The organism is Oleidesulfovibrio vietnamensis (genome assembly GCF_055388115.1).
Genome location: NZ_AP042419.1, coordinates 1,743,557 through 1,801,227, shown reverse-complemented (window position 1 = coordinate 1,801,227; position 57,671 = coordinate 1,743,557). Strand labels below are relative to the sequence as shown.

The 57,671-nt window shown below is 55.5% G+C and carries 52 protein-coding genes and 1 pseudogene (2 of these 53 running past the window's edge); 16 read left to right on the top strand and 37 right to left on the bottom strand.

Going from position 1 to position 57,671, the window contains the following annotated elements; translation table 11 throughout:
* Together mfd and ACZ5D1_RS08035 are read right to left on the bottom strand one after the other, a co-directional pair.
* Positions 1 to 156 carry the 5' end (the start) of a transcription-repair coupling factor gene (gene mfd / locus ACZ5D1_RS08040; RefSeq protein ID WP_464556504.1) on the bottom strand. The gene continues 3,303 nt to the left of window position 1, outside the view, so the window shows 156 of its 3,459 coding nt (coding positions 1-156); its start codon is at positions 154 to 156; its stop codon lies beyond the left edge, outside the window.
* A 91-nt stretch (positions 157 to 247) separates the two neighbouring features.
* Complete coding sequence (locus ACZ5D1_RS08035) at positions 248 to 724, bottom strand: chemotaxis protein CheW (RefSeq protein ID WP_011367942.1); 477 nt, start codon at positions 722 to 724, stop codon at positions 248 to 250.
* 241 nt (positions 725 to 965) lie between these two features.
* Here ACZ5D1_RS08035 and ACZ5D1_RS08030 point away from each other — a divergent pair, with 241 nt between their 5' ends.
* Positions 966 to 1,193 (top strand): hypothetical protein, encoded by a 228-nt coding sequence (locus tag ACZ5D1_RS08030; RefSeq protein WP_464556502.1) that lies wholly within the window; start codon positions 966 to 968, stop codon positions 1,191 to 1,193.
* Positions 1,194 to 1,322: 129 nt separating this feature from the next.
* A protein-coding gene (locus ACZ5D1_RS08025) for an IS3-like element ISDde2 family transposase (protein ID WP_455697283.1) occupies positions 1,323 to 2,560 on the top strand; the annotation gives its coding sequence in 2 pieces (ribosomal slippage) (positions 1,323 to 1,677 and positions 1,677 to 2,560; 1,239 coding nt in all).
* A 56-nt stretch (positions 2,561 to 2,616) separates the two neighbouring features.
* Here ACZ5D1_RS08025 and ACZ5D1_RS08020 read toward each other — a convergent pair.
* A complete protein-coding gene (locus ACZ5D1_RS08020; protein WP_011367944.1) occupies positions 2,617 to 3,954 on the bottom strand; it encodes a UDP-glucose dehydrogenase family protein in 1,338 nt (445 codons plus the stop codon).
* 175 nt (positions 3,955 to 4,129) lie between these two features.
* Between ACZ5D1_RS08020 and ACZ5D1_RS08015 the strand changes: the two genes are divergently transcribed.
* From ACZ5D1_RS08015 to cimA, 7 genes are read left to right on the top strand one after another with little or no spacing between them, the layout of a single operon-like run.
* Entirely contained in the window at positions 4,130 to 4,855 is a 726-nt protein-coding gene (locus tag ACZ5D1_RS08015; protein ID WP_464556500.1) for a pyridoxine 5'-phosphate synthase, read from the top strand.
* A gap of 21 nt (positions 4,856 to 4,876) precedes the next feature.
* On the top strand, positions 4,877 to 5,248 hold the full coding sequence (locus ACZ5D1_RS08010; RefSeq protein ID WP_011367946.1) for a holo-[acyl-carrier-protein] synthase: 372 nt from the start codon (positions 4,877 to 4,879) through the stop codon (positions 5,246 to 5,248).
* 38 nt (positions 5,249 to 5,286) lie between these two features.
* The gene (locus tag ACZ5D1_RS08005; protein WP_464556497.1) at positions 5,287 to 6,933 is read left to right on the top strand and encodes an NAD(P)H-hydrate dehydratase; all 1,647 of its coding nucleotides are present in this window, start codon (positions 5,287 to 5,289) and stop codon (positions 6,931 to 6,933) included.
* The gene (locus ACZ5D1_RS08000) at positions 6,926 to 7,378 is read left to right on the top strand and encodes a CBS domain-containing protein (RefSeq protein WP_011367948.1); all 453 of its coding nucleotides are present in this window, start codon (positions 6,926 to 6,928) and stop codon (positions 7,376 to 7,378) included. Before ACZ5D1_RS08005 ends, ACZ5D1_RS08000 begins: the two co-directional genes overlap by 8 nt.
* 14 nt (positions 7,379 to 7,392) lie before the next feature.
* Positions 7,393 to 7,884: a tRNA (adenosine(37)-N6)-threonylcarbamoyltransferase complex ATPase subunit type 1 TsaE gene (gene tsaE / locus ACZ5D1_RS07995; RefSeq protein ID WP_011367949.1), complete on the top strand. Its 492-nt coding sequence runs from the start codon at positions 7,393 to 7,395 to the stop codon at positions 7,882 to 7,884.
* Positions 7,885 to 7,933: 49 nt separating this feature from the next.
* On the top strand, positions 7,934 to 9,163 hold the full coding sequence (locus ACZ5D1_RS07990; RefSeq protein WP_464556495.1) for an aspartate kinase: 1,230 nt from the start codon (positions 7,934 to 7,936) through the stop codon (positions 9,161 to 9,163).
* Positions 9,164 to 9,174: 11 nt separating this feature from the next.
* Positions 9,175 to 10,791 carry a citramalate synthase gene (gene cimA, locus ACZ5D1_RS07985; protein ID WP_011367951.1) on the top strand — a complete coding sequence of 539 codons (1,617 nt, stop codon included), beginning with the start codon at positions 9,175 to 9,177 and terminating at the stop codon, positions 10,789 to 10,791.
* Between the two features lie 84 nt (positions 10,792 to 10,875).
* On the opposite strand, the gene ACZ5D1_RS07980 is transcribed toward cimA, so the two are convergent.
* The 28 genes from ACZ5D1_RS07980 to ACZ5D1_RS07845 form a co-directional block, all read right to left on the bottom strand.
* A complete protein-coding gene (locus tag ACZ5D1_RS07980; protein WP_027181097.1) occupies positions 10,876 to 11,988 on the bottom strand; it encodes a GGDEF domain-containing protein in 1,113 nt (370 codons plus the stop codon).
* 39 nt (positions 11,989 to 12,027) lie between these two features.
* Entirely contained in the window at positions 12,028 to 12,714 is a 687-nt protein-coding gene (locus ACZ5D1_RS07975) for a thermonuclease family protein (RefSeq protein WP_464556492.1), read from the bottom strand.
* A gap of 42 nt (positions 12,715 to 12,756) precedes the next feature.
* Positions 12,757 to 14,526, bottom strand: coding sequence for an RNA polymerase sigma factor RpoD (gene rpoD, locus ACZ5D1_RS07970; protein ID WP_011367954.1), 1,770 nt, complete (start codon positions 14,524 to 14,526; stop codon positions 12,757 to 12,759).
* The gene (dnaG, locus tag ACZ5D1_RS07965; protein WP_011367955.1) at positions 14,513 to 16,243 is read right to left on the bottom strand and encodes a DNA primase; all 1,731 of its coding nucleotides are present in this window, start codon (positions 16,241 to 16,243) and stop codon (positions 14,513 to 14,515) included. Before dnaG ends, rpoD begins: the two co-directional genes overlap by 14 nt.
* A gap of 27 nt (positions 16,244 to 16,270) precedes the next feature.
* Entirely contained in the window at positions 16,271 to 18,586 is a 2,316-nt protein-coding gene (locus ACZ5D1_RS07960) for an endonuclease MutS2 (protein WP_464556489.1), read from the bottom strand.
* A 2-nt stretch (positions 18,587 to 18,588) separates the two neighbouring features.
* Positions 18,589 to 19,044 carry a GatB/YqeY domain-containing protein gene (locus ACZ5D1_RS07955; protein WP_027181100.1) on the bottom strand — a complete coding sequence of 152 codons (456 nt, stop codon included), beginning with the start codon at positions 19,042 to 19,044 and terminating at the stop codon, positions 18,589 to 18,591.
* A 112-nt stretch (positions 19,045 to 19,156) separates the two neighbouring features.
* A complete protein-coding gene (rpsU, locus tag ACZ5D1_RS07950) occupies positions 19,157 to 19,360 on the bottom strand; it encodes a 30S ribosomal protein S21 (protein WP_011367958.1) in 204 nt (67 codons plus the stop codon).
* A gap of 145 nt (positions 19,361 to 19,505) precedes the next feature.
* Positions 19,506 to 19,694: a hypothetical protein gene (locus ACZ5D1_RS07945; RefSeq protein WP_027181101.1), complete on the bottom strand. Its 189-nt coding sequence runs from the start codon at positions 19,692 to 19,694 to the stop codon at positions 19,506 to 19,508.
* Between the two features lie 21 nt (positions 19,695 to 19,715).
* Positions 19,716 to 19,988 (bottom strand): HU family DNA-binding protein, encoded by a 273-nt coding sequence (locus ACZ5D1_RS07940; RefSeq protein WP_011367960.1) that lies wholly within the window; start codon positions 19,986 to 19,988, stop codon positions 19,716 to 19,718.
* 193 nt (positions 19,989 to 20,181) lie between these two features.
* Positions 20,182 to 21,024, bottom strand: a complete 843-nt coding sequence (gene rsmA / locus ACZ5D1_RS07935) for a 16S rRNA (adenine(1518)-N(6)/adenine(1519)-N(6))-dimethyltransferase RsmA (RefSeq protein ID WP_464556487.1) — start codon at positions 21,022 to 21,024, stop codon at positions 20,182 to 20,184.
* A complete protein-coding gene (locus tag ACZ5D1_RS07930) occupies positions 21,024 to 22,478 on the bottom strand; it encodes an alpha,alpha-trehalose-phosphate synthase (UDP-forming) (RefSeq protein WP_464556485.1) in 1,455 nt (484 codons plus the stop codon). Before ACZ5D1_RS07930 ends, rsmA begins: the two co-directional genes overlap by 1 nt.
* Before the next feature lie 98 nt (positions 22,479 to 22,576).
* Entirely contained in the window at positions 22,577 to 23,383 is an 807-nt protein-coding gene (gene otsB / locus ACZ5D1_RS07925; RefSeq protein WP_464556483.1) for a trehalose-phosphatase, read from the bottom strand.
* Positions 23,358 to 23,879, bottom strand: coding sequence for a DUF2062 domain-containing protein (locus ACZ5D1_RS07920; protein ID WP_011367964.1), 522 nt, complete (start codon positions 23,877 to 23,879; stop codon positions 23,358 to 23,360). Before ACZ5D1_RS07920 ends, otsB begins: the two co-directional genes overlap by 26 nt.
* Positions 23,880 to 23,919: 40 nt before the next feature.
* Positions 23,920 to 25,962 (bottom strand): elongation factor G, encoded by a 2,043-nt coding sequence (gene fusA / locus ACZ5D1_RS07915; protein ID WP_464556482.1) that lies wholly within the window; start codon positions 25,960 to 25,962, stop codon positions 23,920 to 23,922.
* Positions 25,963 to 26,013: 51 nt separating this feature from the next.
* Positions 26,014 to 26,805 carry a hypothetical protein gene (locus ACZ5D1_RS07910; RefSeq protein ID WP_464556480.1) on the bottom strand — a complete coding sequence of 264 codons (792 nt, stop codon included), beginning with the start codon at positions 26,803 to 26,805 and terminating at the stop codon, positions 26,014 to 26,016.
* A gap of 138 nt (positions 26,806 to 26,943) precedes the next feature.
* Positions 26,944 to 27,675, bottom strand: a complete 732-nt coding sequence (locus ACZ5D1_RS07905; protein ID WP_027181105.1) for an outer membrane protein assembly factor BamD — start codon at positions 27,673 to 27,675, stop codon at positions 26,944 to 26,946.
* Entirely contained in the window at positions 27,668 to 28,591 is a 924-nt protein-coding gene (trxB, locus tag ACZ5D1_RS07900) for a thioredoxin-disulfide reductase (protein WP_027181106.1), read from the bottom strand. Before trxB ends, ACZ5D1_RS07905 begins: the two co-directional genes overlap by 8 nt.
* Positions 28,591 to 28,914, bottom strand: coding sequence for a thioredoxin (gene trxA / locus ACZ5D1_RS07895; RefSeq protein ID WP_011367969.1), 324 nt, complete (start codon positions 28,912 to 28,914; stop codon positions 28,591 to 28,593). Before trxA ends, trxB begins: the two co-directional genes overlap by 1 nt.
* Positions 28,915 to 29,065: 151 nt before the next feature.
* Positions 29,066 to 30,169, bottom strand: coding sequence for a tRNA (adenosine(37)-N6)-threonylcarbamoyltransferase complex transferase subunit TsaD (gene tsaD / locus ACZ5D1_RS07890; RefSeq protein WP_464556478.1), 1,104 nt, complete (start codon positions 30,167 to 30,169; stop codon positions 29,066 to 29,068).
* Between the two features lie 78 nt (positions 30,170 to 30,247).
* Positions 30,248 to 31,264 (bottom strand): class 1 fructose-bisphosphatase, encoded by a 1,017-nt coding sequence (gene fbp, locus ACZ5D1_RS07885; protein ID WP_027181108.1) that lies wholly within the window; start codon positions 31,262 to 31,264, stop codon positions 30,248 to 30,250.
* Positions 31,265 to 31,289: 25 nt separating this feature from the next.
* The gene (locus ACZ5D1_RS07880; protein WP_464556476.1) at positions 31,290 to 32,555 is read right to left on the bottom strand and encodes an SPOR domain-containing protein; all 1,266 of its coding nucleotides are present in this window, start codon (positions 32,553 to 32,555) and stop codon (positions 31,290 to 31,292) included.
* 43 nt (positions 32,556 to 32,598) lie between these two features.
* The gene (locus ACZ5D1_RS07875) at positions 32,599 to 33,531 is read right to left on the bottom strand and encodes a tetratricopeptide repeat protein (protein WP_464556474.1); all 933 of its coding nucleotides are present in this window, start codon (positions 33,529 to 33,531) and stop codon (positions 32,599 to 32,601) included.
* On the bottom strand, positions 33,515 to 33,841 hold the full coding sequence (locus ACZ5D1_RS07870; RefSeq protein WP_011367974.1) for an FtsB family cell division protein: 327 nt from the start codon (positions 33,839 to 33,841) through the stop codon (positions 33,515 to 33,517). Before ACZ5D1_RS07870 ends, ACZ5D1_RS07875 begins: the two co-directional genes overlap by 17 nt.
* A 2-nt stretch (positions 33,842 to 33,843) precedes the next feature.
* Positions 33,844 to 34,116, bottom strand: a complete 273-nt coding sequence (locus ACZ5D1_RS07865; protein WP_011367975.1) for a hypothetical protein — start codon at positions 34,114 to 34,116, stop codon at positions 33,844 to 33,846.
* A gap of 60 nt (positions 34,117 to 34,176) precedes the next feature.
* Entirely contained in the window at positions 34,177 to 34,728 is a 552-nt protein-coding gene (pgsA, locus tag ACZ5D1_RS07860) for a CDP-diacylglycerol--glycerol-3-phosphate 3-phosphatidyltransferase (protein WP_011367976.1), read from the bottom strand.
* Between the two features lie 122 nt (positions 34,729 to 34,850).
* Entirely contained in the window at positions 34,851 to 35,747 is an 897-nt protein-coding gene (locus tag ACZ5D1_RS07855; protein ID WP_464556471.1) for an Mrp/NBP35 family ATP-binding protein, read from the bottom strand.
* 79 nt (positions 35,748 to 35,826) lie between these two features.
* Positions 35,827 to 36,414 (bottom strand): YqaA family protein, encoded by a 588-nt coding sequence (locus ACZ5D1_RS07850; protein ID WP_011367978.1) that lies wholly within the window; start codon positions 36,412 to 36,414, stop codon positions 35,827 to 35,829.
* A gap of 9 nt (positions 36,415 to 36,423) precedes the next feature.
* Entirely contained in the window at positions 36,424 to 37,065 is a 642-nt protein-coding gene (locus tag ACZ5D1_RS07845) for a protein-L-isoaspartate(D-aspartate) O-methyltransferase (RefSeq protein WP_027181110.1), read from the bottom strand.
* A 194-nt stretch (positions 37,066 to 37,259) separates the two neighbouring features.
* Here ACZ5D1_RS07845 and ACZ5D1_RS07840 point away from each other — a divergent pair.
* Together ACZ5D1_RS07840 and ACZ5D1_RS07835 are read left to right on the top strand one after the other, a co-directional pair.
* Positions 37,260 to 37,686: pseudogene (locus tag ACZ5D1_RS07840) on the top strand (CBS domain-containing protein).
* A gap of 83 nt (positions 37,687 to 37,769) precedes the next feature.
* A complete protein-coding gene (locus ACZ5D1_RS07835; RefSeq protein ID WP_027181111.1) occupies positions 37,770 to 39,077 on the top strand; it encodes a M23 family metallopeptidase in 1,308 nt (435 codons plus the stop codon).
* A gap of 259 nt (positions 39,078 to 39,336) precedes the next feature.
* On the opposite strand, the gene ACZ5D1_RS07830 is transcribed toward ACZ5D1_RS07835, so the two are convergent.
* The 3 genes from ACZ5D1_RS07830 to ACZ5D1_RS07820 form a co-directional block, all read right to left on the bottom strand.
* Complete coding sequence (locus ACZ5D1_RS07830; RefSeq protein WP_011367982.1) at positions 39,337 to 42,921, bottom strand: PEP/pyruvate-binding domain-containing protein; 3,585 nt, start codon at positions 42,919 to 42,921, stop codon at positions 39,337 to 39,339.
* Positions 42,922 to 43,114: 193 nt separating this feature from the next.
* Positions 43,115 to 46,831 carry a pyruvate carboxylase gene (locus ACZ5D1_RS07825; protein WP_011367983.1) on the bottom strand — a complete coding sequence of 1,239 codons (3,717 nt, stop codon included), beginning with the start codon at positions 46,829 to 46,831 and terminating at the stop codon, positions 43,115 to 43,117.
* A gap of 92 nt (positions 46,832 to 46,923) precedes the next feature.
* Positions 46,924 to 47,823, bottom strand: a complete 900-nt coding sequence (locus ACZ5D1_RS07820) for a biotin--[acetyl-CoA-carboxylase] ligase (protein WP_464556467.1) — start codon at positions 47,821 to 47,823, stop codon at positions 46,924 to 46,926.
* A 71-nt stretch (positions 47,824 to 47,894) separates the two neighbouring features.
* On the opposite strand from ACZ5D1_RS07820, the gene ACZ5D1_RS07815 reads away from it, so the two are divergent.
* On the top strand, positions 47,895 to 49,001 hold the full coding sequence (locus tag ACZ5D1_RS07815) for a tRNA nucleotidyltransferase/poly(A) polymerase family protein (protein ID WP_464556465.1): 1,107 nt from the start codon (positions 47,895 to 47,897) through the stop codon (positions 48,999 to 49,001).
* 266 nt (positions 49,002 to 49,267) lie between these two features.
* Positions 49,268 to 50,569: a phenylacetate--CoA ligase family protein gene (locus ACZ5D1_RS07810; protein ID WP_011367986.1), complete on the top strand. Its 1,302-nt coding sequence runs from the start codon at positions 49,268 to 49,270 to the stop codon at positions 50,567 to 50,569.
* An 88-nt stretch (positions 50,570 to 50,657) separates the two neighbouring features.
* Here ACZ5D1_RS07810 and ACZ5D1_RS07805 read toward each other — a convergent pair whose 3' ends face one another.
* The gene (locus ACZ5D1_RS07805) at positions 50,658 to 51,164 is read right to left on the bottom strand and encodes a 4Fe-4S dicluster domain-containing protein (protein ID WP_027181116.1); all 507 of its coding nucleotides are present in this window, start codon (positions 51,162 to 51,164) and stop codon (positions 50,658 to 50,660) included.
* A 26-nt stretch (positions 51,165 to 51,190) separates the two neighbouring features.
* A complete protein-coding gene (locus tag ACZ5D1_RS07800) occupies positions 51,191 to 52,249 on the bottom strand; it encodes an FAD-dependent oxidoreductase (RefSeq protein ID WP_011367988.1) in 1,059 nt (352 codons plus the stop codon).
* Between the two features lie 193 nt (positions 52,250 to 52,442).
* On the opposite strand from ACZ5D1_RS07800, the gene ACZ5D1_RS07795 reads away from it, so the two are divergent.
* The 3 genes from ACZ5D1_RS07795 (at position 52,443) to ACZ5D1_RS07785 (ending at position 56,320) form a co-directional block, all read left to right on the top strand.
* Complete coding sequence (locus tag ACZ5D1_RS07795; protein WP_011367989.1) at positions 52,443 to 52,874, top strand: ACT domain-containing protein; 432 nt, start codon at positions 52,443 to 52,445, stop codon at positions 52,872 to 52,874.
* A gap of 67 nt (positions 52,875 to 52,941) precedes the next feature.
* Positions 52,942 to 54,378, top strand: a complete 1,437-nt coding sequence (locus ACZ5D1_RS07790) for an RtcB family protein (protein WP_464556462.1) — start codon at positions 52,942 to 52,944, stop codon at positions 54,376 to 54,378.
* A gap of 4 nt (positions 54,379 to 54,382) precedes the next feature.
* A complete protein-coding gene (locus ACZ5D1_RS07785) occupies positions 54,383 to 56,320 on the top strand; it encodes a molybdopterin-dependent oxidoreductase (RefSeq protein WP_273237937.1) in 1,938 nt (645 codons plus the stop codon).
* A 103-nt stretch (positions 56,321 to 56,423) separates the two neighbouring features.
* Here the strand turns inward: ACZ5D1_RS07785 and ACZ5D1_RS07780 are convergent, their stop codons facing one another.
* Positions 56,424 to 57,671, bottom strand: partial view of an NAD+ synthase gene (locus ACZ5D1_RS07780; protein WP_011367992.1) — the 3' portion only. Its footprint extends 405 nt past the window's final position; only the last 1,248 of its 1,653 coding nucleotides appear in the window; the start codon falls outside the window, past its right edge — the gene reads right to left on this strand; it ends in the stop codon at positions 56,424 to 56,426.

Below are 57,671 nucleotides of genomic sequence, written 5' to 3'. Positions count from 1 at the left end.
CAGCTCATCAGCATTGCGGGCAACCAGCACAACACTCCGGCCCTGATCAATCAGTTCCTTTGCCAGTCTGGCACGGGTCGCAGGGCCGCTGCGGGCCACATGCAGGCTGTGCGCCGCACCGCCGCCCAGCCTTTTCGCTATTTCTTCAAACTGCACAGTGAATCCGTAAAAAAAAGTACGTCAACAAGCAAAAGCCGCCACCCCGCTGACGGGTTGATGGCGGCTTCAGCAAACGCGACAAGGCAGGCTACAGCGTGCCAAGTGCGCTCATATCTTCGTGTGATAGCAACCGGTCGAGATCGAGCAGAATCAGAAGCCTGTCCTGCAGCTTGCCCACACCGCTTATGTAATCCGATTCCATACCTGCAACCACCGGTGGCGGCGGTTCGACCGTTCCGGCCGGAATACGCAGGACTTCGGAAACCGAATCCACAATAAAGCCCACGATCATGTTATTTATCTCAATAACAATAATACGCGTATGCTTGTCATGCTTTTTGGAATCAAGTCCGAATCTGCGACGCAGGTCAATAATGGGAATGACCTTGCCGCGCAGATTGATGACACCTTCGACAAACTCGGGAGCCCGGGGTACTTTCGTGATCTCCATGGTACGGATAATTTCCTGTACCTTGAGGATCTCGACGCCGAACTCTTCTTCGCCGATACTGAATGTCACCAGCTGCAACAGCTCGTCATCCTGCTTTCTCTGAGTCTCATTCATGCTGACAACTCCTTTGTCAAATCCGTGACCGGATCTGCTCCTGCCGCAGGGCAAGAATCACTTGCATAATTGTGAACCAAAACAAGAGCGTTGGCAACCCATGCCGGTTATAAGACAGTCGGGGAAGCACACCCCGCAGTCTCCTACAAAATGGTTGTAAAACGATTCGCGGTCGCGTAAAAGGATTTTTACCTGTTTATAACCGGCAGCCGCCTAACACCGCGCCACGGAGCACTTCTCAATGGCTCACATTTTTCCGTATCCCGATGATGTCCCGCTGAACGTTCAGATCAAGTCCTTGGGAGACGAAGAATTACTGGATTTCTGGGAAGAGACGCAGTTCCTTGAAAAAGTATTTCAGGAAGAAATAATACCCGTTCAGCAGCACTCATTTGAATACGAAAAGCTTATTCTGCAGGAACTGCAGCTGCGTTCATGCAGGCGCTGTCTTGCCGAACGCCGGTTTTAGAACATTTTTTGTCCGGCACCGCAAATTGTGCTGCTCTGACCAAAAGAGAAAAGCCCCGCGCAAGCGGGGCTTTTTTTTACAATACTGTGTCCCGTCCTGAAATAGGTTGACAAGTAAGGAGCCTATTTCATGGAAAGTGAAAAGAATCAGCATGTAAAGCGCACCCAACGAGACTACACGATGGCCTTTAAAATATCCGTCGTGACTCAAGTGGAACAAGGCGAAATGACATACAAGCAGGCTCAGAAGATGTATGGTATTCAAGGGCGCAGCACTGTGCTTATCTGGCTTAGAAAGCACGGAACTCTTGATTGGAGCAAGCCTGTGGTACATTCGAGTAAATCGCCAAAAGCTAAAGAGACTCCCGCGCAGCAAATCAGAAGATTGGAACGGGAGCTGAGGGACGAGAGGCTGAAGAACATGCTTCTCAACGAAATGATTGACATTTCAGACCGCGAATACGGGACTGCCATAAGAAAAAAGTTTACCCCCGAGCTGCACGAAATCTTCAACAAAAAGCCAAAGTAAGCTTGGCGGCTTGTTGCAGGCAGCTCGGGGTGAGCCGCCAATCTGTTTATCAGGCCGAAAAGCGTTTTGAATTCCGAGCTATCCAGCTTCAAGTTGTGAAAGAGCTGGTGCTTGCCGTCAGAGCCAGAATGCCTCGGCTTGGAACCAGAAAGCTGTATTCGCTGCTGTGCGATGCTATCAGCGCAAAGGGAATCAAGCTTGGGCGCGATGCTTTGTTCGCGTTGTTACGAAAGGAGCACATGCTCATAAGGCGCAAACGAAACTACACAAAAACAACAAATTCAAAGCATTGGCTCAAGAAGCACCCGAACTTGTTTAAAGATATCCGACCATCAAGTCCGGAGCAGGTTTTTGTTAGTGACATCACATATCTTTCGACAAGAGAGCAGACCTACTACCTCACCTTGGTGACGGATGCTTATAGTAGAAAGATCATGGGACATAGCCTCAATCGGGATCTTGGAGCTGAAGGGGTGTCCAAGGCACTGGAAAAAGCTGCCAGGAACCGTTTGACTACCAAAGAGGCAATCCACCACTCTGACAGGGGGCTTCAGTACGCATCGACCATCTACCAAGACAAGTTGAGTAAGGCAGGGATGCTTTGTTCCATGACTGATGGATACGATTGCTATCAGAACGCTTTGGCTGAACGGGTGAATGGCATCCTGAAGCAAGAGTTTCTATTTGTGCCATGCAAAAGTTACGATGAGTTGAAGGCAGTTGTGGACGAGTCGATCGGAATCTATAATACGGAGCGTCCTCATCTTAGCCTGAATATGAAGACGCCGGAGTATGTACATAAAATGGGCTGTGAGGTTGCCCTCACAGCCCAAACTTGAACAATCTAAAAAACGTCAACTCATTTTAGGACGGGTCACTGCTTTGCAAATGAAGATCATTTGCCGGAGGGCCGCCCCACGCAGAAGTAGGCGAAGCCTTCCTTCGCCATAAATTCAGGCGAATACAGGTTTCTGCCGTCAAACAATATGGGCGCGGTAAGTGACTTGCGTACGCGGCCGAAATCAGGATTACGGAACTGATTCCACTCGGTGACCACCAGCAGAGCCTGCGCGCCTTCCACAGCTTCGTACTGTTCATCCACAATGGTAACCAGAGGATTATCGGCCAGCAGTGCACGTGCATTGTCGGCAGCCACGGGGTCGTATGCCTGAACCTTCATGCCCTGCGCGGTAAGTTCCTGTATTATAGTCAGGGCTGCCGCTTCGCGCATGTCATCAGTATTGGCCTTGAATGCCAGCCCCCACAAGGCGATGGTCTTGCCCTGCACTCCGCCCTGCGGGGCAAAGTATTCCAGAATCCGCTCAGCCATGTGTTTTTTCTGCCGGTAGTTCACATCCTCCACAGCTTCCAGCAACTGGGGTCTGAATCCGTACTCCCGTGCGGTATGGATGAGTGCCTTGACGTCTTTGGGGAAGCAGGAACCGCCGTAGCCCACTCCCGGATAAATAAAATGGTAGCCGATACGGTGGTCTGAACCTATCCCCGTACGCACGTCGCGCACATCTGCCCCCACACGCTCGCACAGCGTGGCGATCTCGTTAATGAACGAAATTTTGGTGGCAAGCATGCAGTTGGCCGCATATTTGGTCATTTCAGCACTGCGCACGCCCATAACAATAAGCTTTTCACGACTGCGGGCAAACGGCGCATACAGCTGCTTAAGGTATTCTGCCGTTTCGGCGCTGTCGGTTCCCACCACCACCCGGTCAGGCTTCATGAAATCGTTGACCGCATCGCCTTCCTTGAGGAACTCGGGGTTGGAAACCACGTCGAACGGAATGTCCACCCCGCGCTTTTCCAGTTCCGCGGCGATAATGGCGCGAACCTTGTCAGCGGTACCCACGGGTACTGTGGATTTATCAACCACTATTTTTCTGTCAGTCATGCCGGCGCCCACCTGACGGGCCACCTGTTCCACAAATCCAAGGTCGCAGGAGCCGTCATCGCGGGAGGGGGTACCCACAGTGATGAACACGAAAAGCGAGTCCTTCAACCCGTCTTCAAGACTGGTGGTAAACTGCAGGCGCCCCTCTGCGTAGTTGCGGCGTACAAGTTCTTCCAGTCCCGGCTCGTAAATATGCACCTTGCCGGCTTTCAGCGTTTCGACCACCTCGGGATTCACGTCCACGCAACGGACGGTATTACCCATTTCAGCAAAGCAGGCGGCGCTGACAAGTCCTACATAGCCAGTACCGACAATACAAACGTTCATTATGATATCCTTATAGCGTTGAGTATGCTTCCTTGATCAGTTTTCTGCACGATTCAGTTACTCACAACCCCCAAAAACGTCAATGCCTGGCGGGCGGCCCCGTTTTTTTGAAGACGGATGCTTGACTTTCCGGCAGGCTCTTCTGAGAGTGCAAAAAAATATTCAGGAGACTGACATGCCTGTGCTTGTTGTTAATGTTGATCATGTTGCCACCCTGCGCCAGCAGCGCATGGGAAAAGAACCGGAACCGGTCACCGCAGCCCATCTGGCTGAACTGGCCGGAGCCCGCGGAATAATAGTACATCTGCGTGAAGACAGACGGCACATTCAGGACAGGGATGTGGAGATGATAGCGGCCACCCTGAACACGCGCATGCATCTGGAAATGGCCGGCACCCCCGAAATGCGCGAAATTGCCCTGCGTATCAACCCCCATATTGTCTGTCTGGTTCCGGAAAAAAGAGAAGAACTGACAACCGAAGGCGGACTGGTTGTGGCCGGACGCGAAAAAGAGCTTGCAGCCTACCTTGCCCCCATACATGCCAGAGGCATACGCTCCAGCCTGTTCATAGAGGCAGAACCCGCGCAGATACGTGCCGCGCGTAATGTCGGTTCGGAGTATGTGGAACTGCACACCGGACACTTTGCCGACGCAGCCACTCAGGACGAGATGCGCCGGGAGCGTGATAAAATCGTACGCGGCGTTGAACTGGCCCGCACGCTCGGGCTCAAGGTTAATCTGGGTCATGGGCTAAACTACACCAACATCTACGAATTCAAGAACGTTTCCGGAATCAGCGAATACTCCATCGGGCATTCCATTGTTTCCAGAGCTGTGCTGACAGGCATGGAAAAAGCCGTGGCACAGATGGCGGCCATCATAGCCACGTTCAGCGAATAGCCCTTCACCGCGGAAACAGGCATGATTTTAGGAACAGGACTGGACCTGACCGAACTCGGACGCATACGCGCCGCCCTTGAAAGGCAGCCTGAAAGGTTTCCGCGCCGCATTCTGCATGATTCTGAACTTGCGGCCATGCCACGTCTGTCCGTCGCGTGGCTGGCCGCACGTTTTGCCGCCAAGGAAGCCGCGGCAAAGGCACTGGGAACAGGATTCACCGGCGGTGTGGCGTTCAGGGACATCGAAGTGTATAAGGAACTGTCGGGAAAGCCATGCCTGCGCTTTCACGGCGCCGCGTTTGAGCATGCACAAAAAATGGGTGTGAAAAAAATCCACCTTTCACTGACCCACGGCAGAGACACCGCTGCCGCCGTTGTCATACTCGAAGGCTGACAAAGGGGCCCCGCGGATCTGCAACAAGAGGTGTGTTTATGTTTCTCCCCCTGCCCACACCACAGGAAATGAACCGGTGGGATCAGGCTGCCGTTGACGAAGCGGGCATGCCTGCCGAGATGCTGATGGAAAACGCCGCCCGCGAAGCTTTCAGAGTGCTGTGCGGCTGCTTTGAAAAATCCTCGGCAACGGGCGCGCATACGGCGGAAGACCCTGCATGGTGCCTTGCTGAAAAGCGCATCCTCTGTTTCATGGGTGGAGGAAACAACGGCGGCGATACCGCCGCACTGGCCAGACTTCTTTGCGGTGCCGGTGCCACCGTGCTTGTGGTGCACACGCGCCCGCTTGAAGATTTCCGGCAGGAGGCGGCATGGCACATAGAGCGTGCACTTCAGGCGGGAGTGCTTTTTGTACAGTATGACGCATCTTGTCCCGCAGTTATCCCCGCTGTCCTTTCCACCAAGGAATTATCAAACTGGAACGACGACGCCTGCCCGGTGCCCGTCATGCCGGACATCGTGGTTGACGGTCTGCTGGGAACGGGACTGCAGGGCGAAGTGTCAGATTCGCTGCTGGCACTTATCCGGCATATCAATGCGCTGGCACGGACCGCATTTGTCTTTTCACTGGATATTCCCAGCGGTATGGACGGACTGACGGGGCTGCCCTCTCCGGAGTGCGTCTGTGCCCGCTGCACCGTCACATTTCAGGCTCCGAAGACAGGACTGCTTCACCCCGAGGCAAAGGAATATACCGGCAGGCTGCACATACGGGACATCGGCATTCCTCCCGCTATCCAGAACAGATATCCCACGCGACTTCGCAGGGCCACATGTGCTGTTGCCGCACTGCCCCCCCCGCCCTCGGCGGCCATGCACAAGGGCACGGCAGGCCGTGTGCTGGTCATCGGCGGGTCCGCAGGGCTTTGCGGTGCTCCGCTGCTGGCGGCTGCCGGAGCCTTGCGCGCCGGTGCCGGACTCGTCACGGTGGCCGTTCCTGCCCGCCTTGAAGCCTGTGTCAGACATGGCAATCCGGACATCATGACATTGCCGCTTGCGTGCGGCGACGACTGGGCCGCTTTTGACGCACGCATGCTGGAAGGGCTGGATGAGCGCTACGACGCAGTCATTGTGGGCAACGGCATGGGGCGCTCGGCTCACGCCGGCGAGGCGCTTGCCGAAATTTTGAAAACCCCCAGGCCTGCCTCCGTCATCGATGCGGACGCACTTTTCCATTTACGCCACCCTACGCAGATGCTTGCATTGATGCGTGAAACAGATATTCTTACACCTCATCCGGGCGAAATGGCTTTTCTGACGGGCCTGACCATAGAGCAGGTACAGGCAGACAGGCTTGCCGCGCTGGAAATGCTGACGCGGCGCACAGCAGCAACCTGTATTCTGAAGGGCGCAGGCACTCTGGTGGGCAGCACACAGTCATTTACAGCGTTTATCGACGCCGGAGGGCCGTCACTGGCGGTGGGCGGCTCCGGCGATGTGCTTGCCGGTATATGCGCCGCATTTGCGGCACAGGGCCTTGGGGCATTCAATGCCGCCGCCGCTGCGGCATTCATCCACGGAAAAGCCGGAGAACTCCTGTTGCAGGAATTTCCGTTGCGCGGTACTACCGCATCTGAAATAGCTGATACCATTCCCCGTACCAGAAAGGAGCTTTATCATGCTTAGCGCAAAAGACATCATGTCCGCAGACCCTGTGACCGTAGCTCCTGACATGGATATCATCGAAGCCACCAAACTGATGCTGGAATACAAGTTCAACGGCCTGCCCGTTGTGGACGACGCCGGCAAGCTGGTGGGAGTGCTGTGTCAGAGCGACCTTGTCGCTCAGCAGAAAAAGGTCAATCTGCCCTCTCTTTTCACCATTCTTGACGGCTTCATTCCGCTGAAATCGCTATCTGACATGGATTCGGAAATGCGCAAGGTCGCTGCCACCCGTGTCAGCGATGCCATGACCGACAATCCGGCCACTGTCACGCCGGATACCCCGCTGGATGAAGTCGCCACCCTGATGGTGGATTCCAAGTATTATACGCTGCCCGTTGTCAAGGACGGCATTCTTGTCGGCGTTGTCGGCAAAGAAGATGTTCTGCGCACGCTGGTCGGCGTTTAGCCCGTATTCAAGCCATGCAGCTTTCACTCAGGCTTCATGATGCAGAAGCCACGCTGAAACTGGGAGCGATACTTGCGGACTGCATACGGCAGTCCGGCAGTGGTATTGCGCTTCTTCTCTGCGGCAGTCTGGGTGCCGGTAAAACAACACTTGTCCGCGGACTGGTGTCGGCCCTGCCCGGCGGCTTTGCCGCTGAAGTGAGCAGCCCCAGCTTCAATATATGCAACATATACCCCACCGGACCGGAAACGGTGCACTACGACCTGTACAGGCTGCAGGGTGCTCCGGTGGATGACAGTCTTTACGATCATGTGGAAGACGGTTCTTCCGTCGTGATTATCGAGTGGGCCGAATACCTGCCTGCCGATGCAAAGCCTGACAACGCTCTGGTGCTCACATGGCTCGAACAGCCCCAAGGCAGACTGGTAACCATCCAGGCTTCCGGCACCGGAGCAGAAAATGTACTTGCCTGTCTGACCCCGCAGACGGCCGGGTTCACTGCATAAGCACAACACGGCGCCCTTTGAAACTACGCTAAACGATTAGGATTACGGTATGCGTATTCTGGTTCAGAAGTTCGGTGGAACTTCAGTCGCAAATCTGGAATGCATGCAGCATGTCAAGCAGAAAGTGCTGCACGCCCGAGAAAACGGTTACAAAGTAATAGCCGTTCTTTCCGCCATGTCCGGAGAAACCAACCGGCTGCTCAACATGGCCGGCCAGTGGTCGCAATGCCCCGACGAGGCGGAAGTGGATGCGCTCATCTCCACGGGCGAGCAGGTCTCGGTATCGCTTTTTGCCATGCTGCTGCAGAACGAAGGCATCAAGGCCCGCTCGGTGCTTGGTTTTCAGATTCCGCTGAAAACCAATACGGCCTACAGCCGTGCCCGCATTCTTGATATCCGCAAAGACACCCTGGTCGAACTGCTTGAAGCGCACGATGTGCTGGCCGTTGCCGGCTTTCAGGGCATAAACGATGATAACCGCATAACCACGCTCGGTCGCGGCGGCTCCGATACTTCTGCCGTGGCGCTGGCGGCGGCTCTGGGCTGTGAATGCGAAATTTATACTGATGTGGACGGCGTATACACGACAGACCCCAATATGTGTTCCTCAGCCCGTAAACTGGACCGCATTTCCTATGACGAAATGCTTGAGATGGCCAGCATGGGAGCAAAGGTTCTGCAGATACGTTCTGTGGAATTTGCAAAAAAATACAAGGTGCCTGTCCGCGTTCGCTCAACTTTTACCAATGATTCAGGAACATTGCTTACTCAGGAGGACTCTCAGATGGAAGCCGTCATGGTATCCGGCATTGCATATGACAAGGATCAGGCACGAATTACCCTACGCGGTGTGCCGGACACGCCCGGCGTGGCCGCGTCGCTGTTCTGTCCCCTTGCCGATGCCGGCATAGTGGTGGACATGATAGTCCAGAACCCGAGTCTGGACGGCGTCACAGACATGACGTTCACCGTTCCCCGCAAAGACCTGACGAGAGCGCTTGAACTGGTGGAAAAAACCAGAGCAGAAGTGGGCGCCAAGGAAGTGCTGCACGACCTCAATGTTTGCAAAGTTTCGGCAATCGGCGTCGGCATGCGCAATCATTCGGGCGTTGCCAGCAAAACTTTTGCCACGCTGCGCAGAGAAAACATCAATATTCTGATGATCAGCACTTCTGAAATCAAAATAACCTGTCTGATAGAAGAAAAATACACAGAACTGGCCGTCCGCACACTGCATGATGCCTTCGGCCTCGACAAAGATCAGTCACAGGCGGGCTGACACACAATGCCATGAAGCACATAGAAATATACGACACCACGCTGCGTGACGGCACTCAGGCCGAGGATATAAACCTCAGCACCGAAGATAAAATCAAGATAGCTCTCAAGCTGGATGAGCTGGGAGTCCGGTATATTGAAGGCGGCTGGCCGGGGTCCAACCCTGTGGACAGATCGTTTTTCAGCGATATTGAAAACTATGCCCTGAAAACAGCGCGCATTGCCGCTTTCGGCAGTACGCACCATCCTAACTTTCAGGCACAGGAAGACCCCAACCTGCGGGCCATTATCGAATCGGGCGTCAGTACAGCCACCATTTTCGGCAAAAGCTGGGATGTGCATGTCAAGGAAGCGCTACGTGTCACAGAGCAACGCAATCTGGAAATCGTTCACGATTCCGTTGCCTATCTGCGTCAAAAGCTCTCGGAAGTGCTTTTTGACGCCGAACATTTCTTCGACGGCTTCAAGGCAAATCCCGACTATGCTCTTGCGGTGCTCCGGCAGGCTTATGCAGCCGGAGCCCGCGTGCTGGTGCTGTGCGATACAAACGGCGGCAGCCTGCCCAGTGAAGTGGCAACCATAACCGCCTCTGTGCGCAAAGCCCTGCCCGATGCCGCGCTGGGCATACACGCACACAACGACTGCGAGCTTGCGGTGGCTAATTCCATCGCCGCGGTACAAAGCGGGGCAACCCATATTCAGGGCACAATGAACGGAGTCGGTGAACGCTGCGGCAACGCCAACCTCTGCTCCATCATCCCCACGCTGGAACAGAAATTTGCCCGGACGTATCAGTGTCTGCCCGAGGGCAGGCTTCCGCAGCTGACACGTATTTCCCATTTTGTCTCCGAAGTGGCCAATGTGCAGCCGTTCAGCCGCCAGCCCTTTGTGGGCAGGTCGGCCTTTGCGCACAAGGGGGGCATTCATGCCAGTGCCGTTAACCGTATGGCCAGCCTGTATGAACATATGGACCCTGAAGAAGTGGGCAACAGACAGCGGGTACTGCTTACCGAACTTGCAGGCAGGAGCAACATTGTTTCCATAGCCCGCAGATTCGGTTTTCATCTCGACAAGGATGAACCAGTTGTCAAAGGTCTTCTCAAGGAACTGAAAGACAACGCAAGTCTTGGGTACGACTATGCGGCTGCAGAGGCATCTGTGGAGCTGCTGCTTTTTAAAAAGCTGGCCCGCAGGGGTGTCCGGCAGTTTTTCCGGCTTATCAATTTCCGTGTCATAGAGTCAAAACAGGGACGCGACGCCGAACCCATGTCGGAAGCCACAGTCATGGTAGAAGTGGAAGGAGTGGAAGAGCACACGGCAGCTTCCGGCCGGGGTCCTGTCAACGCGCTGGACAACGCCCTGCGCAAAGCGCTTTCGGGTTTTTATCCCCGCCTCAACGAAATGCGGCTGCTCGATTTCAAGGTGCGGGTGCTGAACGGAAGCAAACGCAGCGACGGCGGTACGGCCTCCGTCGTACGGGTGCTCATTGAGTCCGGTGACCAGCATAGCCGCTGGGTAACCGTAGGGGTATCATTCAACATCATCGAAGCCAGCTGGCAGGCGCTGGTGGATTCCATTACCTACAAACTGTATAAAGACGAAGGTGAACAGCGGGCCAAACTGGGCTAGCAGAACACAATTCCCGCCACGGCGGGGCCCGATAAAAATCAAGGCCGGTCACCCGGCCTTTTTCATTCAATTCGCTGTCTGCGTTCAGCTGTCCACAAGCTCATACCGGCTGTTGCCGTCCTGATCATCACGGTACCTGAACACCAGATTACGTCCGCCGCGTTTGGCCTCATAAAGAGCCCGGTCTGCGGAATCGATAAGATTATCCTCATAAGCGCCGCGCCACAAACTGCTGGCAAAAGCCACTCCGGCACTCAGGGTGATGCTGATGCCGCTTCGCACCACCTCCCCGCTGTTATTGCGGATGACAAAGTTAAAATTCTCCATGCTGCTGCGGGCGCTCTCTGCAATTTTTTCCGCCAGAGAAGCAAGTGCCCCTCTGAGCACCACGGAAAACTCCTCGCCCCCGTAACGGGCAACAAGAAAATCTTTTTCGTGTTCGGCAGCATGCCCGCGGACAGCCTCCTGTAAAATTCTGGCCACGGTCTGAATGGCCTGATCCCCTATGCGGTGGCCGTATTCGTCGTTGAAATTTTTAAAATTATCAATGTCCAGCATGATGAGAGAAAGCGGGGTTCCCTCTCTGCGCCAGCTTTGAACCGCGCCGGAAAGAAAGGCATCAAATGCGCGCCTGTTATGCAGACCACTCAAAGGATCACGCTGGGTCAGTTCTGTCATGGCTGCGGCGTCACGTTCCATCTCAAGCAGAACTTCACGAAAGGTATCTTTCAACAAAGCCACGACTTCTTCGGGCTCTCTGCCCTCGGTCACCGCCTGAATGCTGCGGGATTCCAGATGCTCCACATCACCTTTTCTGCGCAGCAGGATACTGCGGAACTCGCCGGCAAGAGCCATGGTTTCCTGCATGGCCCTGTTAAGGCGCTGCTCATAGGGTGCCACAAGAATCTGTCTGTCACGCTCCAGAATTCTCTCGTAATTCCGGTCTGAAAAATCTTTGTTTTGCAACAGGTCAACAAGCAGTTGCTGAACCTGCATTTTCTGTTCATCTGTCAGATAGGAATATTCCTGCATGCCTCGCATGTACAAAACAAGAGTCCGCCACTTTGCATCACGGGGCACTCCTGCGTTGTCAAGAGCTTCGCACATACGGCCGTCAGCAGAAAAATCGCAGTGCAGGCGGTCGTCGCAGACAGCATGCACCGAACCGGCAACATCTTTAAGCGGGCTAATCTTCATAACACTATACCTGTCAGCAGAAGGATTATCACTACATGATCACTGTAACGGCCAGACATCGCATGACCTTGCCGGAGCCATGCCTGCCATGAAGCTTTCGGTCAGAGTATCAAAATGCACGACATTCCGATAGGAAATTTTATAATAGGCTTCACATTTCTGTGTAAAAGACCGCATACTGCGCCTGTTTCCGCGGTACCCCCCCTGCGGGGTCGCCAGGTCTGCCACATGCCTCCACATGCCTGTCTTTGCGGTTATTGCCCGCCGTTGCGCGGCCAGCAGGGTGTCGCGCAGCCCGACAGGCGTATCGGCGTGCTGATAAAGCCAGGCTGCCCCTGACGCGACAAGCACTTCGCTCAGCAGGCGTCTGTCCGGCAGATACACGTCTGCCAGTACCCTTCCGTACCTGTCACGGCTGCTTTTTTCCATATCGATCAGCACCTGCCGTTTCTTCAGCAACCCGACAAGCTGTTGATGCGCTCTGTGTGCATAAAAGCCGGAAGCATGGCCGTTACGGCCCACTTCGGGAGCATCAATTCCCCTGAGACGGACAACTGTTCCGCCGGCAAGGACTATCGTATCGCCGTCAGGTACCGAGGAGATATCATACCGCAGGAGTCCGGCTTCTGCAGTGCAGGCAAAACACGCCAGCAGAAACGTGCACAAACATAGTCGCATCACTGCATACGCGGCAGGTACGCTCACCGGCAGGGCTTTTTTATGCATGAAACACCAAAAAGGCGGCCCCGTGCGGAGCCGCCCTGAAGTCTAGCTTTCGTAGTACGAGCGCAGGGTCTGGCTCCTTACCGGATGCCTGAGCTTGCGCAGCGCCTTGGCTTCTATCTGCCTGATGCGCTCTCGTGTCACGTTAAACAGCTTTCCGACCTCTTCAAGAGTGTGATCGGACTTCTCGTTGATGCCGAAGCGCTTACGCAGCACCTGCTCTTCGCGGGGAGTCAGATCAGCCAGCACTGCGGCAATCTGCTCACTCAGCTTGGTGTTGACCACTTCTTCGGCAGGAGCAACGGCTTTCTTGTCTTCAATAAAATCACCGAGGCTCGAATCTTCTTCATCGCCGATAGGCGTTTCAAGGGAGATGGGTTCCTTGGCAATTTTCAGAACCTTTTTCACCTTGTCGATGGGGTAATCCATACGTTCGGCGATTTCTTCAGGTGTGGGGTCACGCCCGAGTTCCTGAACAAGATAACGCGATGTACGGATCAGCTTGTTGATGGTTTCGATCATATGCACAGGAATACGGATTGTCCGCGCCTGATCTGCAATGGCGCGCGTGATGGCCTGACGGATCCACCACGTGGCGTAGGTCGAAAACTTGTACCCGCGCTGATACTCGAACTTGTCCACAGCTTTCATCAGGCCGATGTTCCCTTCCTGAATCAGGTCAAGAAACTGCAAACCGCGGTTGGTGTATTTTTTGGCGATGCTCACCACAAGGCGCAGGTTGGAACGGATAAGTTCCTGCTTGGCACGCATGGCATGACTGTTTCCGCGCTTGATACGCCAGAGCACTTCTTCAAGGTCAGTCACGTTGTGGCAGCATTTCTCCTGAAGCCTGTTCAGGATTTCCATTTTGCCCATGATCATTTCCTTGAATGAAAACAGCTCTTCAACCGTCAGATTAAGGCTGTCTGCCGCCACAACCGGATTGATTTCGCGGTCGTCCAGCTGACGGAACAGCTCGCGCATTTCCGTCTGGGTCTTGCCGGTGGACAATATATATGCCGAAAGGTCCCGCTGGCAGTTATGCATCTGACGCACATAGTCTTCAACCGTTTCTATAATACGGTCGATAAGCGTTTTTTCCAGCTTGATGTCGCGCAGTCGGGAGACTATCTCCTCTTTATAGGCGATAATTTCCTTCTGGATACCATATACGCGGCGCTCAAGCGTGCAGCACTCGTCAAGACGCTGATAAACCTTGCGTTTTTTCTTGAATGTAGACTGGATTTCATCCAGCAGCAAAATAACCCGCTGCCGCTGGTTCATCTCGTCTTCGCTGGGGTCGTCTTCCTCGATGGTTTTAACCACATCCTTAAGTTTGATGCGGTTTTCCTTCAGGTCTTCGCCCACGGAAATAAGCTCTTCCACAGCAATGGGAACTTCCACCAGAGCGTACAGAACATCCTGCTCTCCGGTCTCTATCTTCTTGGCAATGTTCACTTCACCGTCACGGTCGAGCAACGGCACAGCGCCCATTTCCCGCAGGTACATCCTTACAGGGTCTGTACTGCGCGAAGAATAGTCGGCAGGATCGTCTTCATCGGTCAGCTCCAGCCCTCCGTCACCCCCTTCGTCATCTGCCTCGGCAGGGGAAACGCTTATTTTTTTGCCGTCTTTTTCAGAATCGACAATCGCAATATCAAGCTGATCGAAAATCCCGATGATTTCTTCAATCTGCTCAGGCGTGTTGACCTCTGCCGGCAAAGCTTTGTTAACTTCCTCAAACGTGAGAAAGCCCGCGACCTTGCCTTTGGCAATCAGGGTCTTGATTTGCTGGATTTCCTTAATGTTGCCCATCGGATCTCCCCAGATTATCTTTCATGGCCCGAAGAAGCTCAAAACCCGCTTCGGAATTTGCATCACTGCTCAGCTGTCTCAGTGCCGCCAGCATCATCCTGCTTTGTTCTTTCTGATTCAGTTCGGCCAACTTGGAGTATAAGTCCTCAAGTTCCTGCCGCTCGTTCTCAGCCGGAATAGGGCTGGCAACCCTGCATCTGATCCAAAGCGCTTTCTGTTCTTCAGAAAAATGGTTCGGCGCTTCATCGGCTCCGAACGCCAAAAGTTTATCCCACATATCTCTGGCCCAGCGCGAAACAAGCACTTCCTCCGCGCCGCGGGCCTGCAGGTTGGAAATATGGTGCGGAAAGCGGACGAGAAACTCCATAAGATGCATCTCAAGTTTCTTTTCCTTTCCCGTCTGCACACGATTGCCCGCTGCACGCTGCTGTCTGTTTCGCCCTGCAGGCGAAGAAAGCGAAGCCCGCAGGTCCGCTTCCTGCAGCCCCAGACCGCCGGCAAGACGCGTCACATAAAAGCTTGCCAGATCGGGCCGGTCGAGCTGGCGCAGAAAAGCCGCCGTCCAGTCCAGAATCTCCCGCGGCGAATAAGAATCCCGTAGCGTCCTGATGCAGTATTCAAGCCCGTCGGGAGCTGATTCCGTCAATTCACGAAAAGCCTGTGCCCCCTGCTGGTGCAGCAGGCTGTCGATATCTTCGCCCTCGGGCATCAGCACCACACGACAATCCATACCTTTCACCAGCATCATTTCGCAGCTGCGCAAAGCGGCCTTGCGCCCGGGACCGTCACCGTCAAAAAGCAGGTCAACATGCGAGCAAAAGCCGCCGAGACGCTTTACCTGCGCCTCCGTCAGGGCCGTACCCAGCACACCGCAGGCATTGGTATGCCCGAACTGGTGCAAAGCCAGCACGTCCATATACCCTTCTGTCAAAAGAGCACGCTTATGCTGCGATATGGACCTTCTGGCCTGATACAGGCCGTACAGATGGTCGCCCTTTTTGTATATGGTACTGTCACTGCTGTTTATATACTTCGCCTGATCTTCTGAGCTAATTATTCTGCCGCCAAAAGCAATAACTTTTCCCGAAAGATTTTTGATGGGAAAAATAAGTCTGCCCCGGAACCTGTCATACATTCTGCCGGAGTCGTTGGATGAAAGCAGCCCGGCACGGGTGGCATCGCGGGGAGCATACCCGGCACGCTGTAATTCATCGGAAAGTGCAGCCCACTCTCTTTTGCTCCAGCCCAGCTCAAAAGAACTGACAATCTCGTCGGGTATTCCCCGGTCGGCAATGTAGCTGCGGCACTCAGCACCGGCCGCGGACTGCAGATTTCTGCGGAAATGCTTTGTCGCCAGCTCGTACATTTCATAACAGCGGGACCGGAACTTGCGCTCCTGCTCTTCTCTGGGATCGGCCTGCCGCTGGCCCAGAGTCACCCCCGCCTCTTCGGCAAGCTGCTCCAGCGCCTCCCGGAATTCAAGTCCGTTTATCCGGCTGTAAAAATCAATTATATCACCGGAAGCCTGACAACCGAAGCAGTAGAAAAAGCCCTCTTCCTCATTGATGGAAAAAGAAGGTTTGGTCTCCTGATGAAAAGGACACGGTGCCATCCAGCGGTTGCCTATACGGCGCAATTCAACATATCGCCGCGCCAGCTCGGCAAGATTCAGTCTGGACTTGATGGCCTGTACAGCCGAATTATCGTGACCCGACATAATGGCACAATCTCCGCAAATGCAAGGCTACTTCAATTCGACAATGGTCATGCCGTCGCCGCCGCGCCCTTCGGGGGCAAGACGGAAAGCATCGACCGCAGCAAAACTCCGCAAAAAAGCGTGAACTTCCTTCCGCAGCGCACCTGTACCCCGGCCATGGACCACTTCCACCTCGCGGGTACCGGCAAGCAGTGCGTTATCAAGCACAGCCGCAAGCTCTGCCACGGCCACATCGGCTCTCATCCCGCGCAGATCTGCGCGCATGGGCGGACCGGCAGGTTCCTGCACGTTATCTTCCGCCACCACCGACTCACGCCGTACGGTCTTCGGCGCGGCAGGCGGTACCGACGCGGCCACATCCTTGCAAGAAACCCACAAAGACACACCGTTCAAGTCAACTTTAAGGCGCTCTTTGCGTGCGTCAACCTCTTCAATGACCGCCTTTTTTCCCCAGGGAATATAACGGACAGTCATGCCTGCGCAAAGTGCTTCCACCGGGGCGGCCTGTTCCTGCTGCGCCGCGGCCTGCTCGCTGACAAGACGCTGACGCACCGCCGCAAGGTCTTTCAACGCCTGCTTATGGCTGCGCTTACCCTGTTTCCAGTCATGCAGCACGTCCTGCGCCTGAGCCTGCACACTTTCAAAAAGACGGAGCCGCTCCTTTTCAAATCTGGCTTCAAGCTTGTCCCGCTTGCTCTTCAGTCGCAGCTTTTCGCGTTCAAGATCTTCCAGTTCCTGTTCTCTGGATACTGCAAGAGCATTAAGACGTTCAATAAGCGCAGCGGAATCTTCTCCGTCCAGCAGCAGATAGTTATGCGCACGCCTGAGCACAGCATCGGGCATGCCATGTTCACGGGCAACATCCAGAGCCTGACTGGCCCCAACCTGATCATAGGCAAGACGGTACAGAGGTCTCTTGGTACCGGGATCAAAAAGCACCGAAGCAGCGCGGACACCTTCCCTGCTCAAGGCATAGGCTTTGAGAGCCGGAAAATGAGTAGCCACACACACGGTGACATTCTTTTCCATAAGCTCGTCAACCACAGCCTGAGCCAGCGCGGCGCCCTGCGCGGGGTCCGTTCCCGCACCGAATTCGTCAAGAATAACAAGCGAACCGCTACCGACTTTCTGCCAGATATCACTAAGGTTGCGTATCTGAGCCGTGAACGTACTGACATTGCCCTCAAGGCTCTGTTCGTCGCCGATAAAAGCATGAACCGCACGCCAGCACGGCAGGGTGCTGCCTTCAGCAGCAGGCACGGGCAGCCCGGCAGCGGCCATCAGCGCCACAAGACCTATGGTCTTCAGGCTTACCGTCTTGCCGCCGGCATTACCCCCGCTGATGATCAGGCAGTTCTGTCCTTCCAGCAATTCAAGGTCCACCGGATGCGTATCCGCAGAAGACAGTGCCAGCAGCGGATGCTTCACCCCGCGCAGAGAAAAGGGTCTTGTGTCGTCAAAATCTATGGCGATGCCGCCAAACGCACCGGCCAGAGCGCACCGCGCCAGCAGCACATCCGCTTCCACAAGCAGGTTCCAGCACGCGTTCACGCCTTCCATCTCTGCGCGAAGCAGACCCGTGAGATATTCAAAAATCTTGCGCTCTTCCGCGCGTTCCTGCCGTTTCAGATTCTGAAGATCGTTGTTGATCTCCACAAGAAACATGGGTTCGAAATAGCAGGTTTCACCGGTCTGGGAGTATTCGTGAATTATTCCCTGCAGCCGGCCTTTGAAGTTTGCCTTCAAAGGAAGCACATATCTGTCAGAGGAAAGCGTCAGGAACTCATCCTGCATGTAATGGCTGAGATTGTAAGTATTGGCCAGCTCTTTCACCTTGCGTGTGCAGAGCCGGTGAATACGGCGTATTTCTTCCCGGACCAGCAGCAGCTCCGGTGAACTTTCATCACGCAGCAACCCGTCTTCGCCAAGGCAACGCATCAGTCCGGAAAGAGCCTTTTCAGGCATGCGGTAACGTTCCAGCATCTGCGCCAGAAGCGGCCAGTTTTCCGCCGTATTGCCACTCCCTATGGCAACGGCCAGCTCGCGTGATTGCGCAAGCACCTGCCGCACGGCCCACAGGGCGTCAATATCCAGCACAGCCGCCGGTGATTCCAGAAAACGGAACACACCCGAAAGATCAGGAAACGGAGCAAGAGAGAACCCTGTCCGTTCCGCCCACAGCTGTCCCTGACGGAAAAAAGCGCAGCGCATTCTGGCGCTGTCACAATCAGCGGCGGGCGCCAGCAAAAGGCAGGCCTGTGCCCCGGCTTCGGATACAGCATATCCGGCAAGGTGCCGGAGCACCTTATCAAATTCCAGTACGTGCGCGCTTCTGGACTGCATATCTAACTGGACTGAGCCTGCAGCTTGGTGCGCACCATCCCGCTGAGAGCCTTGCCGTCCACACGTCCCTTGTAGTCCGCCATGATGGCGTTCATCACCTTGCCCATATCCTGCATGCCAGAGGCACCCAGATCGGCAATGGTCTTTTCCACAAGTGCGGCCAGCTCGTCTTCACCTATCTGCGCGGGCATGTAGTCTTTCAAAATTTCAAGCTCGGCGGCTTCAGTGTCTGCCAGATCCTGACGGCCGGCAGCCGTGTACTGTTCAATGGAGTCCTGCCGCTGCTTGGTCTGCCGGATGACCACTTCCAGAACTTCGTCTTCTGTAAGGGGACGCATTTTTTCAACCTGCAAATTCTTTACGGCGGTCTTCAAAAGACGCAAAACGCCAAGACGCAAAGAGTCCTTGGCTTTGTAAGCGGCGATGTAGTCTGTTTCGATACGGGAAGAAAGAGTCATGAATTACCCCTTTTGCAAGACAATACGGGAAACCCGGAGCAAGCCGGATTTCCCGTGAAAGTTATATCAGCCACAGCGAAGCTTGCGGGCCTTCATAACAGAGAGGGTGCAACTAACCCATGTTAGCCTTGCGCATTTTCTTCAGAAGACGCTTGCGGGCAGCCGCTTTCTTCTTCTTGCGCATCACGCTGGGCTTTTCAAAGTGCTGACGCTTCTTCATTTCGGAAAGAACGCCGGCCTTTTCGACCTGCTTCTTGAAGCGACGCAGTGCGATATCAAAGTTGTATTCGTTATCGTCAAGGTATACACCGGGCAAAGAAATCACCTCCCTACAACGGCAGTCTGCCGCCGTAGCGGATGCCGTGAACAGATTTCTTTACCCGACAAACTACGCCATGGCAACCCTTGTTTTGCCACGGCACAAAAAAAGGCGACCCGAAGGCCGCCCCGAAAAACGGAGTCTAGTGGTGCGACCCGCCGCCCTGACAGTCCTGCGCAGCCTGTGCAGCCGACTTGAACACCACATAACCGAGGCCGGCAAACAGCACAAAAAGCACTGCGTACAACACGCCGAAAAACACAAAGTGATCAGGAGCCCACCACGGGATATCCATGGGGAGCGGGCTCTGTATGGTTTCACCATGCAGCATCATGACAAAAGCCTCCGATGGTTACTTTACTGCGTCTTTAAGCAGTTTGCCGGGACGGAACTTAACAACCTTGGCAGCAGGAATGACAATGGGATCGCCCGTGCGGGGGTTGCGGCCCTGACGTTCCTGACGGGTTTCAACCATAAAAGTACCGAAGCCGGTAAGGGTAAGTTTGCCTTCCTTTACCAGCACATCCTCAACGGATTCAAGAAAAGCGTTCAGAGAACGTTCTGCGTTGGCCTTAGTCAGGTTCGCTTTTTCAGCAATTTTTTCCACCAGATCAGCCTTGGTCATCTGCCGTCTCCTCCTCTCAGGGTTTGCAGGATTATCAGGCTAAAGCGTTACGACCGGCGCACCCACACAATATCTGCAACCGGCACTTTGAGATTTTTTTCTCAAGCTTCTTTTTTTCCGATACCAGAACACCTTGGGAGGCGCAACCGGCACTATCGGCAGAAAAGACTCAAGCATATTTCAATGCCCTGCGTCAAGACACAAGCTGTGATTCCAGCAGGTTTGCAAGTTGTTGAAACTGGTTAGGCGACAATTCCTCAGGCCGGGCGGCGGGCGGCAACCCCTGCTGCTCAAACCAGCCGCACACTGCATCACTCCAGTAACGCTTTAATATTTTTTGCAATTGCTTTCTGCGCTGCTGAAAGCATATCTTTAAAAGAATTGAAAGAGCCCCCGGACTGAAATTTCTGGCCGAAAGCGGCAGAGGTGCAAAAGAAAGGACCGCCGAATCAACCTTGGGCCGGGGTTTGAAAACAGTAGGCGGCACGATCAGTTCCTTTCTGGGAACCGTATGACTCTGTAACCATACACTGAGCGCGCCGTACTGCCGCGAACGCGGGGCGGCCACAATGCGGTCCCCGACTTCCTTCTGAATCATAAAAACAGCGCGGCTGAAAGCGGCAAGACTGAGACAGTCCCACATAAGGGGCGAAGCCACGTTATAGGGCAGATTTCCTATAAGCTTCCATGAACGGTCATCCGACAGGCGTTCCCACGGAAACGTCAGGGCATCGGTGAGCACCACCTGTTTTTCCACCGGCGTTCTGCTGTCCGAGCGACGGTGTTCCCCTGCCCAGTATGTATCTTTTTCCAGCAGCCACAAACTTGCGGGCGCAGCCTTCTGGATAAAATCAGTCAATGCCCCCGGCCCCGGGCCGATTTCAATGACGCAATCTGCCGGGCCGATCTGCAGGGCAGCGACTATTTTGGCTGAGATATTCTTGTCCTGCAGAAAATTCTGGCCCAGGCTTTTCTTCGCCCGTGGCGCAGATGCGGTTCGTTCGGTCATAATATGCTGGTATTCCTTATCAGTCATTATTTACGGGCATAGGTCGGCGGAAAGTCATCAAGATGGCGCGAAAACGCAGCCAGCAGAAACATATCCACCCAGCGGAAAATATCATTTTTTCGAATCACGTCCCGCATTCTGTCCATCCTGCGGCGTGCTTCCTCGGCAGGCATATCCAGAGCCTCTTTGATGCTCTGCGCCATGCCTTCCCTGTCAAAAGGGTTCACCAGCACGGCTCCGTTCTGCAGCTGCGCTGCGGCACCGGCAAATTCGCTGAGCAACAGCACGCCCCGCCGGTTCACATTGCAGGCGCAGTATTCTTTGGCCACCAGATTCATGCCGTCACGCAGAGGGGTGACTATGGCCATGGAAGCGGCCCTGTAATACGCCACAAGCTCTTCCCTGCCAAGGCTTCTGTACTGGTACTGCACAGGATTCCAGCCCGGTCTGCTGAACAGCCCGTTGATTTCCCCGACCAGCCTTTCAATTTCCTGCTTCAGGGCGTTGTATCTGGGCACCTCCTGCCGGCTGGGGACCATTATCTGCATCAGGGTGACATTCCCCCGCAGTCCGGGGTATTTTTCCAGCGCTTCCCGAAAGGCCTCCAGCCGGAATGTTATGCCTTTAGAATAATCAAGCCGGTCCACGGCCAGAAGCATCCTGCGCCCGTCCATGGCGCTTTTCAGCTCGTTCACCCTGCCGGACACCGCAGGAGAACGTGCCGTACGGACAAAAGACCGGTAATCGATGCTGATGGGAAACGCCCCCAGCCTTACCTTGCGCCCGTCCAGCAGCAGTTCGATTACAGGCCCCCTCCCCTGCGGTTTCACATGAGGAAGCAGTACCTGTACCGACTGCATGAAATTTCTGCGGTCCCGATAGGTCTGAAACCCCACAAGATCATACTCCAGCAACGCGGACAGCAGTCTGCGCCGCCACGGCAGCTTCAGATAATTATCCATCGGGGGAAAAGGAATGTGCAGAAAAAAACCTGCCCTGCGCCTGCTGCCCATGGACTTGAGCATTTCGCCCACATGCATCAGGTGATAGTCATGCACCCAGACGTACGCTTCCAGATCGCCGGAATCCATGACAGCACGGGCATACAACTCGTTCACCCGCAGGTACGATTTCCAGTATTTCGGAAAAAAATTGCACAGCGACTGGAAATCATGAAACAGCGGCCAGATAACCTCGTTGGCAAAGCCATAGTAAAAATCGGCCACATCTTCTTTCTCCAGCCTGACCGGCTTGAGGGAATAGCCGGCCTCACGGGAAAACTCGCCCAGAAGTGATTCGGCCTCATGTTCACCGCTGGCGCCGGTCCATCCCACCCAGGTGCCTCCCCGGTCTCTCAGTACCGGAGCCATGGCAGAAACCAGCCCTCCGGCACCGGTCGTTATTCCCCACCCGTCTTCATTTCTGGACAACACGACGGGAAGCCGGTTGGATACGACGATCAGGCCCTTTGCTGGCGTCATGGAAGCCTCCTTCTGATAATTGCAGTGGAGGAAACTATAACGGCAACGGCACTGCCGGACAACCCGGAGCAGAATTACGCGGAAAAAAACAAAGGCAATCAGCAGCGGCAGGCTGCAAGGCGGGATAAAAAGGCCAGCAGCTGCACCGGCGGCACAAGATGCCACTGTGCAGCAGAAACCGCAGCAGGACGGTCAGTAACCAGAACAGCAGCGCCTGTACGGTCACCGGATGCCAGAACAGGAACAAGCACGCGGAAAGCATCTTCGTCTGTTTTGTCATCTCCCAGATAAAACGCCGCAGCCAGGGGATGATCTTTCAAAAGCTGCGCCACTGCACGGGCCTTGCTGAAACCGGCTACACGCAGCTCCAGCCCGCATTCGAATGGCAGAATCTCCAACGCCGCGTCACTTGCAAGCAGTGTCCACTGCCCCCGCAGCGCATCCAGCACTGAGGATGCCGTGCCGGAGTCCATGCCCCGCACGTGCACAGCCACGCTGAAGGTTTTGCGTTCAATCCGGCGCAGACAGACCTGCCCGCAGGCAAGAGCAAACGCATCATCCAGCCGCTGGCGCAAATCACCGGACAGCGCAGCCTTTTCACACTGAGCACCGGGAAGCTGCCTTTCTGCCCCGTGCCCGCCCCATACTTCCAGCGGAATACCAAGGTTCAGCAAAGGCGGAATTTCGTGACACTGTCTGCCGGAAACAATAACCGGCACAATGCCGTTGCACGCAACCAACCGGCGGAGGGATTCCCTCACGCCGTCATACGGCCATGCTCTGTCCCGTTCAGCGGTAAAAGGTGCCAGCGTACCATCATAGTCAAGCATAAGCAGCACCTCCGGGGCAGCGGCCACCTTTGCCCACAGTGCCTGATGGTTATCTGCCTGCTCCCATGTCAGCATGTTCTCTCGCCTTCCTGCCCGCTTCGTATTGTTTAAGCAGCTTTATCATTCTGCGCTGCCGATAGGCGTTCACCATGCGGAAGGTGACTATATATGTCAGAAAAGCCAGAGGAACCCCCAGCAGAATACCACCGGCAAACATAACAACCACAATCTCCCAGCCCTGGTGCAGCATGGCTTCGAGTTCAAGGTGATGCGGGTTGAAGTGCGCCTGCACCGGCATGACAAGGCTGCCTATGTAGTACAGCATTGTATAAAACGGAATCATATTCACCGGATTTGAAATCCAGGTCCCCAGTGCCGCAGCCACCTTGCTGCCGCGGAAAACAAACGCCATAACCACAGCGGCTATGGTCTGAAACGGGATGACAGGCAGACATCCCACAAAGATGCCCACAGCCAGCCCCATGGCAATTGAATGTGTCGATGCTTTTAAGCGCAGCAGCCTGAGGTATTGAAAACGCAACAGGCGCCTGAAAGAAGCCCACCAATGCACGGATCTTTTTTCCTCCGCAAAGTGATATACACACCAACGCTTACTGCAGCATGTCAAAACGGTTAAAGGTGAGCACAAGGGCCGCACGCCCCTGTGTCGCGCTGCGCAACTGCGTGGTGAAACCGAAAAGCATTCGCATGGGGGCTATGCCGCGCACGATTTTAACGCCGCTCTGGTCAAGCATTTCTTCCACACGCCCCCCTTTGGCACCCATCAGGCTGATGGCTTCGCCGACAAACTCTGCGGGTACAGAAATTTCCACTGTCATTATGGGCTCAAGAAGAACCGGACCGGCTTTTTCCAGCGCCGCCTTCACGGCAGCCACGGCAGCCATGCGGTACCCGGCGGCGGAAGAGACCCCGTCTGTGCGGTACAGAGCCGTAACTGTCACCCTGACATCCTGTACGGGAAAGCCTTTGACCACTCCGCTCAACAGACAGTCTTTCACTCCCTGCACAGCTTCGGCTATCCAGCTTTCAGGAATTGTCTCGTCATCTACCGCCGTCTGCACATCCACACCGGCATCCCGTTCCAGCGGTTCTAGACGAACCGCCACGTGCCCGTACAGACGGGTATCACCCAGTTCACGGTCAAATTCAGCTTCCGCTTCCGCGGTCATGCGTACCGTTTCCTGATAGACAACCTGAGGATTTCCGGAACGGGGAGACACGCCGTATTCGCGGCGCAACCGCTCGAGCACCACCTCCAGATGCAGTTCGCCCATGCCCGAAAGCACCCGCTGTCCGGAGTCTTCGTCATGTTCAAGCGTAAGGGTGGGGTCTTCCACCAGCACGCGCGAAAGCACATCGTCCAGCTTTTCAGCTTCTTCAGCATTACGGGGTTCCAGAGCCAATGAAATAACAGGGCGGTACTGCTGGATGTTTTCGAGCACGACCGGCGAGCCTTTATCCGTCAGCGTATCGCCGGTGCGGGCCTGCTTAAACCCCACAACACCTACAATTTCCCCGGCACGCGCCTGTTCCACACGCTCTCTGCGCCCCGCATGCAGACGGAAAAGCTGGGCAGCCTTTTCAAAACACTGACGGCTGCTGTTCCAGCACGCGGTCCCTTCGTGCAGCACACCGGAATACAGCCGTATAAGCGCAACAGCGCGCGACCCTTCCATGATGACCTTAAAAACCAGTGCGGCAAGCGGAGCATCCGGAGTAATGGCCAGCTGAATGTTTCCGTTTTCAGTTACTCCGGCCGGAGCGGGCACATCAGCAGGTCCCGGAAGGTACCTGCACACAGCATCCATCACAGGCTGGACACCCACATTACGCAGGGCAGAGCCGGCAAAAACAGGAACCAGACCATGCTCCAGCGTAGCCGTGCGCAGGTGTGCTTCAAGCTGGTCTGCACAAACAGCCTCTCCGGAGAGATACGCCGCAAGAAGCCCGTCGTCAAAATCTGCCAACGCCTCGATCAGACGCTCGCGCCATGATTCTGCAAGCGACAGTTCCTGCTCTGAAAGATCTGAAAAAGAATATGTTTTTCCGTAATCAGAAGCATCAAAATCGATGCGCCGCATGTGTACAAGATCAATGACGGCCTCAAACGTTTCTCCCTGTCCTACGGGAATCTGCACTGCCACGGCGTTGGCTTTGAGTCTGGAACGGATATCGCCCAGCACGCGCTCAAAATCCGCGCCGACTCTGTCCATTTTGTTAATAAATGCCAGCTTGGGCACGTTGAAACGCTGAGACTGCCGCCAGACGGTCTCCGACTGCGGTTCAACGCCGCCAACAGCACAGAAAACGCCCACCGCGCCGTCAAGAACGCGCAACGAGCGTTCCACCTCAATGGTGAAATCGACATGCCCCGGGGTGTCTATGATGTTAATATCGTGGTCTTTCCAACGGCAGGTAGTACAAGCTGACGTAATGGTGATTCCGCGTTCCTGCTCTTCGGGCAGGTAATCCATGGTGGCAGTGCCGTCATGCACCTCTCCCATTCTGTGTATCTTGTCTGAATAATACAAAAAACGTTCAGTAAGAGTAGTTTTTCCCGCATCGATATGGGCAATGACCCCGATATTGCGCAAAGATTTCATGTACTCATCAGAATGAGATTTGGCTGTCATACTCGGTACCAGACCTGCTGTTAATCATGCGATGGAAAAAGAGACAGAACATTACCCGGTGAAAGAAACAGATTGCTCAGTAAAAAAAGCGCGGGAAAGCTGGGGCCAGTAGAACAGCCCTTCCTGCCCTGTACCCAGATGGACGATTGCGTGCCGGCAGATGTCCGTCTTCTGCGCAGCAGCAACCAGCGCGCGCGCTGCAGAAGCCGAGGTCGCCTCCACCACATCGACGCCGGGATGCGCCCAGCGCAGAACATCCTTATCGGCCGCGCTGTCCGCAGCCAGACAGGAGATATGCGGTTCACGCCACGCAGCAATATCCGCCGCCGCACATATCTGCCCCACAGACCCCACCTGTTCATGGTTGCCGAGCAGCATCACCCTGCCCCGTCCGCGGGCATGCACCTCCTGAATCAGAGACACGGCAGCATCGGGAGTCATATCCGCCACCAGCTCTATTCCTGCGAGTTCACAGGCGGTAAGCACTGCGGCAGGCCAGCTGTCGTCCGCACCGATGCGCACCACGCAGACAGCCCTGACGCCGCTTAAAAGCGCAGGCAGCGTTGCAGCCAGAAGACGCGGTCCCGATGCATAATTTTTTTCCAGCACTGCAATGCACCAGTCCGCCGGACGGCTGTGCACCGATACGGCTCCGCCCTGTCGCAATGAAAAGCGTGCAGAACCGGCATCACATTCCGGAAAACCATACAAAGCCTGATGGCGGGCTATGATTGTTTTCAGCCAAGCGCGTTGTCTGTCGGATACTGCGGCATACGCTTGTGCAAAAGCATCATCGGCGACAATACGGCCATCAACCCACGAAGGAAAAAAGGCGTCAGACATCAACCACACCGGAAAGTTGAATTTTTCTCAGAATCAGAACCAATGTCCCCTGAAGGACTATACAGTAACCAGCCGCAACTGCAAAGACGCGCAGGAGAAATAAAAAAAGGCGGCCTCAGCCGCCTTGATATTGTTCTGTTACAACCACTCGAACCACTGCTTCCACGAGCCGTGGCGCCGGTCTCTGTCCTGCTGCGCCTTTTCTTCCGTGGCACGCAGATAGGCTATTTTCCCTTTTTCCTCGGCATACGCCCGCAGGTCTTCCACATCCGGAAACTCCTGCGCCACATGCTGATAGCGGGATGCCGCGGAACGGAATTTTCCGGTACGCCAGTAAAAATCCGCCACGAAGAGTTCATGCTCGGCCATAAGCCTGCGGCACTCTCCCAGCAATTCGCCGGCTTTCTGGGCATACTCGCTGCCCGGATAAGACTCACGCACACGGCTGAAGTATTCGTATGCCTCCGCAACATTGGTCTGCGGTCTGTCAATGGACACAAAACTTTTCAGGTTGGCATTGCCTATCTGAAAAAGCACATACGGAATGGCTTTATGCCGCGGATGCAGAGTTTCAAATTCCTTATATGCCTCTGCCGCCATGGCATATTCTTCATCCAGAAAGTATGCATCCCCCAGCGACAGTTCGGCCTCGATGGCATACGGACTGAAGGGGAAGTTATCTTTCAACTTGCTGAAATAGCCGGTGGCGGATGCGTAATCTTTTTCACGCATGGCATCATTACCGGATTCAAAAAGCTCCTGCGCGGTGTCTTCCGGCGGAGGCAGGAAAAAATAGTCAATGATGCCGCAGCCGGAAAGAGTTGCCAGCAACGGCAGCATCACCATAAAGCGTACAATGGTTCTACGCATCAAGCTGTTCCAGATAAAGGAAAGCAGAATTGGCTGCTGTGGCACCGTCGCCAACGGCGGTAGTCACCTGACGGCACAGCTTGGAACGCACATCGCCCGCGGCAAAAATACCGGGAACATTCGTCGCCATTTCCACGTCCGTAATGATGAACCCCTGCGCATCAACGCCGAGCTGGTCCGGGAAAAATCCGGTAACAGGCTCAAAGCCGATAAACACAAACAGCCCATCAAGTTTAAGAAAATGTTCTTCACCGGTCTTCAGGTTGCGCAAGGTAACGCCTTCTAGAGCATTTTCACCGTGAATCTCAGTTACTACGGTGCTGCGCACAACCTCGATATCAGGCTTGATGCACACCTTGTCCTGATAGCATTTCATAGCGCGGAAATCATCGCGACGGTGGATCAGATGCAGCTTTTTCACAAGCTTAGAAAGATACAGCGACTCTTCGAGCGCGGAGTTCCCTCCGCCGACGACGCCGACTTCCTGACCGCGGAAAAAGTTGCCGTCACACAGCGCGCAGTATGAAATCCCCTTACCGGTCAACCTTTCTTCGTTAGGCAGCCCCAGACGCTTGTAACGGGCACCGGAGCAGATAATGAGGGTCTTTCCTTCAACCCACTCATCGCCCACACGCACCCTGTGCACGCCGTTTCCGGGAATAATTTCGGCCACTTCGTCAGTATATTTATCAAATGACCAGCCATCGAGGTGAGCGGCAAACAAATCCACCAGCTCGTACCCTTTCAAACCTTTGGGAAATCCCGGGTAATTCTCGATTTCTTCCGTCATCAGCATCTGACCGCCGGGTGACAGCTTTTCGCACCATGCAACGGAAACACCGGAACGAAGAAGATAAAGGGCGGCCGTCATGCCTGCCGGCCCCCCTCCGATAACAATGGAATCGTAGAGCTTCATTACCCAAGAGCCTTCTGGGTGATCATGTCCTTTATGCTGCTCTTGGACACTGCGCCGGTGATCTGCTCAACAACTTCTCCGCCCTTGAAAAGAATAAGGGTGGGGATGGCGCGGATGCCGTACTTGCTGGGGGTTGCGGGATTTTCGTCAACATTCATCTTGACGATGTTCACCTTTCCGGCGAATTCGGCTGCCAGTTCGTCGATGACCGGTCCCATAGCACGGCACGGGCCGCACCAGGGTGCCCAGAAATCAATCAGGGTGGGGAGTTCAGACTTGATCACTTCAGCTTCAAAATTGCTATCGGTAACCTGCACAGCCATGGGAAGCTCCTTTTCATTAACGTTTAGCGGACTGCTTCTGCCGCTTCATAGCTAAAATGCAACTCCCGTCAGGAGTCACAAGCCAATTCAACAAGAGATATTAGGGCAACCGGAACCTGTCAAGGGAACGCTGCCTGAGGACGCATTTGAATCAGTGGGCATCATGAATGTAATCATCCGGAATAACACGCCCTCTCGGCATAGTTTCCAGTTCGAGCGAATGATGAAGCCCTTCGGATGCCAGCAACCAGCCCGTGTAGGCAATCATGGCCCCGTTGTCAGTACATAATGCAGGGGACGGCAAATGCAAGTGCAGGCCTTCTTCGGCGGCAAGACGTTGCATTGAAGTACGCACACGGCTGTTTGCAGCCACCCCGCCCGCGACCACCACAGACCGGATTTGCCCACGCCCTCCCAGACGCTGCAACGCCCTGCGGGTTTTAATGTACAACGTATCAGCCACAGCCGCATTAAATGATGCGCACACAAGCGGCATATCTGCAGACATACCCGACGGCAGCACATTGTTCTGCAGCATGGCCTGCAGCTCGGATTCCGCCAGCGGAGCCGCAAGCGCTGTGCCACCGTGAGCTTTCAACCACGTGGAAACTGCTGTCTTCAAGCCGCTGAAGCTGAAATCGAGATTGTCATTATCGGTGTAGGGCCGCGGGAACATGCTGTCATCAGGGTCAGCCATATGCCCCAATACATCAATAAAGCGCCCGCCGGGATACGGCAGATTGAGCATTTTTGCCACTTTATCAAAGGCCTCACCGGCGGCATCATCCAGAGTGCGCCCCACCAGCGTGAAATTACGAGGCGAATCAATCCGGTAAAGATGGGTGTGCCCGCCGGAAACAAGAACTCCCAGAGCAGGAAAAACAAGGCGGTGTTCCAGCCCCGCAGCCAGCAGGTGAGCATGCAGATGATTGACACCTACCAGCCGCTGGCCCCCGGCCAATGCCAGCCCCTTGGCAAACCCCACCCCCACGAGGAGGCTTCCCAGCAAACCCGGCCCACGGGCTACAGAAATCACATCAATATCCTGAACGCCAAGTCCGCACCGGAGCATAAGCGAGTCAAACATGCGCCCAATCAACCGGTAATGCTCGCGCGAGGCCAGTTCAGGCACAACCCCGCCAAAAAGCGCATGCAGTTCCGCCTGTGTGGACATCACAGCATCGACCAGACGGCCGTCATCCACTATGGCCAGAGCAGTCTCGTCACAGCTTGATTCAATACCTAAACAACGCATACGCCCCACCGCACAGAAATGAAGCCGGCAGCCCCGGAAGCAGGACAGCCGGCCATTGAATCACCTTGCTCCGGCACCTCAGGAGTGACGCCGGTAAATTGCTTCCACTGCATCAACATCACCCGCCGACCCGATAAAGAGCGGCACCCGCTGATGCAGTTCTCCGGGTACGATATCGAGAATGCGCTTTGTCCCGTCTGTGGCACGACCTCCTGCCTGCTCAGCCAGAAAAGCCAGCGGCGAAGCTTCGCACATCAGACGCAGCTTGCCCTGAGGCTTTTCGGGAAGCCGGTAGTCCATGGGATACATAAAGATACCGCCATAAAACAGGTTGCGGTGAAAATCGGCCACCAACGAGCCGACATAGCGCAGCGAATACGGCTTGCCCAGAGGATTGTCCGGCCCTTTGAAATAATTGACCACCTCGCGGGTGGGTTCATCCCAGTAGTGCCAGTACGATTCGTTCACCGAATAAATTCTGCCCTGCTCGGGGTAGCGGATATCGGGATGGGACAGCAGGAACTCGCCGACACTGGGGTCCAGCGTAAATCCGTGCACGCCCTGCCCCGAAGAATACACCAGCATGGTAGACGGGCCGTACAGGAAATACCCTGCGGCAACCTGCTCCACCCCGCTCTGCAACACATCGCCCAAGGTCACGTCTTTACTTCCCGACGCTCCCGGCTTGCGCTTGAGGATGGAAAAAATCGTCCCCACGTTGATGTTGACATCAATATTGGAAGAACCGTCAAGGGGATCAAAAATCAGAATGTAATCTCCGGCCTCAAACCGTTCGGGCACTCTGATGAGATCTGCATTTTCTTCAGAAGCCATGGCGCACAGCACACCGGTGCGTTCCATCCTGTGAATGAGCACTCTGTTGGCATATTCATCAAGCTTCTGGACGTGTTCACCCTGCACGTTTACCTGTCCGGTGCCGCCAAGCACGTCGAGCAGACCGGCTTTATTCACACTCTTGGATATAATTTTGGCAGCCAGAATCAGATCGTACAGCAGTGCTGTAAACTGCCCCGTTGCAGCAGGCGATTTAGTCTGGTGCAGCAGCAGATGTTCAGTCACGGTAACCTGTCGCATTATGTCTCCTTATCAGTTCACCGTATTAGGGACATTGCTTGCGTCGGCTGACAACACCGGCATCAAGAATCTCTATATTGTAATCAAAGCCGGTTCCGGCTTTCACAAAATCACGCACTCTGTTCCATGCATCAGCGGAGTCACGGTAATCCCCTATCTGCACGATGTTCCAGAGCTGACCATCTTTATCGTACAGCTTCATCGTACAGGGATCGAAACCGGCGTCACGAAGCAGTGCCACACGTTCGGCAGCATAGTTCCCGTTGATAAATGCTCCGATCTGCACAGAGTAAACATAGTCTGTCGTAGGAGGTGCAGGAGCAGGCTCTTCATGCAGCCCCGGCATCACACTGCCTGACGGCAGTTCATCCGACGGCAGGTCTTCAGCAGCGGGAGCAACAGTCTGCGCGCGCGCAGCCATGGCAGAAGGATCAACCTCGGTCTGTGCTGCCGCAGGCCCGTTCCGCAAGGCTTCGCGAGTTTCAAACCATGCGGCAAGCGCCGCCATGGCGGCGGGGTCTTCCGGGTAAGAATCCACAGAAGCGGCATACACCAGAGGCACTCCGCCCAGATAGCGGGCTATCCACAAAAAATGTCCGCGTTCGTCTTCCGCTTCGCCCGTCACATCGCTTTTCAGCGCTGCCGACCAGTCGACAGCGGCAAGCGGCGTCTGGTCGTACACATATTTACCGGGCCACAGCACCGCGTCACGGGAAACAAGAACAATGTCGCCGGGGCTCGGGCTGTACGCCAGCAGATTGCGTATGTCAAAGTGTGCCACCAGCAACCCTTTGACCTCGCGCCCCGAAAAAACAGGATTGGCCAGATAAAACTCCGGTCCGACGGGATTGGCTTCGGCATACCCCCGCATTGCGCGTTCAGGGGCATTTTCATCTTTTTCAAGCAACGGCGCATAATTGTATGCCTTCAGCTCAAGCTCGGGCTGACGCAACAGCACATTGCCGTCAGCATCAACCACGGCGACGCCGCTCACCCACGGGAAACGATCCAGAAAACCGGCAACCCATTCGTCAGAAGGAAAAGTGTCCTGATTTTCCAGCACACGGCGCATCTGCTCCAGCTGCTCGTCCATTGCCGTGAAAACCGTGGCTATCTTGGATTCCACAGGCATGACGTCCAGTTCCTGATCCGTGTCCAGCGCAGCGGGTGTATTTACATACGTCCGGTACAGCTTACGGGTATCCTTCCAGTAATTCTTTGCATCCTGTTTGCAACCGGTTAAGGCCGCAAGCAGCATGAGCAATAAAAAGAGTCGCCCAAAGCGAATCACGTAACTCTCCTGATATAAATAGATAAAAACGAAAGTGCCTGACTTAGCCGGCAGCGCGGGCCTCTAGGCGTTCCGCAAGGGTTTCCAGCATGGTCAGCAGCTTGTGCTTTGAGTGCAGGGGCTGTTCCGCCCCTTCTTCTTTGACAGCGCCTGCTGAACCGGCAAGCGCCAGAGAATCTTTTCTGGCCATGATATCGCGGCGCACTTCGCTGTCTGCCGTACCTGCAAGCAGCTCATCAAGGATTTCCATGGCCCCCTTGATATCCCCCTGCTGTGCCAGCACTTCAGCCATGGAGCGCGTGCGCAGCGACAACGGTTCATCAGGGATGTCATCGTCCTCGTCGGCCTGAGCCTCTGAAATTATGTCAGCTTTGTATGTGACTCCGCCGGACGGCACAGCCGGACTTATCTGAGTATTATCCGTTGCGGCAGCCACAGCTTCAGTGCCGCTTTCCTGCTCCAGCCCGCCACCTGCCGCCTCAGCGGCATCATCCTGATGCACCGGGGGTGCGGCAGCATGCGCGGGAGGATAAACAGCAGGTTCATCATCTCCGGCACCGCCGGGGCAGGTCCCCAGCGAACGAAGCCCCTGTTCGATGACAGCAGCCCACGAAACAGGTGTGTCGCCGAATGAGGCAGCAAGAAAATCAAGAGCCAGCGAAGCATCGCGCGAGTCCGGCTGAGCCGCCAGCGTACGGCCCCATGCCTGCCAGAACTGGGGGTATCTGCGCAGTCTGTCACTCAGCGCTTCAGCTTCGTCATCTGCTTCAAGTTCGCGTCCGAGTGTGTCAAGACACTCGATAAGCAGCATCCGCGCTTCAAGATGCTCCGGATGCCGCTCCAGCCCCTGCCGCAGCGTTTCAACTGCTTCCGCGGGCTGTCCGTTATCCGAAAACAGCCTGGCAAGGGGAAAAAACACTTTAGAGCTTGGCTCAAGCTCAAGAACTTCACGATACCACTTAATCTTCTCGTTCATCCGGAGCCGCTCCCAAAGTTCCCTGTGACGCCTTTCCGGAAAAGATATACAGAATTTCGTCTTCGCGGACAAAGTTCATTCTTTTTCGGACCATCTTTTCAATATACCGGCCGTCAGACTGTAATAAACGGATTTCTCTGCTCAGGGCGATGTTGCGGTTATCAAGCGAAGCAATCTGCGCCTGCAACCGTTTGTACTGCGATTTCAAATCATTATAGGCAATCACGCCTTGCGTTCCCCAGATAAGCGTATACAGCATTATCATATTGAACAGCAAAGAACCGCCCAGAGCAATATGGCGCCAGAGCATGGTTACTGCAGATAGTGGCGGGCAGCCTGCTGTTTCCGGTACAGAGACAAGGGCCCTTCCAGTTCTTTCAGAAAATTGGCTGTGGCTTTTTCAATGCGCAGCACATCATCCTCTTCAAGATCAACGCTATCGAGCTTTTTCATGAACGTCTTCAGCATATTGAGTTCTTTCATGAGATCGTGCCCGATTTCAAGATCCTCAAGATCAGGTTCCAGTTCCAGAATGGTCTGCAAACAGTTCCGCAAGCGGCTCTGCAATTCGTCATGTTCCTGCACGATCACTCTCCTGAGAACCTGCAGCCTCTGAACAACGCGGAAAACCGCGCCTGCCGGCTATTAACCGGCATCCGCCGTGCGCCAGTTTTTATAAAACGCATACAGGTAGTTTCCACCAGAAAATACCGTGAGAATCAACGCCATGTAAAGCAGAAACTGTCCCGCGGGGTTAGGGTCGAATCCGAACCACGGGTAATGCAGAAGCAGCGGGGTCAAAGCCAGCATCTGAAGCACGGTTTTCATCTTGCCGAATTTATCGGCGGCAATGACCACGCCTTCGTCTGCGGCAATGGCGCGCAGCCCTGTAACCATAAGCTCGCGGCAGATAATGACAATAACAACCCATGCAGGCACCCAGCCCAGCGCGGACAGCATGACAAGTACCGAACTGATAAGCAGCTTGTCCGCCAGCGGATCAAGAAATTTACCAAAGCTGGTCACCGTGTTGGAACGTCTTGCAATGTGCCCGTCCACCATGTCTGAAAGCGCGGCAAGTATGAAACCCAGCATGGCCAGCAGACAGGTTATCCGACCGGGAAAATACAGAAAAACAACAATCAGGGGCACAATGACAATACGGAACAGCGTGATTTTATTTGCCAAGGTAAGCATCGGAAACTGACCCCCATGTCACATTACAATATATTGGCACAAAAAAGCTATACAGCAAAAAAACAGAACTGGCGACCCGCAGCAGGCGGCATAAAACAGCGGGGCCGGAAGGCCCCGCATTATCAGGCATGAACACTGGCTATGACTTCCAGGCTGTTCTCACAGGCGTGCACGATGTTCTCTGCCAGATCCAGAAATCCCTTCTTGGCGTAGGAATCTTCTTCCAGCAGCACCACCGGCCGGCCCACATCAGCGGCCACCACTGTGGCAGGGTCCAGCGGCACAGCCCCGAGAAAGGGCAAGCCGTAACGTTCTGCAAGCGCCTTGCCCCCGCCCTTTTTGAACAGAGAAATCTCTCCGCCGCAATGAGGACAGACCAGTCCGCTCATGTTTTCGACTATGCCGAGAACATTGGACTGGGCGTACTGCAAAAAGTTGATGGCCTTGCGCACATCAGCCAGTGAAACCTCCTGCGGGGTGGTCACCACCACACAGAGAGCGTCGGGAATCGTCTTGAGCACGGTCATATGCTCGTCGCCGGTGCCGGGAGGCGAATCAATAAGCAGAAAGTCGAGTTCTCCCCACTCCACATCGGAAACAAACTGGCGGATGGCTGCTGTTTTTTTGGGGCCGCGCCACAGAACCGCGGAATCCTTGTCACGCAGCAGAGAGTCCATGGAAACCACAAAAAGATTCTCGCTGTAGGGGGCGGGACAGATGCGGCGGGTCTTCTCGTCCACTTCCAGTCCCGATTTGATACCCAGCAGATTGGGCACACTGGGACCGTGGATATCCACATCCAGAATTCCCACTTTGAACCCTTTGGCTGCCAGAGCAGCCGCGGTATTGACTGTAACGGAGCTTTTTCCTACTCCGCCTTTGCCGCTCATCACAAAGAGCTTATACCGGATACGCTGCAGCACGGACTGGATATTCAATTCCTGCTGGGAAACCCCGAAGGCGTTTTTGGCGATATCGCCGTCCTTCACACTGTCGGGACGGCTTTTACATGACGACATGGCTCACACTCCTTACAAATGGACCGGTGGGGCACAACTCCCAGCCGGCAGACAACCCCGCTTTGGCAGGGGCAGCAAATCACTTCAGATATCTGATTGCAAAAAATCCGGCTATACCGAGTATCGTAAAAACAATCAGCACCAGATCAAAACGCTTTTCGAGGAAAAAACGCACCCGTTCACCGAAAAGATAAATCAGACCGGCAATGGCAAAAAAGCGAAGGCCGCGACTTAGCACGGAAGCGATGATAAACACCATGAAATCAATGCGGAATGCTCCGGCGGTAAGCGTACACACCTTATAGGGCACAGGTGTGAGTCCCGCTATGGCCACAGCCCACGCATCATAAGTCTCGTACCAGACTCTGATGGCGTCATATTTATCAAGCAGTCCGTAAAAGCGGACAATAGGCATGCCTGCCACTTCCATAAAATAATACCCGAGAAAATATCCGACAATACCGCCCAGCAGAGAGGAGACAAGACAGATAAAAGCAAGGCGGAAGGCTTTGTCCCGCCGCGCAAGCGCCATGGGGATAAGCAGCAAATCGGGGGGAACGGGGAAAAAAACAGACTCGGTAAAGGAAACGATAGCAAGCACACGGGTGGCCCCGGCGCTGTCGGCCATGCGCCACAGACGGTCAAGCATAGGTTTGAAAAAGCTCATTGCGCCGTCCTACCATCCGTGGTTGCCGACAAGGTCCACAAAGGCCACCTTGCCATAATTTTCATACGACAATGCGCCGTCGTTCTTATGCATCAAAAAAAGCTCCTGTTCGCGCCGCGAAGCGCCCACAGGTATGGCCATGGTGCCGGGGTCTGCCAGCTGTTCCGCCAGCGGCTCGGGAATGCCGGGCCCTCCGGCCGTGACGATGATTCTGTCAAAAGGTGCTGCCAGCGGCCAGCCCATGGTGCCGTCATCCAGCTTTGTCCGTATTCTGGCGTATCCCAGCCTGCGCAGCAGGCCGCGTGCATGGGCCTGCAGTCCCGCAATTCTTTCCACGGTATAGACTTCGGCTCCCATTTCAGCCAGCACGGCCGCCTGATAGCCGGACCCTGTCCCTATTTCAAGCACACGCATTCCCGGAGTGACTCGCAGAATCTGTGACATCAGCGCCACGATGAACGGCTGCGAGATGGTCTGACCATAGCCTATGGGAAGCGGATGGTCCTCATAGGCCTGCGCCTGCAGAGCCTCCTGAACAAAAAGATGTCTGGGTATCTTGCGCATGGCGGCCAGCACGGCGGGGTCTGTTATTCCCCTCGCTGTTAGCTGCTCGCGCACCATACGTTCTCTGCTGCGCCTTTTATCAATCATAGCGTGTGGCTTTCCTTCGAGCCCGTTGTGGCCTGTGCCGCCGACAATAACAGGCGGGGCTTCGGTTGGAAATCAGATTTTCGCCTCTAAGTCAACCTTGGTGCAGGATAAACATCCCGCACATGAAGCGCTTCCCGTCTTGACATCCGGCCAGAGTATGCGAAACTTCCACGAAACAAGTCCGGGAGGCGTCCATGCTTAATGTCGGTGACCTGATGACTACGGAGCTGTTCACCCTGCTGGAAACAGATACCCTCAAAACCGCCCGCTCGCTCATGCAGCTGGCCCGTATCCGGCACATCCCCATCGTGGATGAGCACGGACGGTTCATAGGCCTGCTGACACACAGGGACATACTCGAGGCCACTATTTCCCGCTTTGCAGAAGTGGAGAACTCTGTACAGGACGAAATAGACTCCGGCATTCCCGTCAGTGAGATCATGCGCACGGATGTCCGCAGAGTCCCCCGACATGCGGCTGCGTGATGCCGCGGAAATGCTTTTCCGACACAAATACGGGTGCCTGCCCGTTGTGGAAAGCGGCATTCTTGTGGGTATTGTGACGGAAGCTGATTTTCTCAAGCTGACCATCAGCCTTCTGGACGCTGTAGAAACCGTGTAGGCGCGACGCGTCTGCCTTTTTGTATCAGAGACCGGCCGCTCGCCATGCGGGCGGCCATTGCATTGCACTGGAGTCAGATTTCTATGAAAAAATTCCTGCTGTCCACCGCGCTTCTGGCTATCGTGGGCGGTCTTGTCGTTCTGGGTTTTCTGTTGTTCCGCGACCAGCAAGGTCCGCAGATATCCCTGACCCCCGCTGAAGGCCGCATATCTCCGCGGACGGTCTTTAAGCTGACCGCAAAAGACACCAACAGCGGCGTGAAAGCGCTGAGTGTGCGCGTAAAGAAAAACAGCCGTGAATTTATCGCGCTGGACCAGCAGTGGGCGGACAAACTTGTCTCGCGCACGGAAGAGTTCAGCCTGGAAAAAGCCGAGGAAATGGGTGAAGGAACGGTGGAGCTTATTGTCAAAGCCACCGACTCATCCTTTGCCGCCTTCGGCAAAGGCAATACATCCACCCGCTCGTTCACGCTGCGGCTCGACAGCCAGCCCCCGCGCATCAGTGTAACCACCTTGCCGCCCTACGTGCGCCGCGGCGGTTCCGCCTGTATTGCCTATACCGTCAATGAAGACGTCAGGCAGACCGGCGTTACCGTGAATGACCTCTTCTTTCCCGGCTACAGACAGGCCGATGGCTCGTATCTGTGCTTCTTTGCTTTTCCGTTCTATGAAGACACAAACACCTATGCTCCGCGTGTAACCGCAGAGGACGAGGCCGGCAACGTCACATCCATATCACTGGCAGTAAAGCCGCTGCATGTGGCGTTCAAAGAGGATACCATCCGGCTGCCCGATTCCTTCCTTGATAACAAAATGCAGGACTTCACCGATGAGTTCCCGGGACAGATGTCTTCTCTTGAGCGTTTTCTCAAAGTGAACAGAGACTTGCGAAAAGCCAACAGAGCAGCCCTGCTGAGCATTGGCCGCAAGACGTCTCCGGCCATGCTGTGGTCCGGCCGGTTCCTCAACCTGCCCAACGCCAGCAACAGAGCGGGATTCGCCGATCACCGCGCCTACATCTACAACGGTCAGCAGGTTGACGACCAGTACCATCTGGGACTGGACATGGCCTCCATCGCACGGGCACCCATTCCTGCCGCCAACAACGGAACGGTTGTCTTTGCCGACGACATGGGCATTTACGGACTGTGCGTTGTGGTGGACCACGGGCTGGGCCTGCAGACACTGTATGCCCACCTTTCAGAAATCCACGTGAAAGACGGCGACACGGTACAGCGCGGCGATATTCTGGGACTTACCGGCACCACCGGCATGGCAGGCGGTGACCATCTGCACTTCGGTGTCATACTTTCAGGGCTGCCGGTTCAGCCGCTGGAATGGCTCGATCCCCGCTGGATCAAACATAACATCACGGACAGGCTCGAACGCTGAGCCCAAGACATAAGCCAGACAAAAAGGCCGCCTCCGGGCGGCCTTTCTTTTTGCCGGTCGCCGGACCGGTACATGCATAATGCCTTGCAGCATCTAAACAGTGGCAAAGCACAACCTGTATGCATACAGCTGCGGACCCCGCAGACCGGAGGCGTAACCCTCTGGCGAGTTGCCGGACTAGCAGCATCCGGTGATATTCCGCCGGAACAAAAAAAGGGGCTGCCGTAAGGCAGCCCCGCTGTATTCTGTCAGCCCAGTGTTACCACTGTTTTTTACGCTGTTCTTCAAGCGCCCTGGCCTGCTCTTCAAAAGAAGCGAAACCAGCCTGATGCATGGCATCAGTGACTGTGGCGTTCCAGTCCCACGATGCGTAGATAACCGGCTTGTGGAAAACAGCACGGAAGTTTTCAAGCTCCTGCCTGTAGAACTTCTCTTTAGGTGTCTCTATGCTTTCACGCAGCTGTTCGTGCAGCCTGCGCAACTCACCGTCGTACCATTCCATAAGGTCTTCGGCGTTCTTGTACTTTTTAAGAATATGACCATAGCCGTTCTCTTCCAGCAACTGGCGCAGGGTGGCAAGATACTGCCTGCGCAGCCAGTCACCCAGCTTGCTGGTGGGGATGTTTTCAGCCTCCACCGCAGCCATGTCGTGTTTTGTCTGGAAGTAGGTGTCAGGAACAACCGAGGCAGAGGTGATACCTGCCACGGCTACGATACCGCGCAGAATCTTGCTGTTGGAAACGCCCTGCCCGCAGAAACCGACCTTTTTGCCGTATTTCTGCCCGGTGAATATGGTGACCAGAATCGCCCACACCACAGCCGGATCTTCTTCGTCGTAGATATGTCCGAGGCGTGCGTTGTCACGGTCCGTGGCAAGCACCATCTGGGTCATATCGTTGGAACCGATGGAAAATCCGTCAAATTCCTGAATGAACTGCTTGGCCATGATGGCGTTGCTGGGAATTTCGGACATAAGAATGATCTTAAGTCCGTCCACACCGCTCTTCAGCTTGTGCACCTGTTCAAGATAGCGGCGCATGGAGCGCGCTTCTTCAAGAGTTCGCACAAAAGGCAGCATGATCATCAGGTTGGTACCGCCGAAGACTCCGCGGGCCAGCTTGAATGCCTCAATTTCCCAGTCGTGCAGATTACGCGAAACACCGCGGAATCCGAGCATGGGGTTATCTTCCACATGCTCGAACAATGAACCGCCCAGCAGGTTCCGGTATTCGTTGGATTTAAAGTCAGTGGTACGGTAGATGATTTCCTTACCGTGGAACGCCATGGCAAACAGCGCCAGCCCCTGTGCCAGCGTCTGAACATAGTGTTCCTTGCCGGTACGGAAGCCGCGGGAACGGATAAGATCGCGGATTTTTGAAGGAACAGTCCGCACTTCTTCCATTTCTTTCAGCAGGCCGCTCTTTTGAGCCACTTCAAGACGCAGGGCCTTGATGCGTGTCAGCACGTCCTTGACCATGGCTGCATCCGCCACCTTCTCCGCCATGCTCTTTACGGTGCCTTCAATTTCGGCACGACGCTTGACGGTATCAGGTTCTTTGCCGACCAGCAGAGCCAGTTCGTCATCGTATCCCATGACAACGCGGATATGGTCTTCAACATCCACAGATGTTTTCAGCACATCCAGACGGCGGGTGGCAAGCTCCACATGCTCATCAAGCTTGTGGTCGAGTTCGCGCATGCGCCGGTGCATGGCGAGCACTTCTTCCGTGCCGCGCACGTTCTCACGTTCGGTCAGCTGCTGAATTTCTGCCGCCAGTCCAGTCAGTACGCCTACGTATTCACGCAGCTTGAGATCAAGCCCTATGAGACCGGCCCCCAACTGATCACGCAGCACTTTGGTAAGGCGAGCTTCCAGTTCTTTCAGCTTGGCGGCAACAACGATATCCAGCTCGCCGTTGTCGTACGCTTCCAGCGCCTGAGGGTGAACACTGATGTTACCCAGCATGAATTCGGCACGCAGCAGGCCAACTTCAAATCCGGCCACGTCGCGCAGACGGGAAAGGAACATGGCCTGTCCCACGTCGGCAAGAATAAGGCCGACCTTGGCCTTTGTGGCAGGCAGCGTGCTGACATCCATCTCTCCGCCTACTTCTTCGAGCGGAAGCATACCACGGTATACTTTGCCGCGAGTACCGTCGACGGTCACTTCCTGACCGTCAAGAGAGCGGAGAATCTCAAGGCGCTGAATACCGATAACGGCAGGAATGCCCAGTTCGCGCGAGGTAATGGCCGCGTGGCTGGTATCGCCGCCCACGTCGGCCAGAATGGCCGAGGCGATGCGCATACCCGGCACCATATCGGGGTCGGTACGTTCCGCAGCCAGCAGGTCACCCTTGTTGATTTTGTTCAGTTCCAGAGCGGAACGCAGATATTTGACCGTTCCCTGCCCTGCACCGCGGGATGCACCGTTGCCTTCCAGAATGACTTCGGCGTTGTTGGCAGCCTTTTCATTCACTTCAAGCCGGCGCATGAAAATGGTGTGCGGGTGCTTTTCGAACTCTTCATTCCAGCGGGTTTCAGGACGGGCCTGCACAAACCACAGACGGTCGGAACTGTCGATGCAGAATTCCGTGTCCATGATCATGCCGCCGTAGGCTATGCTGATGCCACGCACGCCCTTGGCCACGGCTTCTGCCTGAGCAAGAGAAAGCGACCAGCGGAAGGCTTCGTTTTCAGGTACGGAAACCATCTTGGTTCCGCCCTTCTCGTCATTGACGATTTTTTTGTCCTTGCAGCCCATCTGGCGGATGACAACTTCCTGCCCGTCACCCCGCTGAAACACATAAAACTTGTCGGGAGTGACCATGCCGCCCACAACAGCCTCGCCCAGACCGTAGCTGGCATCGATGGACACCAGATCTTTGCGCGCGGTTCCGCGGCACCCTGTGGCGGTGTCGGCACTGAAGGCGGTACCGGAAATGACAGGGTTGACCATACGCATGATGCATACGGAAAGAGAGGTGTTTTCAATTGCCCACTCTTCCTTGGCCGTTGCAGCTATGGATTCGTCGCCGGTCGCTTCTGCACGGGCCATGGCATCAAGAATGGCCTCGCGGCGGTATGTCATGCTGCGCAGGTTGTATGCAGAAGCACAGTCCCAGTGATAAGCGTCAACGGCCTGACTTTCACCGACAATATTCAGATAGGTGTCCTGCAGACCGGCAAAAGCTTTTTTGCGCGAATCTTCACCCGCAGCCGAAGAACGCACGGCCACTGCCACATTCTCCACGCCTGCTTCCTTGCAGATGGCGTTGTATGCTTCACGCACACAGGCCGCCACTGCCTCGGGCAGATCAACAGATAAAATGGCAGCCTGAACAAGCAAAGAACGCTTGCGCAGCTGGTCAATCCCCTCGGGGGAAGTTGCGAAACCTTCCACCACGTTATTGATGAAGGTTCGGGTCTTGAGCATGTTCTGCGCACCGGAAGCGGCCGCTTTCTGGCGGATTTCATTGGCCAGATTACGAACGAACTTTTTGAGGAACTCCGGATCCCGGTTGATCTCGGTGTCATTCCAGTCGATGCTGTTGTACTCTTTATCCAGAACACTGCGAACCAAAGACGCGTTTACCTTGGTTTCATCCAGCAACTTATGAAAAGCCACGGAAGAAATGGCACGGAACTGTGGGCTCCGGACGCCTTCCACCTGACTGATGATGGCGGTGTTGTAGTTTTTCCCGCCCACAAGCAATTCTGCATCTTCACCTATGGCGGTAATCTCGGCGCCTGTCAGCACCAGCTTGTTAGTCAGGGCAGTGGTCTCAGCTTTAGCCTTCTGGCTTTTCACTTCAGCCTTGGGCTTGTCTGCCTGAGCTTTGGCCATTGTCTCTCCTCCTATGGGGGATGAAAACACCCAGCCTGCCACATAGTTTTTTCTGCGGCTGGGCATACCTCGAGTCAAATCCCGGTCACGCGTATTGAAAGGCGGAAAACCGCCGGCCCGGGCCGAACGGTTTTCCATACCTTATCTGCATTATACGCTGGTACTCTGCCAGTCAATGAGGCGACGCAAAAGCCTAGGCTTTGCACGCACAGTCAAGCTTGTCGCCGCAATAGGGACAAAAACCGACACCCTCTATGGTGATGGGATGACGGCATTTTTCATTGGGACACAACGTGGGAACAGGCCCCAGCTCGACAATCAGCTCGCCTCCTTTTACAGGTACCATCTGCTTGTTTTCCTTATAGTCGGCGGTCCTCAGCACACGCCTGACCATACCATCCACAGGAGCAAGCACGGCCTTTTCCTGCTTCATGATGGAAATATTGAACAGTTCCTCACCCTTTTTCACATAGTCGCCGGGGTGCACATACATCACCCACAGGTCGCCGTTGGAAGGCGCCGCCACATGATAGGCATTGGCGGGGTCGGCCTTTTCCAGCCCCTGTACATCATCGGCATGGGGTTCGGCCACCTGAATGTCCACACTCATGATTTCCGAATCAAGCACATAGCGCACAACGCTCATGCCGCTTTCATCCGGCAGCGAAATGCTGAGAATGGTCATCTGGTGAGGCTTTCCGTGCGAGTCGGTAAAGTTCAGCTCTCTGCCCGGTTCAATCCCTTCAAACCAGACATGCAGCGGCAGATTGTTAGGATCGCCGAACTGCTGACGCAGCTGAATGGTCGCCACGGCATCGCCCGGATGGTTCAGATACATGACGAACTCTTCATCCGTGGGCTTGCGGCGGATAATATCCACAAACCCCCGCTCTTCAGCGGCAAGATCCATGTCTTCCACAAACTCCAGCGGAGAAGTTTCGGTGCGGCAGTTCACAGCACGCTGCCACTCGTTGCCAAAGGCGCTCTGATACACCCAGTCAGCGGGAAAGCCCAGCGGCAGCTTACCGTATTTGCCCATCAGCAAATCACGGAAAGCGTCATTGCTGTCCTGATACAGGGCAAGACGGGCTTCTTTCATTTCCGAGGAGAGATCCGCTTCGCTGTGACGTGTCACGTTGTCCAGCACTTCCAGAAGGTAGCGCACTTCCTGCTCGCCGCCGCGCTTGTAGGCGCTGGTTACCGCCAGAAACGCCGTGTTCCACGTAATCTGCGAGCCGGGTGTCACATCATGATACCGCACTATTTTCCGGGTTCCGGCAAGGAACTTGAGCATATACGGCAGCAGATGGATGTAGCCCTGCTTCATGGCGCCTTCCTGAGAAGAGGAAGTGGCGCCGCCGGGCATGGCGTGTTCCACCACATCGTAGTCGATACCCTGAAAATAGGGCGCCGTGTAGCGGTCATAATAGGGCATGATCTGCTTGAGAACAAAATTGCAGCTGCGGATCATCTCTTTATTGAGATTGGTCTTAAGCCCCAGTTCGTCTTCAATATAAGCAGCCGTGGACAGCACCTCACCCTGACCGTACCAGCGGACGGAAGCGCCTATGGCCGTATCGACGATATGCGCGCCTGCCTTGGCAGCAGCACCTACGGCAGGAACGAAAAGCCCGTCCGTAAAGTGGCGGTGATAATGCAGCACAAGCTGAGGCCACGCCTTGCGCAGAGCCGTGACAAGCTCCGTCATGAAACGCGGCGGGCAAACGCCGGCCATGTCCTTCAGTCCAAGAATGATCATGGAAGAAGCCTTGGCAGAGCTTACCCCCGCCACGTCCGCCACCATGCGCAAAATGGCTTCCGTCACCTGCAGATAATGCGGAACATCGAAGCCTCTGGCCCAGGAAAGAGATATGGCAGGTTCGAAAACCACGCCGGAACGGTTGAGAGCCACTTCCGCAAACGGACGCATGTTGTCGACATGGTTCAGGAAGTCAAAACACCGGATAATCTGGTAGTGGTCACAGATCATCTCTCCGGTCAGACGCATGAGATTGCGCGGCTGCGGCTTGTACCCCAGAATGTTTGTCGAGCGGATAAGAATCTGCTTGGCCGTTTTGGGGGCAAACTGATTCCAGTGCGCCGCTTCGGTAAACGGATAGGTCATGTTGGCCAGCATGGCCACATGGAAGTGTGCCCCCCCGCCGTTTTCAAGCGAGAAGAAATTACAGTTGTCAAGATACGGCCCGATGAGCGCATCTTCCGCAAGACGGAACCGGTTGCCGCTGTTGGACTGCGTTATGTCACGGGCTGTGGTGTCGGTAAAATGCACATAACCTGAGTCTCTGACCATATCCAGCAGAGCTGCTCTGTCTCCCACAGGATACGGCGAAGCTGTCTTGCGCACTCTGGATGTAATTTCGGGCAGCACAGGCCTGAAATCAGGCATGCGCGGAGTCTCGCGGGTGCGGTACTCGTCAAGCTTCACATGCGGGTTATATCCCTTGGCCGAAATTTCGGCCACCAGACGGGCCAGACGTTCGGCTTCCGGCTCCAGATCGGTATAACACATGAGTTCAGGCGTGCGGGCAATGAAATTGGTATCAAAATCCGCATCAAGAAACTTGGGATGCTTCACAATCTGCTTGAAAAACGGAATCGTCGTCTTGATACCGCCCACAACATACTCACGCAGTGCCCGGTTAAGGGTAGCAAGAGCTTTTTCCCACCCTTTGCCGTATGCGATGAGCAGTGAACCGGCAGAATCATAGTTCGAGGGGAATTCGTACCCGGCGGAAAGGTTGGAGTCCAGACGGATGCCGGGACCGCCCGGAGACACATACCGCGTGACCAGCCCCGCGTTGGGCGCAAAGTCGTTCTGGGGGGACTCGCAGTTGATGCGCACCTGTATGGCATGCTGCGTGGGAACCATGTCGTCTTCTTTAAGACGCAACTGCGCACCGAAGGCGACAGCAATCTGCTCTTCCACCAGATCGATGCCGTACCGGCATTCGGTGATTCCGTGCTCCACCTGCAGGCGGGTGTTCACCTCGATAAGATACGGAGTACCGTCGTCTGTAACCAGAAACTCCACCGTGCACAGCGAGTAATAGCCTACTTCCTGCACAAGCTGACGCGAGTAGTCTTTCAGCCTTGCACGCAGTTCAGGAGTGATGCCCTTCCACGGAGAAGGAGTGATTTCGATAAGCTTCTGGTGATTACGCTGCACCGTGCAGTCGCGTTCGTCAAAGGCGAACACATTGCCGTGCATGTCGGCGATAACCTGAATTTCGATATGCCGTACAGAAGGCAGGTATTTTTCCACATACAGCCGGGGGTTGCCGAACGAAGCCTGAGCCATGGTCGACGCTTTCACAAAAGCGTCTTCAAGCTCATCCTGCGACTTGATGAGGAATATGCCGCGTCCGCCGCCGCCGCCTTCGGCCTTGAGCATGACGGGAAAGCCGATTTCTTCAGCTATTTTTCTGCCGGTGGGCACATCCACGGCGCCTTCCGAACCGGGAACAACAGGAATGCCGAGCTGTTTTGCCAGCCTGCGCACCTGCACCTTGTTCCCGAGCAGATTCATGGCCTCTGCCGTAGAGCCGATATACAGCAGTCCTGCCTCGGCACAACGGGAAGGAAACCGCGGATCTTCGGAAGAAAATCCCCAGCCCGGATGAATCGCGATGATGCCCCGCTGCTTGGCCAGTCTGATGATTCTGTCAATATCGAGATATGCTCTGGGATCGGATCCGAGCAGCAGAAGCTCCTGCGCTGCGGAAGCGGCCGGAGAGGTCTTGTCGATATCGGTTGCCGTCATCACGGCGACCGCATCAAAGCGTTCGCGGATAGAACGGCAGATACGCCGGGCGGGAATCCCCCGGTTGGCAACCAGAATAGGCTTGCCTTTCACCTCTTCCAAAACCTGATTGAACGTCTTGATAGCCATTCACTCCTCGTACTCAACAAAACAACCGGAGCCCATTGCATAGACGACCGGGGTTACAACGATCACTAGAGTTTCATTCAGGCACGACGGTGTCATGATATAGGGGAAAGACTGCAGGAGTGGAGGACCTGCTCCCGACCGGACAGGAGTACGCGCAACGCTCCATCATGGCTCAAGCCCATTAACCTGCCCGGACAGCTCCCTAAATCACTCCCGTGTATCATCACAACACGGCCTACCCAGGCAAGATACGCTTCCAAGCGACTGATCAAGCCATCTTCACTGAAGCGAAGAACCTCATTACGGTAGCAAAAAAAAGCACGGTCGACAAGCTGTCGCCACAATTCAAAAGGCGCGAAATCGAAACCCCTTGCAGCCAATCCGCAGGCCGGCACCGCAGCCCCCTCACGCAGGCAGTCTGTCCGGGGAAAGTGCGCTACATTTATACCTATTCCCACAAGCAGCGCACCGTTGCGGTCTTCCAGCAGAATTCCTGCCATTTTGCAGTCGTCCAGCAGCAGATCATTGGGCCACTTCATGCGCACATCAATACCGCACATTTCAAACGCTCTGGCAAACACATAGCCCGCAACCAGCGAAGAAAGCGAATCAGGATAGTTTGAAGCGGCGGGAAAACGCAGCGCAGCATATATGTTGCCTGCCGGCGACACCCACTGACGGCGCATCTGGCCTCTTCCTGACTGCTGCGAAACTGCAAGCACACTTGTCCACACCGGCAGTGCTCCGGCAGCGTGCAACGCATGAGCGGCATCCAGTGAAGACCCCACTCCGTCACAGATGAAAACCGCACCGCAACCGGGGCCACCGCTGGTGGCATATCCTTCATAAACTTCATTGCGGCACGGCTCAAAAGCGGGCAAAAGCCGCACGTCACGCTGCCAGAGGGCATGCGCTCCCCCGAGGGCCTCAGGGGCAAGAGGACGCATGCTGCAGCCCTGCAGCTTTGAAAGAATGTACACGGGAAAGGACATTACCACCTCATTCATACACGGAAAAAACACCCTGCGCGCAACGCCGCGGCCCTTTTGTGCCGCGGCGATATATGGTACCGGAACCTATGCAGACATTCCTTGTAGGCGGTGCGGTCCGCGACATGCTGCTGGGCAGAACACCCCGCGAATACGATTATGTATTTTCCGGGTCGCTTGAAGAGTTTCTGCTGCGGCATAAAACAGCCCGCAGGGCCGGTACACAGTTTTCCATAGCCATCTACAACGGGCTGGAATTCGCCCCCATGCGCGGAAAGACCATACATGAGGATCTGGCTTCGCGCGACTTCACCGTCAATGCCATGGCGCTTGACGCCGACGGCAGACTGTTTGCCCATCCTGAAGCCCTGCGGGATCTGGCACTGCACAGACTGTCGCCCGCTTCATCTCATGCCCTTGCGGACGATCCGGTACGGCTGTTCAGAGCCGCAAGGTTCACCGCCACCCTGCCCGGTTTTCACATTTCCGCAGACCTGAAGCGCGCCATGCGTGCAGAAGCCGGTTCCGGCAAAATAATGGATGCAGCTCCGGAACGTATCGGCAGCGAAATTCACAAAGTACTGCACAGTGCACGGCCGGGCAACTTTCTGCGGACACTCAACGAGGCTGACTGCCTGACCGCATGGCTGCAGGAGTTCGCCCCTGCTGAAGAGGATGCGGCCGCGCTGCACCGTACGGCAGATATCATGGACAGAGCGGCAGGCGTGCCCATGGCTGTATGGATGGCTCTGTGCCACGATTTGAACACAGGCGCAACGCAAACTCCTTCACCCGCCGCAGCTCCAACGCCGGTGCGGAAACAGCCGCAGCACCATGCGGCAGCTCCGGCAGCCCGCAGATTCGCCATACGCATCAAGGCCCCGAATTCCTTTGTACGCGCTGCCGAGGTGGCCGCTTCATGCCACAAAGAAGGCATGCATTACCCCGCACTTAAGGCTGAAAGCCGTGTTTCGCTGCTCATGCGGCTGCATCTCGCCGCATTACTCGATGATTTCTTTACCTTCATCCTAGCTGTCACCGGCAGTGACTTTCGCAGACCGGCAGCGGAAGAACTCGATATCCTGCTGCGGGTAAAACTGCCCCCGGACCAGCAGGGACGGGGCCCCGAATCGGGACGCCTGCTGCACCGCATGCGCTGCGAGGCACTGCAGAGCCGTTGAACAGAGTGCTGCCCGGCGCAATGCCGCCTCCGTACGCTGCCAAAGACAGCCATACCCCAAACGGGCAGGTACCGGTCCGCAGAAAAGCCAGCTGAAAAGATGCCCCTTCTTTTTCCCAGTGTCACGCGCACCGCACGGCCCATCCTGCTTGACCGCCGCCCTGCTTTGGTGCAGACAAACAGTTTACGTCCGTTTCAGTACGGGCATCCTGCTATATCTCGGTAGACATATTAATTTTCTGGAAAGCGCCAGAGGGAGACAACGGCATGATTTATGATGTGGACCGCGAAACACTGCCGCGGGAAGAGCTTGAAGCTCTTCAGGTGAGGCGTCTGAAAAACCTTTGTGAACGGGTTTATGCGAATGTGCCCCATTACAGACGCAAGTTTGACGAAGCGGGAATAACCCCTGCGGACATCAAAAGCCTTTCCGACCTCAAGTATCTGCCGTTTACCGAGAAGCAGGACCTACGCAACAACTATCCTTATGGCCTGTTTGCCGTGCCAAAGGAGCACATCGTGCGCCTGCACGCCTCCAGCGGCACCACAGGCAAAGCCACAGTGGTGGGCTATACCGCGCGCGATCTCAATAACTGGGCTGAAATGATGGCACGCAGCTTCACCGCGGGCGGACTTTCCAGCCGCGACCTGATCCATAACGCATACGGTTACGGCCTGTTCACGGGCGGGCTGGGAGCGCATTACGGTGCCGAAAAGCTCGGCGCAACGGTCATTCCGGTATCCGGCGGCAACACCAAAAGGCAGGTGGTTCTGCTGCGCGATTTCGGCGCCACAGCCATCTGCTGTACCCCTTCGTACAGCCTGTATTTGTACGAAGCCGCGCTGGAAGCCGGCATCGACATGCGCGAACTGCCGCTGCGCATCGGTATTTTCGGCGCAGAGCCGTGGACCGATGAAATGCGCCACGACATCGAACAGAAAATGGGCATCTCGGCCGTCAACATATACGGCCTGTCAGAAATCATGGGGCCGGGAGTCTCCATGGAATGTGAAGACGCCAAAGACGGCATGCACATATGGGAAGACCACTTCCTGCCTGAGATAATAGACCCCGTCACGGGCGAACAGCTGCCCGCGGGACAGCAGGGCGAACTGGTCATCACCACGCTGACCAAAGAAGGCATTCCGCTTATCCGTTACCGCACACGTGACATCAGCATGCTGAATTACACCCCATGCTGCTGCGGCAGAACCCATGTACGTATGAAGCGTGTAATGGGCCGCAGCGACGACATGCTGATTATCCGCGGGGTCAATGTATTCCCCTCGCAGATCGAGTCCATTCTGCTGGAAACTGAAGGAGCCTCTCCGCACTATCAGATAGTTGTCAAACGGGATGGCAATCTGGATATCATGGAAGTGCATGTTGAAGTTTCGGAAAATCTGTTTTCGGACGAAATCAAAAACCTTCAGCGGCTTGAAAGCCGCATTCAGAAAACCATCAAGGAATTCCTCGGCGTCACAGCCAGGGTACGTCTTGTGGACCCCCGCTCGATCCAGCGTTCGGAAGGCAAAGCCAAACGGGTTCTCGACCTGCGTAACGAATAACATTCCGGCAGCGCGGCCATAAAAAAGGGAAGCATCTACTTCCCTTTTTTATGGCCGCATGACAGCAGTCGGTAAACGGACAACACGGTCATTTTTTTCTGGCCGGCGGCCGGATATGGGCCATGACCCGTTCATAAGCCCTGCGTGACTCTTCAGTCTCCATGTCAGGAACAGTGTCCCTGTCAACCAGCATGATGGCCTCGCACGGGCACATTTCCACACAGGCAGGCTCAAGCCCCACATCCCGCCTGGAAGCACACAGGTCACATTTTTGCACCGTGACACCGAGATCAGTGGCAAAAAAAGCGGCATACGGACACGCCAGAATACAGTTGCGGGTTTCGCACCCGCGGCACAGCAGCGGCTGCAGCACAACGGCTCCGTCTCTGTCACGCATCAGCGCCCCGCGGTTGCACACTTTCATGCAATGTGCCTGTTCGCAGTGCTTGCAGTACAGAGGAACCATGATGCCTTCAACTGTACGAGTCATGGCTATGCGCGGCGTATCGTACAAAAATTTACAGACAGCCTCGCAACTTTCACAGCCGATACAGCGGCTGTAATCAATAAAAAGAGTTTTCCCTTCACAGGACATTACATTGAGCCTCCGGGCTATGCTGGCTAGGGGACAATTCTGTCCTCGTCGTATCTGTATTCGCCCTCGCGGTTCTGCGCCTTCAGGTCAAGCCAGTTGGTCAGCGATCGCGAAGCCCGCAAACCGCTGTAGACAGCCTTGCCTATCTTGCTGGGACCTGTCAGCACATCTCCGGCGACAAACACGTTCTCTATACTGGTCATATGAAGCCAGCGCACTTCGCCTTTGCGTACGTTTTCTAGCCCCAGTTCCTGCTGAAAGGGAGGAGTGGGAATTTCACCGATGGCAGTTATAAGCATGTCCACATCCAGATGCTCCGCCTCGCCGGTCATACCGTTGGCAAGCTCCAGCCGCTGCACGCCGCATTCACCTTCCACCCGCAGCGGTGTGCGCCGCTCAAGCCATTCGGCGCCCATCTCGCAGATGCGGTCAATCTCGAAACTGCCGCAGGGGGCCTCGCGGGCTGTCCGTCTGTATATCATGTATATTTTGGCGGCACCAAGCGCATGGGCACTGTCCACCACGTCAACGGCGGAATGACCGGCACCGACCACAGCCACGCGCTTTCCGCGCACATCGGGCATGGTGACATTGGGCGAGGCATATTTTGCCGCCCTGATGGGAAACAAAAACTCAAGGCCGGAATGCACTCCCGCCAGATTTTCTCCGGGAATACCGAGCTTCCGGGACTTCCATGAACCGGTACAGATCATGACCGCATCATGCTCTTCCACAAGCTCGCCGAGGCCGCGGATATCACAGGAAAAGTGATCGCCTTCCTCTTCATGCAACGGAGCACTGCAGCATATTTTTGTCTTTGTGCGGAACACAACTCCGAACTGCCGTTCCATGCGCCGCACACCTGCCCGGATACGTTCAGGCGGAATACGCTTTCTGGGAATGCCGAACACCATCAATCCTCCGGGTTGCGGCAGTTTGTCGTACACCACAACCTCGTATCCCAGACAGGCCAGATATCCGCAGGCGGCAAGTCCGGAGGGGCCTGCACCTATAATGCCCACTTTGCGGCCGTTGGGCGGTAGCGGGGATTTTCTTAAAAAAGCAAAATTCATGGGATTGGACATATATTCTCCGTACTGCGCCGTTTATCATGGGTCAAAACGACTGATCGGCCATACAGTATATCCAAGCAGCGGGCATGCGCAACCCCGCGCCGTGTGCTCTTGTCATCGGCGAAGGGGAATGATACTGAAATGAAAAGAGAAGAGGACGCCCCTGTGCGTTTATGACATACAACTCAAACGGGACTGACCAGCCATGAAAGTCGAACAGATCTCTGTTTTTCTCGAAAACAAGGCAGGCCGTCTGGCCGAAGTGACAAACGCCCTTGCCGACGCAAACATCAACCTGCGTGCGCTGTCACTGGCAGACACCTCGGACTTCGGCATCCTGCGCATGATTGTGGCCGACCACGAGAAAGCCAAACAGGTACTGAAAGACAAAGGCTTCACCGTGGGCCGCACCACAGTTGTCGCTGTGGAGGTTCCTGACCAGCCCGGCGGGCTCAACGATATTCTGCAGACCCTTTCCGACAGCAAGGTCAATGTGGAATACATGTATGCCTATGTACAGCCCGGCGGCACCAACGCCGTGCTCATTTTCCGGTTCGACAGAACCGATCAGGCCATTGAAGTGCTTACCGGCAAAGGCTTTACCGTCATTCCCGGTGACAAACTGTACAACGGGTAACACCGACGAGCACACGCATCATCAACGGGCCGGAACACTCCGGCCTTTTTTTATTCACGGAGCATGTATGTCCCCGCGCAACCAGAACATCCGGCCGGTCAGAAAGGCGGAGAACCGCTGGCGCATCTACCCGGTCGGTACCATGAGAGTACCCGTGGACATTTTTGCTTCGGAAGCTCTCATATCGGTCATGGATACGGAAACAATACACCAGCTGACAACTGCAGCCAGTCTGCCCGGTGTCGCCGGTTCCGTCATATGCATGCCCGATGCCCACTCAGGGTATGGATTTCCCATCGGGTGTGTGGCCGGATTCTGTGCCGGTAAAGAAGGAATTATTTCCGCCGGCGGTGTGGGATACGACATCGGGTGCGGTGTGCGCACTCTGCTGACAGATATACCTGCCGCAGAAGTGTATGCGCGACGCGGCGAAATTGCGGACGCTCTATTCCGTGCCATTCCAGCGGGGCTGAAACGAAGCAGTCATATTTCGCTTAACGCATACGAAATAAAACAGATATTGCATGAAGGCGCCGCATGGGCCGTACGCAACGGCATGGGCGAAAAGGAAGACCTGTGGCATACAGAGGAAAACGGCTGCGTTGCCGGAGCTGATGCAGCACAGGTCTCGACCGAAGCCCGGCAAAGACTCACCGGCCAGCTAGGTACTCTGGGGTCAGGCAACCATTATCTTGAAATCCAGATTGTCGACAGCATCCACGATACCGCTGCAGCGGCGCATTTCGGTCTTGCAGAAAACCAGATTGCCATCAGCATCCACAGCGGCTCACGGGGCACAGGACACCAGATTGCCACTGACTACATAAAAGCCATGCAAAACGCCCTGCCCGACGGCCACCCCGCACCGGATCCTTCTCTGGCTTACGCCCCGCTGACATCAGACCTCGGCCGCCGCTATCTGGCCGCCATGAAAGCCGGCCGGAACTGTGCGCTGGCTAACAGGCAAACCATTGCTCACATGGTCCGCAAAACCTTTCTGCGGCTGTTCCCCTCCTGCCGTATCACCCAGCTGTATGATGTTTCGCACAACACCTGCAATGAAGAACACCACGTCATCGAGGGCCAGAGCAGACGGCTTTTTGTACACCGCAAAGGAGCCACTCGTGCTCTGCCTTCCGGCCATGCAGCCCTCGGCCCCCTGTTCGATGCAACGGGACAGCCTGTGCTTGTGGGCGGCAGCATGGGCACAGCATCCTGGATATTATGTGCCGCCCGGGGAGCAGAGGCCAGCATGTACTCGGCCAATCACGGCGCCGGCAGACTGCTCAGCCGGGCTCAGGCACGCAAACGCCAGCAACCCCGAAGTCTTATGGATGCACTGAAGCATGCCGGAATCTCGGTAAGAACACACAGCCCGCAACTGCTGGCGGAAGAGGCTCCCTTGGCCTATAAGGATGTGGACCATGTGACTGATACGGTCTGCGCGACAGGCATTGCCCGCAAAGTGGCAAGACTGCGCCCTCTGATCTGCATAAAAGGATAACGACATGACACAGCTCATAACAGGCTGCACACTCGACTGTCCGGACTGCTGCTCCATGGTGGCCGTACCCCGGCAAGACGGCACCCTGTCCATACAGGGCAATCCGGCACATCCTTTTACTCAGGGGCTCATCTGCGGCAAAGGAAAAAACTTCGTACAGCGCCTGCAATCGTCCGAACGTATCACAACGCCTCTTGTGCGCCGCAACGGTACGCTCCGCAAAGCTTCGTGGGACGAAGCGCTGTCTGTATGTGCCGCGAAAATAGATGCCCTGCGCGCCACCCCGGAAAAAATGCTGCATATACGGGGTGCAGGAACCCGTGGAGTTCTCTTCGACGCCGCGGGAGAACTGCCCGCCCGCCTGCGTATGGCCGCCACGCACGGCTCGCTGTGCGACGAGACAGGTATCGAAGCGTGCAAGGCTGACTTCGGTTCGCTGAATATGAACCATCCCCACGATCTTTTTAATGCAGACCGCATTGTAAACTGGGGACGCGACATTTCACGCTCGTCGGTTCATCTGGCAAAAATTGTCAATGAAGCCAGAAAAAAGGGAACACAGGTTCTGCTCATAAGTCCCTGCCCGTCAGGCGCCGCAGGCTATGCCGACGAAGTTATCACAGTACGCCCGGGTACAGACCGCTTTCTGGCCGCCGCGGCGGCCAGACGACTGCTGACGCGCCCCGGTTTCCGTCAGCGCCTTTTACGCTGTTCTGCCAATGCAGACGCATACCTTGCCTGCCTTGACGCCATGGATGAACACGCCCTGCTGACGGCGTGCGATGTATCAACCGCCGCTCTGGAAAAACTGACAGACTGGTACGCCGACACGGATGCCGCTGTATCAACCCTGCTGGGATGGGGGCTGCAGCGCTACATACGCGGCGCCCAGAACGTCAGGCACATAAATGCCCTTGCCATGATAAGCGGCCATATAGGAAAAAACGGCGCCGGTGTTTTCTACAACATATCGTCGTCACGGAACTTCAACCGCCAGTGGATGCAGGATCTTCCGGAACCTTCGCGCAGGTTGAGTCTGCCGCGCATAGGGCAGGAGCTTGCCGGTGCAGCCCCCCCTGTGGAGCTGGTACTGTGCAGGGGCATCAATTTCGTCAACCAGTGCCCTGATTCACACACCACAGCAGCGGCTCTCCGGCATGCATTTGTTATTGTCCTCGATGCATTTATGAACGATACAGCCGCACTGGCAGACGTCCTTCTGCCGTGCAGCCTGATGCTGGAACGGGAAGAAATAGTCGGATCCTTCATGCACAACCAGATAAACTACTGCGCACCGGTGTTTCCGCCGCCCGGTGAATGCCGCGACGACTTTGACATACTGGATGAGCTGGGCAGCAGGCTTTCTGAACCGGTGCGTCTGCCGGACAGAGAGACATGCCTGCGTCGCGCGCTTGATTCCCCGCTTCTGCAGACAACGCTTTCCCGTCTGCGGCAGGAGGGATTCGCCACCGCCGAACACCCGTTCATCGCATATGAAGGTATGCGTACAGACCATCAGGATGGCCTGTTCCATTGTGTCGCCGAACTTTCACCTGACAAGGAAGATTCCGGAGACTACCCGTTTTTCCTGCTGACCCTCATAAGCCGCAACACACTGCATTCACAGATTCCTGCCGGGATGCAACAGGGCCTGCCGGAACTTGCCGCAGCGCCTTGCGCGGCACAGGCGGCGGGCATCGCAGACGGCGAAGCTGCTTTACTTTGCACACCCGGCGGCCAGATGCAGGTCACCGTCCGCTTTGATCCCGCTATTCATCCTTCCGCCGTGCGGTTGCGGCGCGGTGGCTGGGTCAGCCGCGGCTGGGGGGCCAACGGGCTTACAGCCCCGCTGGTTACAGATGCCGGAGAAGGCGCGGCCTTCTACAGCCAGAAAGCCGCTATCAAAAAGTTGCAGGCAGAACCGCCGCACCCGCAGGCATAAAATGTAATTCTTCCCTGCTCGGTATGGAAATGCGCATGCCGTTCAGCACCGAATAATAAAAAACCCCGCTCCGGAAAGGAGCGGGGATAAAAGCAGCACAAGCTCAGCAAGCATATCTGGCCGCCACCGGCATGCGCCAGCCCGAACCGAACGCCCTGTCAGTGACCTTGAGGCCGGGCGGTGCCTGACGCCGTTTGAATTCCGCCCTCCGGACAAGCCCGATGATGCGGCGTACCGTTTCAGGATGGTGTCCCGCCGCCACAATGGCGGCCATCCCCTGCTTCCGCACGATATGCCGTTCCAGCACATCATCCAGAACGGCATAGTCAGGAAGCGAATCTACGTCCTTCTGGTCGGGCCGCAGCTCCGCAGAAGGAGCCTTTTCCAGAACAGCGCGGGGAATCACTTCAAAACCGCGGACGCTGTTAAGCCAACGGCACACGGCGTACACCATGGTTTTGGGCAGGTCGGCTATCACGCCGAGTCCTCCTGCCATGTCGCCGTAAATGGTGCAGTACCCCACGGCCAGCTCGGACTTGTTACCTGTGGTCAGCAGCACTTTGCCGAATTTGTTGGACATGGCCATAAGAATATTGCCACGGATACGCGACTGGATATTTTCTTCTGTCACATCGGCATCCAGCCCTGCAAAAGATTCAGAAAGAGCAGCATCAAACGAGCGCATCAGCGGTTCAATGGGCACAACGCGCGAGCGTATGCCCAGATTTTGCACCAGTGCAACCGAATCATCCACACTGCCTCTGCTGGAATACGGAGAAGGCATCATCACGCCGAGGACATTTTCCGGCCCCAGTGCTTCGGCGGCGATGCAGGCCACGAGCGCCGAATCAATACCACCGGAAAGCCCCAGCACCGCACCTTTAAAGCCGCATTTGGCAGCATAGTCGCGCGTACCCAGCACCAGAGCCTGCCATATCTGGGCCTCGGGCTCCGGAGCGTCAGGTGCGACAGCACCGGCCGACGCGGCGCAGGCATCAGCCAGCAACACCTCGGGAACAAACCCCGCAGCGCGGGCCAGCAACGTGCCGTCGGCGCCCATCACCATACTTTTGCCCGCAAAAATCAGATCGTCATTACCGCCGACCTGATTCACATACACCACGGGAACACCAATACGCGCCGCCACGGCACCCAGCATGGACTCACGCTGCGCCTGCTTGCCCAGCGAAAACGGAGAAGCCGAAAGGTTCACCAAGAGGTCCACACCTTCCGAGGCGAGTTCCGCCACGGGATCATGGGGATAGCGTCTGTGCTCTCCCCAGTACTCCTTGTCATTCCATATATCTTCGCAGATGCTTACGCCCACACGGTATCCGTCCACGGTGACCAG

Coding starts and splice junctions, on each gene's coding strand:
- ACZ5D1_RS08035 (WP_011367942.1), bottom strand. CDS start 724: ATGAATGAGACTCAGAGAAAGCAGGATGACGAGCTGTTGCAGCTGGTG.
- ACZ5D1_RS08030 (WP_464556502.1), top strand. CDS start 966: ATGGCTCACATTTTTCCGTATCCCGATGATGTCCCGCTGAACGTTCAG.
- ACZ5D1_RS08020 (WP_011367944.1), bottom strand. CDS start 3,954: ATGAACGTTTGTATTGTCGGTACTGGCTATGTAGGACTTGTCAGCGCC.
- ACZ5D1_RS08015 (WP_464556500.1), top strand. CDS start 4,130: ATGCCTGTGCTTGTTGTTAATGTTGATCATGTTGCCACCCTGCGCCAG.
- ACZ5D1_RS08010 (WP_011367946.1), top strand. CDS start 4,877: ATGATTTTAGGAACAGGACTGGACCTGACCGAACTCGGACGCATACGC.
- ACZ5D1_RS08005 (WP_464556497.1), top strand. CDS start 5,287: ATGTTTCTCCCCCTGCCCACACCACAGGAAATGAACCGGTGGGATCAG.
- ACZ5D1_RS08000 (WP_011367948.1), top strand. CDS start 6,926: ATGCTTAGCGCAAAAGACATCATGTCCGCAGACCCTGTGACCGTAGCT.
- tsaE (WP_011367949.1), top strand. CDS start 7,393: ATGCAGCTTTCACTCAGGCTTCATGATGCAGAAGCCACGCTGAAACTG.
- ACZ5D1_RS07990 (WP_464556495.1), top strand. CDS start 7,934: ATGCGTATTCTGGTTCAGAAGTTCGGTGGAACTTCAGTCGCAAATCTG.
- cimA (WP_011367951.1), top strand. CDS start 9,175: ATGAAGCACATAGAAATATACGACACCACGCTGCGTGACGGCACTCAG.
- ACZ5D1_RS07980 (WP_027181097.1), bottom strand. CDS start 11,988: ATGAAGATTAGCCCGCTTAAAGATGTTGCCGGTTCGGTGCATGCTGTC.
- ACZ5D1_RS07975 (WP_464556492.1), bottom strand. CDS start 12,714: ATGCATAAAAAAGCCCTGCCGGTGAGCGTACCTGCCGCGTATGCAGTG.
- rpoD (WP_011367954.1), bottom strand. CDS start 14,526: ATGGGCAACATTAAGGAAATCCAGCAAATCAAGACCCTGATTGCCAAA.
- dnaG (WP_011367955.1), bottom strand. CDS start 16,243: ATGTCGGGTCACGATAATTCGGCTGTACAGGCCATCAAGTCCAGACTG.
- ACZ5D1_RS07960 (WP_464556489.1), bottom strand. CDS start 18,586: ATGCAGTCCAGAAGCGCGCACGTACTGGAATTTGATAAGGTGCTCCGG.
- ACZ5D1_RS07955 (WP_027181100.1), bottom strand. CDS start 19,044: ATGACTCTTTCTTCCCGTATCGAAACAGACTACATCGCCGCTTACAAA.
- ACZ5D1_RS07945 (WP_027181101.1), bottom strand. CDS start 19,694: ATGCTGCATGGTGAAACCATACAGAGCCCGCTCCCCATGGATATCCCG.
- ACZ5D1_RS07940 (WP_011367960.1), bottom strand. CDS start 19,988: ATGACCAAGGCTGATCTGGTGGAAAAAATTGCTGAAAAAGCGAACCTG.
- rsmA (WP_464556487.1), bottom strand. CDS start 21,024: ATGACTGATAAGGAATACCAGCATATTATGACCGAACGAACCGCATCT.
- ACZ5D1_RS07930 (WP_464556485.1), bottom strand. CDS start 22,478: ATGACGCCAGCAAAGGGCCTGATCGTCGTATCCAACCGGCTTCCCGTC.
- otsB (WP_464556483.1), bottom strand. CDS start 23,383: ATGCTGACATGGGAGCAGGCAGATAACCATCAGGCACTGTGGGCAAAG.
- fusA (WP_464556482.1), bottom strand. CDS start 25,962: ATGACAGCCAAATCTCATTCTGATGAGTACATGAAATCTTTGCGCAAT.
- ACZ5D1_RS07910 (WP_464556480.1), bottom strand. CDS start 26,805: ATGTCTGACGCCTTTTTTCCTTCGTGGGTTGATGGCCGTATTGTCGCC.
- ACZ5D1_RS07905 (WP_027181105.1), bottom strand. CDS start 27,675: ATGCGTAGAACCATTGTACGCTTTATGGTGATGCTGCCGTTGCTGGCA.
- trxB (WP_027181106.1), bottom strand. CDS start 28,591: ATGAAGCTCTACGATTCCATTGTTATCGGAGGGGGGCCGGCAGGCATG.
- trxA (WP_011367969.1), bottom strand. CDS start 28,914: ATGGCTGTGCAGGTTACCGATAGCAATTTTGAAGCTGAAGTGATCAAG.
- tsaD (WP_464556478.1), bottom strand. CDS start 30,169: ATGCGTTGTTTAGGTATTGAATCAAGCTGTGACGAGACTGCTCTGGCC.
- fbp (WP_027181108.1), bottom strand. CDS start 31,264: ATGCGACAGGTTACCGTGACTGAACATCTGCTGCTGCACCAGACTAAA.
- ACZ5D1_RS07875 (WP_464556474.1), bottom strand. CDS start 33,531: ATGAACGAGAAGATTAAGTGGTATCGTGAAGTTCTTGAGCTTGAGCCA.
- ACZ5D1_RS07870 (WP_011367974.1), bottom strand. CDS start 33,841: ATGCTCTGGCGCCATATTGCTCTGGGCGGTTCTTTGCTGTTCAATATG.
- pgsA (WP_011367976.1), bottom strand. CDS start 34,728: ATGCTTACCTTGGCAAATAAAATCACGCTGTTCCGTATTGTCATTGTG.
- ACZ5D1_RS07855 (WP_464556471.1), bottom strand. CDS start 35,747: ATGTCGTCATGTAAAAGCCGTCCCGACAGTGTGAAGGACGGCGATATC.
- ACZ5D1_RS07850 (WP_011367978.1), bottom strand. CDS start 36,414: ATGAGCTTTTTCAAACCTATGCTTGACCGTCTGTGGCGCATGGCCGAC.
- ACZ5D1_RS07845 (WP_027181110.1), bottom strand. CDS start 37,065: ATGATTGATAAAAGGCGCAGCAGAGAACGTATGGTGCGCGAGCAGCTA.
- ACZ5D1_RS07835 (WP_027181111.1), top strand. CDS start 37,770: ATGAAAAAATTCCTGCTGTCCACCGCGCTTCTGGCTATCGTGGGCGGT.
- ACZ5D1_RS07830 (WP_011367982.1), bottom strand. CDS start 42,921: ATGGCCAAAGCTCAGGCAGACAAGCCCAAGGCTGAAGTGAAAAGCCAG.
- ACZ5D1_RS07825 (WP_011367983.1), bottom strand. CDS start 46,831: ATGGCTATCAAGACGTTCAATCAGGTTTTGGAAGAGGTGAAAGGCAAG.
- ACZ5D1_RS07820 (WP_464556467.1), bottom strand. CDS start 47,823: ATGTCCTTTCCCGTGTACATTCTTTCAAAGCTGCAGGGCTGCAGCATG.
- ACZ5D1_RS07815 (WP_464556465.1), top strand. CDS start 47,895: ATGGTACCGGAACCTATGCAGACATTCCTTGTAGGCGGTGCGGTCCGC.
- ACZ5D1_RS07810 (WP_011367986.1), top strand. CDS start 49,268: ATGATTTATGATGTGGACCGCGAAACACTGCCGCGGGAAGAGCTTGAA.
- ACZ5D1_RS07805 (WP_027181116.1), bottom strand. CDS start 51,164: ATGTCCTGTGAAGGGAAAACTCTTTTTATTGATTACAGCCGCTGTATC.
- ACZ5D1_RS07800 (WP_011367988.1), bottom strand. CDS start 52,249: ATGTCCAATCCCATGAATTTTGCTTTTTTAAGAAAATCCCCGCTACCG.
- ACZ5D1_RS07795 (WP_011367989.1), top strand. CDS start 52,443: ATGAAAGTCGAACAGATCTCTGTTTTTCTCGAAAACAAGGCAGGCCGT.
- ACZ5D1_RS07790 (WP_464556462.1), top strand. CDS start 52,942: ATGTCCCCGCGCAACCAGAACATCCGGCCGGTCAGAAAGGCGGAGAAC.
- ACZ5D1_RS07785 (WP_273237937.1), top strand. CDS start 54,383: ATGACACAGCTCATAACAGGCTGCACACTCGACTGTCCGGACTGCTGC.